This is a genomic window from Furfurilactobacillus milii, assembly GCF_009863985.1.
In the GTDB taxonomy this organism is placed as follows: Bacteria; Bacillota; Bacilli; order Lactobacillales; family Lactobacillaceae; genus Furfurilactobacillus; species Furfurilactobacillus milii_A.
This window is the reverse complement of the sequence record NZ_WEZT01000005.1, coordinates 289777-339916: the sequence shown is the minus strand read 5'-3', so window position 1 is coordinate 339916 and position 50140 is coordinate 289777. Positions and strand designations below refer to the sequence as shown.

Below are 50140 nucleotides of genomic sequence, written 5' to 3'. Positions count from 1 at the left end.
TAATCACTCCTTATAGCTGGTTGGGATTAACTACTATCATTGTAAGAGATTGCTTTGGGCCTTTTTTTTTTTTGTTCGGATTAATTATAGAATTTGCCATTTCAATTTACCGGGGTTCATTAAAATTACGCCACGCCTCATTAACCGAATTCGTACACAGTTTCAGTCTGGTGAAGATCCTATTGAACAGAGTCTTATCAAGGATGGAAATTTAACAACAACGCCACTGGCACTGAATGACGTTACTGGTCTCAGGATAACCGAAGCTGGTGTTAACGAAGATGGCCCAGTTATTCTGAATATTCATGGCGGTGGTTTTATTATGGGGACGGCCCGTGAACGAACAGCTTTGTTAGCTGCAACCGAAACATCGTTGCCAGTTTATTCGGTCGATTATGACTTAGCTCCTGAGGCACAGGCTCCGCAAATCGTTAGTCAAGTGCTCAGTTTTTATCGCGGTTTAATAGAGGCCGTTGGAAATCGTCCGATTGTGATGATGGGGAGTTCAGCAGGTTCAGGCATCGCGGCGGCAGTGGTCGAACAGGCTCATGCGCAAGGCCTACGTTTGCCGGCAGCAATGGTACTATTTTGTCCAGCGTTGGATATCTCTGGTAATGGAGATTCGTCGATTTTTAACGAAAAACGTGATGTTGGTTCAGCCAAAATGGCGCTTCGTTTGGCAAAAGCGTATATTGGAGCTAATGATCCGAAGAGTCCAATCGTTTCTCCAATGTACGGGGAGGTTGGTGACTGGTTCCCCACGACTTTTATGAGCACTGGCACTCGTGATATAATGCTCAGCAATGTCGCTCGTTTTAACGAAAAGTTGCGTCACGCTGATGTCGAGGTAACTGCAGTTATCCGGGAAGGAATGTGGCATGGATTTAATTGGGAACCTAAGTTGCCAGAAGCGGTTGAGACACGTCAAGCGGCTTGGCAGTTTATCAAACAACATGTAGGGGAGACGTTTTAATGCGCGGTAGAGATGAAACGAAGCGAGCACGAATTCTTCAGGCGACGAGTCAAATTATGATGAACGAGGGTATTGCTGCCGTATCGCTAAGCAAAATTGCGAAAGAAGCAGGAATTGCTTCAGGAACACTTTATACTTACTTTGAAGATAAAAACGACATGTTAAAAGCGCTCTATTTGAATCGCAAAGCGGATGTTGCCAGGGTCATTACTGCATTTGATCCTAACGGAGATCCAACTGCTGAATTGGATAAGTTTATGTCATTAGTATATGGCTATGCGCAACATCATCTTGAAAATATGCTGTTAATTCGTGAGTTTAATCAGTCACCGATTTTAAAACAATTAGGGATTACGGCTGAGGAGTCATATTTAGGTTACGAACCGATTCAACAATTAACCCAAAATGGTGTTGCAAACGGAATTTTTGTGCCAGTGACCTTTGAAGTTCTGATGTCTTATGCATATACCCCAGTCATTGAATATGTGGTTGCACTTAATAATGGTCTAATTAACGAGCAGGATGTTCCATTTGATCGGATCAAAATGTTATCTTGTCGAGCGATTCTGATTAACCCGCGGTCCTAACTTAAAATACTGAACAAGTTGCTTTTCTGATTTTTTATTCAGCATAAAGAACCCGCTAATTACTGTTAATCTAGTAATTAGCGGGTCTATTTTTTGCTTATAAGGCCAATTCGAATTCTAAATTGACGTGTAACTAATTGTCGTTGTTGGCACCAAACAAGCCGCCAAGCTTATCCATGATGCCGGAAGCGCCACCGCCAAGCAAGTCTTTAGCTTGGTCATAGTAGTCGCCAAGGTCGTCCTTGTGATCTTCGATAAATGACTTTGCGTCGTCGATATTGCCGCCGCTCACAAGATCTTTAGCCTTGTCCATAATCTCATCTTTATCCATGAAAATCCCTCCACACAATTAGTCAGCTTTTAATGTCGTCAGGGTTGGACAGTTAACTATTTACGTTGTTAACAATTAAAGTATAGCATTGTCGAGACAGAGGTAAAGTCATGCTGCTGAAAAAATGAAGCCGTTTTCAATTCAGCAATAAAAATGATTCATATTTCATCGTCCATTTTCAAACAGAATCCGGTATAATAGCGTAATATTGCCGTTTAGGAAAGGAAGATTTTTCATGTATAAAAACCGTGTTTACCTTGCTAGTCCGTTTTTCACTGATGAACAACGGGATCGTATTGATACTGTGGTGACATCATTACGTCAAAATAAAACAATTGATGCAGATGGTATTTTTATTCCACAAGAACACCAAGAAGAAAGTCTAGAATTTGGCTCATTTGAATGGCAAGATTCTGTCTTTGCAAGCGACATGCGTCAGGTCAAACGTGCCGATGTCGTTGTTGCGATTTTAGATTATAAATATGAAGAGCAAAATCTTGAACCTGATGCTGGTACCATTTTTGAAATAGGTGCTGCCTGGGCTTGGCACATTCCAGTAATCATGGTTCAATTTCACCCAGAAAACGAGCTTAACCTGATGCTTGTGCGTTCACTGACGGCAATGTATACCGGGGACAAGATTAAACAGGGACTTGCCACATATGATTTTAATAATCTGCCAACAAAATATACAGATATGAAAATCTTTTAAAGAAAGCGAGACACAACACGATTTGGCTTTCTCAGGTGTCATAAAAATGATGTTCATGGGTGATTTCTCCCGTGAACATCATTTTTTATGTTAGATGAGCAAAACGTAGTGTTATGTCTCGCATTTGTGGCAAATTTTTAATCCGTGCGAACCTTGGCAGTTGAAGAAAAATGGCTTGTTGCCGTTGCGCTAAGATTCAAGCTGAGGTGTTTTGTTCCAATCTCGTTCATGCAGTCCCACCGCGTTGATCCCAAATCATTAAAATGAGTACAACAATTAGAATCAAGACGCTGCCTAGCAATGCCTGCGGTCCGATAGCATTTGTTAGTTTAGTGGAAATGAAAGCGCCAATGCCAAAACTAGCGGCCACCCAAAAACTATCTCTTAATAAAAGCCAGTTAGTGGTTAGTTTGCCGCGGCGGAAAAGCAAATTTAACGAAGCTGCACCGACAGTTCGCAAGTTACCAGTGGTCATGGTTGTATTGTACGGATGATTATTCATGACCCGAAATGTATGAACCTGAAAGGCAGCAAATAAGGATAGACTACTAGTGATAAATGAACCGGGGATAAAGCCAATAAACAGATCGATTATTAAAATACCAACTAATTCGGCAATGATACTAAGCTCCTGCCAAATCACGGCTCCGGGACGGTGAAAAAATTGTTCCACCAAGTTAGCTAACCCAGCACCCAGTGTGAAGCAGAAGATTGGAATAATGTATGTGATTGCTTTAGCAAAATGACCGTTGGCTAAATTTAATCCCAGTAAGATAACATTCCCTGATTGAAGACTGGCGAACACTTCGTTGTGAAGAATATAGGTGTAAGCGTCCAGGTAGCCACCGACACCTGCCAATAAAGTGCCAATCAGGAGGGTTTCATAAATCGGCTGACGTACGTTTTTCATGTTTGCGCCTCTTTATCTTTTTTAAGTTTAATAGGCATATTGTAGCCAAAATTTGAATTTATTGCTGGTAAAAATACTTGTTTTAAAACAAGTGTCAGTTAATGAATGGGGTGAAGAGGATTACTTTGCGAACTAAATATATTACCCTGAAATTTTGTTTGGCAACAAAATGACAAACTGAGTGATTTAATCAAAATTTTAATGGACATTGACGTGTGAAATCTGTATCCTATTGCCAATGACTAAAAAGGAGCGATTGCACGTGATTACAAATGCAGAAACTTTTTTAACTGAGTTGAAGAACATTTTACGCGGAACCTACACGGATGATCAATATTTGATTGAGGCTGTGGTGAATAGATTGCAAATGTCTACTACGACGCACTATGAAGTGTCGAAATGGCGCGCTAACGATCATCGTGATCATGAGTTCACGTTTAAACAAAATGAAGATCAAACATATACGTACCTTACAACACGTTAATCATGTTAAAAAACATCGCTAAGCAAACGCAATTTGTCTGCTTAGCGATGTTTTTTTAATGAGTGTTGTTTATTGTGAATTTGACCTATTAATTGATTGTTTCGACTGATGCGCTTCTTTTACGAAAACGTAGCCACAAGAATAAGAGGTAGCTGGCAAAACTTACGAGGCTGATGATGAGCCCTAAACGAAAACCAGGCGCCCGGTAGGTTAAACGTATGCGATGTACGCCTGGCGTCAACTTTATAGCGCTGAGATTGCCAACAACTTTGTCAATTGATACCTGTTTGCCATCAACATAAGCATGCCAACCATTGTCTTTAGGAATGCTCAGGAATAACAAGGGTTTCTTCTTGGTAGCTGTTATCGTACCTTGCAAGTGATCTGGCCGCCAGTCTTGATCAAGTTTGAATGTCGATTTATGAAGGTCACTCAGGGACTGATTAAAGGATTGTTGGTCCAGTGTCTGCAACGACTGTGCAAGATGTGTTAGAGGCGTTTTACTAGTTAAATTGATATGGACACGTTCACCTTTTTTGAAATTTCCTAATGATAATACCGCTTGTGTGCTCACATCTAACCGTGTTGTTTTCTTAGTTCCGTTGACGTGAATATTGGCGTTTGCCACGCTAACATTAGGAAAATAGGCATACAATGTACCGGTGGCGGTTGGTCTGATGATTAACTGGTAGCGGTACTGTTTGTTTTTATATTCATAGCCCGTGCGCCGGACATTAACTGATTTAAAATAACGTATGTTACGGCCGGTGATGGCCTGCCAAACGTTATTTTGATTTTCTAAGGCCACGCCACCCTTAAGTTTGACGTTCAATAAGTCATCATTCACGGCAAATCCTAGCGGCAGTGCATGGTCGTGGACAATAAGATCATAGTCATGGGGTGTCATCTGTAACTGATATTTCACTGCAAATAGTGCATTGGTCAGGTGAGTACTACCTTCAGAGCTGATTCGACGCTCATTTTTACTATAAAAACCAAGTCGATTTAACATAACCCGCGTTGATTCATTTAACGTTGAACTGTATAAATCTATACCATGACTATTGAAGAGCAGCGGGTCATTGTAATTGTTATACGTCTCTCCAAATGCAGCATTAATTAATGAGTTGCTGTTGTCGACTCGATAAAAGGCATGACTAGCACGTCTGATTTTGTTGAAATAGTTTTTTTCAATCGTGAAATTCTTTTGATAAATGGTTTGATTGCCAAATTGAGCAGGTTTAAGACCGAAATAGAAGTTTGCGGACAACTCAAATACAGTGACAAGAACAATACCAGAAAGGGCTAAACGGTGCCAATGCTGGGTGTTATATAAGATGAGTAAGGCGGCAATACAGATAATAAATCCTGTTGCAATCAACCAGTACCTAGGACTGACATAAAAGTTCGCCAAATCATCCCATCGTCGCACGATCGGTTGCACAATCATGGCTGTCAGATAACCGATGGCTAGCAGCACTATCGCAATCAACGCCGCACGCATCACTAACCTGGTTTGTTTGAAAGCGCCTGTTTGCCACGCTTCGTATGCACTAATCACAACGATAAATGTGAAAAAGTAGGCGTCACGAAAGGGAAATCCGTTCGGCTGTTGCATCATGTGCCAAATAGTGTTGAACAGTGTCAAAAACATACTGAGTCCAAGAAAGGCCAGTAAAGTACCGGTTGTTCGTTTGTGATGATTGGTAATGGTCTTATTTAGGAAAAATAAAAGTACAAGTAACAGTGCAAAACTGCCGACAAAGATGCTGGGATCATGTTCTAGGCGTTGTGGATAATCGGCTGCGTTTAGGCCAAGCTGTGCGAAACCATCTAAGCCGAACTGAGGCGTAGGCAGGAAGGCCTGCCACGATAGACTCTGTTTACTCGTTTTAAGCATGCCCAATAGTGTAGGTATCAGGACGAATAGGGTACTTAAACCACTTAAGACAGAGGTAATCAAAAATCGTTTGATTGCTTGAGCGTTGTGATGCCACCATTGTTTCCACGATTGTTTTTCTGTTTGCTGATCAAATGTAAAGTAAACAAAATAGGTCAGCGCGAACAGGCAAGTCATGTAGCCTAAATAATAGTTAGTGACGATCGTAGCCCACAATGCAAAGAAGTAAAGGACCGTGCCTTTGTTGTTAACTAATCGGCGAAGACCCAGAATAACCAGCGGCAGTAAAATAAGAGCGTCCAACCACATAATGTCATAAAAGTAAGTAGCGACAAAACCGCTAAGACTAAAGACTGTTGAAAAAATAAGATTTTGCCAGTTGGTATTATGGTACACGCGGCGCAAATAATAACTCATACTAAAGCCGATAGTGCCAACTTTTAATAAGATGATGAAAGTTATTGCCAGCGGCACTTGATTGGCCGGAAAGAAGAACAACAGTAGATTAAACGGGCTTAACATGTAGTAGGCAACTAACGGAAAAGCATTATCGCCCAGAGATAGACTAAACGAATAAAACGAGAATTGGCCGGTCGTAATTGCATGTCGAAATTGTGTTAACCAAGCAACATACTGTGCCCCCATGTCGCTTATTAGGAGGTTATGACTGCCGAATGGCGTAATGCCTAGTGTCCAAAATACTAAACCAACAAGTATCATTGGAACGACAAAAGCCGTCATATCGTATTGAAAACGTTGACGGCCGTACTGATTCATAGTTTGAGGAATTTCAGGTTTGGACGATTGCGGATATTGACTTGGAATCTTACTTTTCCTCCTTAACGATGTAGATTGGACGGTGCTTGCTCTCTAAATAGAGTCGACCAACATACTTACCTAAAATTCCTAGGCAGAATAATTGAAGCCCGCCGATCAAAAGGATGATACATACAAGTGATGGCCAACCAGCGGTGTGATCACCATAAATAAGTGCACGAATTACGATGAAGATTAGCGCGAAAAAGGCGGCCACGAAAGATAAGAACCCTGTATACGAAGCAATGGATAAGGGCGCATCAGAGAAATCAATGATACCTTCTAGAGAATAGCTAAATAATTGAAAGAATGACCAATGCGTGTCACCAGCAACTCGATCCTGGTTTTCGAATTCGATGTACTTTGTTTTAAAGCCAACCCAGCTGAAAATTCCTTTAGAAAAACGGTTGACTTCGGCCATTGATAAGATGGCATCGACCACTTGGCGCGTCATTAGGCGATAATCTCTTGCACCTTCAACAATGTGCGTTTGGGAAATCCAATTGATGACGCGATAGAATGCGCGACTGAAGAAAGAGCGAATTGGTGGTTCGCCTTTACGTGTGACACGACGAGATCCGACAATGTCATAATGTTCATTTTGAATGCCGGAAACCATTTGGATGAGTAATTCAGGAGGATCTTGCAAATCAACATCCATGACGGCAACAAAATCACCAGTAGCATGTTGTAGACCAGCATAAAGTGCAGATTCTTTTCCGAAGTTACGAGAAAACGAGACATAATGAACATGATCAACATCTTGTTGTTGCAATTTGCGCAATTCAGTTAATGTGTTATCCGTTGATCCATCATTAATGAACCAATACTCAGGTTCGAAGCCTGGAAACTGTTCGCGTAGTTTGACAAAAACTTTTTGAACTGCCGGATAGAATAGTGGAATTGTTGGTTCCTCATTGTAACAAGGAACAATAATTGAGATGACTTGTTTTGACAACGGATTTACTTCCTTACTTTATCTGTTTAGTTTGAGCTTCCATATCATAGTCTACTAATAATTATACTTAATTATAAACGACAAAGTCCACCAAACGGCATAAACTTACTCAAAAGGTGACGTTACTGACAATTGTTAAAGCTGTTTAGAAATCCGTGCCATAAGATTATTGATATACTTTATGCCATATACAATAAAAAAGATGTATATCGCAATCCGATTTTAAAAAAGTGAATTCAAAATTTTTGCTCATCTAACCTCTGATTGTAAGGCAGCGTTACCAACGTCACTTGAAAAGAAAAGTCTGCTGACACTTTTTGAATGATGATTAATTGCGATTCCTTATGAATATCGGTAGATTTGCTGTGTAGTCAAGCAAAGATGTTTAATAATAGGAGGCGCATTACAATGGCAGTTGAAGGTTCACTCTATCACACACATGTAGTTAATGAGAACGGTCTAGTTGGACAAAGCTTTGTTGAAGGTAATGAAGGCTTGTCACTAGGTGTTAGTAGCTCTTTAGTCTCCGCATCGGGCACTAACCCAGAACAATTTATTGGATTTGCACTGAGCACTTGTTTTAACGCAACGTTACGTATTGTTGAGCAGCAACGCCACATGCCACAGGATACTCAGGTTCGAACAAGGGTTGATATCGTTAAAGATACGATGGGATATAAGTTTATCGTTGACGCTCAGATTATGTTTCCAAATGAGAATCAAGAGGATGCCCAGGCAGTTTTGGATGATGCTTTAAATCAGTGTCCAGTCGCGAAATTGTTAAAAGCAAATGATAATGTTAATTTTAGGATTGTGAATGCTTTTAGTGATGAGGATACTGAAAGTTACGGTGAATAATCCGTAATTTCGGACTAGCGCCACTCAAAAGTTGAATTTATTCATTGAAAACGCTCACTCGTCTGCTAGCTACAGGCAGTGAGCGTTTTGCTTTACTTTGTTCTGAAAATGTTTAGACTGAATATTCCAGTAAAGAAACAGGAGTTCTCACTGTTGGCGAACTGGCGTCGATAATTGTTTTGAGAGCGCAGAAAAGAGGTCACCTATGAAAACTTATAAAATGCAAACACGTGGAGAATGGAATGTTGAAGTTCGCCACGGGAGACAATGGGTTTCAATTCTTGACCACGTTTCATATGACACCGCTAAGTTAGCGTTGGATCGTATTAATGCCACACGGCAGGCTAACTACCGTCTGCATTATCTAGGACATGAAAACATGACCAACTCAACGAGAACAGCTTAAAATTGGGCTACGATGCGGGGATAATGGTACATCCTTGACAGTACGTAGCAGTCACCGGTTTCGATTTTAAAAACGTTGGTGAATTAATCGTTTTTGGGGCAGGCGACTATTGAAGTCTGACAGGAAGAAATTTCCTGTCAGACTTTTTTGTTTTAGTTATTACTGGTTTGACTTGTGCCCGTAGAGAATTCGGGTTACGATATCGTCACCGCAATTGAATATTGAACAGTCTTTGTAACGAGTGAGACACTCAGAAAGGATCTAATTGTGAACAACGAATCTCTGAAAACGCTACTCGATGACCATATTGGTCAAATTTTTGCGACACCTGATCAAATTGAGGTGATGGCGTCTGCTGTTGCTAAACAGATCAGTGAAAAAAATAAGGCAACAAATCCACTACTTATCGGTGTGATGAAAGGCGCTGCTCAGTGGACAATTGCTGTCAGTCAACGGTTGTCGATTCCCTCTGATCTCGATTTTGTCTCTGTTACCAGCTATACTGGCGAACAGCAGAGCGAGCCGGTAATGCTTCAGGAGCCGACCATTTCGATTACGGGTCGTCATATTATTTTATTGGACGAAATTATTGATACGGGCAATACCTTGTTTTTTCTAAAACGTTGGTTATTGGCTCAAGGTGCTAAAAGTGTTGAGATAGCAGTTATGGCTGACAAACCAATGACACGCGTGACGCCAGTTCACATTGATTATCTTGGCCTGACGGTTCCTAACGTGTGGTTGGTCGGTTTTGGCATGGATTTAAACGGAGCATACCGTAATCTGCCAGCAATAGCCGAGTATGTTAAAAATCCAGTTTCGAAGCCGTAGTTAGATGGCTTTATTGTGCTTTTGATCAAATATTATTATTAAACTTGTGATATATAATAGTAGAAATACACCAGAAAGTGGGTTAGCAAAACATTGAAATTTAGTTGGCGTTCAACCGCAACTTATGTCAGCGTCAAACAATTTTTGTTTACACAAGGCATCAGCCATAATTTATGGACTCGTCAGCGGCATCTTGGAGGCAAGATAGCGTTGAATCAACAAATCACTCAGCCAGATCAGGCAGTTGCAATTGGTGATGTTGTCACGTTGTCGTTGCCCAACGAGCCTAGTGATGGGAACGTTACTGTCGATGAGGAACCAATCGATGTTTTGATGGCCGATGAAAATTGGCTGGTAGTTAATAAAAATGCAGGTGTTAACGCTGTTCCTGGACCGAGCGATCAGCAAACAACGATGGTCAATCGCATCAAAGGCTGGCTCGTGGCCAATAATGCCGATAATTTAGTGCCACATTTAATCACTCGTCTAGATCGCGATACAAGTGGCATCATGTTGGTGGCACGTAATGGTATTGTTCAGGGAATGATTGCCCCTCAAGTAGATCAGCACACAATGCGAAAAACATACCTCGCACTGGTGGAAGGAAGATTTGAGAACGATCACGGTGTTATTGACAGTCCAATTGGACGAGTGGATGGACAGGTTGCTAGAGCGATAACTTCAAACGGACAATCTGCAATTACTGAATATAAAGTGTTAGAACAGTTTGAAAATATCGCATTAGTTGAATTAAATTTAAAAACAGGACGGACTCACCAGATTAGAGTGCACATGCAGAGCATCGGTCATCCGCTACTCGGTGATCGTTTATATGGTGGATCGCTTAGGTTAATGCAACGACAGGCATTGCATGCATGGCAATTATCATTTACAGATCCTGTCACGCAAAAGCGACAGACCTACACTGCGCCATTACCTGAGGATATGCAGGCGGTGGTAAATCGTTTACGTGATTCGAAACCGGTGGAATAAGCATTTTTAAGTGCTTTCTGGTATAATGATTTAGATAATTTTGTGCTAAAAAATAGTCAGCAGCAAGGAGCTTTAAATGATCGCCAACTTCAAACCAACTTGGATGATTTCAGCAATATATAATGTTTCGCCTGAACAATTAAAGGCAGCGGGCATTCGTGTTATTTTGACAGACTTAGATAATACGTTGATTGCTTGGAATAATCCGGATGGAACGCCGCAGTTACGACGGTGGATCCAAACGATGCATGCAAATGATATTCGCATTGTAGTCGTTTCAAATAACAATGCTGCCCGTGTGTCGCGAGCAGTCACGCCATTAGGACTTGAATTCGTTTCACGTTCACTAAAACCTTTAACGCGCGGTATTCGTCAAGCACAACGGCGGCTCTCATTGAGCAATAGTGAAGTTGTGATGGTTGGTGATCAGTTAATGACAGACATGTGGGCGGCAAATAACGCGCATGTGCGTAGTATTTTAGTGAAGCCGTTGATCGAAACGGACAAGTGGGATACACGGATTAACCGCTTTTTTGAGCGTTTTGTGATGCAACGATTACGCCGTGTTTATCCGACGATGACATGGCAGGAGGACTTACGATGAGTGAAGCAGTAACGAATGAAACGGCAGAGCCACTGTATTGCATTGGCTGTGGGGCTAAGATTCAAACGACAGATTCTACGGCCGTTGGCTATACACCACAATCGGCCTTAAAAAAAGGTCTTGAAAACGGTGAATTATATTGCCAGCGTTGTTTTCGTTTGCGTCATTACAACGAAATCGTACCAGTGTCATTAACGGATGACGATTTTAGACGGTTATTAGCTCAGATTCGGGATGCTAACGCCCTAATCGTCTATGTCGTTGATATTTTTGACTTTAACGGCAGTATGATCCCTGGATTACATCGTTTTGTTGGTGATAATCCGATCCTACTAGTTGGTAATAAAGAAGATGTTTTACCACGTTCGCTCAAACGAAGTAAACTGACTGATTGGGTACGTCAACAAGCTAATGCCAACGGATTGCGACCACTGGCAACCACATTGTTGAGCGCAAAGAATGGCCACGATGTGGATGATCTGTTGGCATTGATTGATAAATATCGCGGTGATCGTGACGTTTATGTTGTGGGTGTTACCAACGTTGGTAAGTCAACATTGATTAATCAGATTTTAAAACAAAACTCTGGTGTTGCTGATCTGATCACAACCTCACGTTTCCCTGGGACGACGTTAGACAAGATTGAAATTCCACTTGGAGAAGATCATGTTTTAGTTGACACACCAGGAATTATTCATCCTGAACAGATGGCTCATTTTCTAAGTGCAGGGGCTTTAAAGTATGTTGCGCCACAAAAGGAAATCAAGCCACGTGTTTATCAGCTACAAGGTGAACAAACGTTGTTCATGGGTGCAGTAGCGAGGTTCGATTTATTGTCTGCAACAACAGACAGTCGAACAACCGGTGTTAGTGCCTATTTTGAGAACAATCTAATGATCCATCGAACAAAATTGGCACACGCGGATGATTTTTATCGTGATCACGCTGGTGAGATACTCACACCACCTTCCCAGGAAGAGTTGGCAGATCTACCTGAATTGACAAGACACGAATTTCGCACAACGGAGAAAAGTGATCTCGTTATTGAAGGATTGGGCTGGGTAACAGTTCCTGCCAATGTAACGATTGCTGGCTGGGCGCCAAAAGGCGTTAACGTCTTGCTAAGACGCGCAATGATTTAAAACGGGAGAGATATTATATGGATTTAAAGGGTAAACAAAAACATTTTTTACGTTCTGAAGCACATTCACTACGTCCACTGTTTTCAGTGGGAAAGAACGGCTTGACAGCAACGTGGTTAGACCAATTAACTGGTGCCTTGGAGAAACGTGAACTGATAAAGGTAAATTTGTTACAAAGTGCAGATGCAACCGTCGCAGAGGCAAAGACCTTTATTGAAAAAAATCCGCGGATTACTGTGGTCCAAACAATCGGTCATACGCTGGTATTGTTTATGCCTGCAACGGATCCAGATAATCAACGGTTATCTAAAAAGGTTGCAGCATTGGTTTAGTGTTAGGGTAAACACGTGAAATAAGTAGGGATGGACAATGATTACATCGACGTTAACGACTAAACAGACGGGCACTCAAGTGATGACGGAAATGGTCACAGAAATGCCTAAACAACGGGTAGGCATTTTGGGTGGGACTTTTAATCCGCCACACTTAGGTCATCTTATTATTGCGGATCAGGTGGGTAAGCAATTGGGATTAAATAAGGTTCTTTTTATGCCCAACGCTCAGCCTCCGCATATTGATCCTAAACTTGCAATTGATCCTTTGCTACGTGCAAGAATGGTTCGCCGTGCTATTTTCGGAAATCCGTTGTTTGACTTAGAGATGAGTGAAATTCAACGTGGCGGCAAAAGCTACACGTATGACACGATGGTGGATTTGAAGACGCGTCATCCTAAAACTGAGTATTACTTTATTATTGGTGGGGATGAAGTGGCCTATCTGCCGAAATGGCATCGTATCGACGAGTTGGCAAAAATAGTAACGTTTGTTGGTGTTGGTCGAGCTGGCTATAAGAAACAAACGCCATATCCTGTTATTTGGGTTGATGTGCCGACAATTGACATCAGTAGTTCAATGATTCGTGATCGTGTCAAACGCGGGCAATCGATTCACTACTTAGTTCCAGAGGCAGTTGAAGCATACATTAAGGAGCATCAGTTGTATCATGAGTAAGACAATGCGTTATCAGCAGCATCTTTATAACGGCACACGTGATGAATTGGCTGAAGCAGTTCATCAACAGTTGCGTGACAAACGGTTCAATCATTGTTTACGCGTAGAACAGACTGCAATTCAGTTAGCTGAAGAGAATGGTGTTGATTTGGAAAAGGCTAGTATTGCTGGTTTGATCCATGATTATGCTAAGGAGCGTAGCGATGAAGCGTTCATCGGCATGATTAAAAAACATCAAATGGATCCAGATCTCCTGAATTGGGGCAACGCCATTTGGCATGGTATTGTGGGCGCAGAATTTATTCGTGATGAGCTCGGCATTGATGATGAAGACATTTTAAACGCTGTCCGTTATCACACCACGGGCGCTGTGGAAATGTCATCGTTGGCTCAAGTTGTTTATATGGCGGATTACATTGAACCCGAGCGTAATTTTGATGGTGTTGATGAGGCTAGACAGATAACCCACAAAGATCTGCGTGCTGGGGTTGCTTTTCAGACGAAGCACACAATGCTGTATTTAGCTGAAAAGAATGCGCCGATTTATCCGGCAACCTTATTAACGTTTAATCGTTGGGTCGCTCAGAAGCAAATGAAATATAACTATTAATCAATTAAGTGAAATGAGGAACTATTTTGGAGAGTAAACAAATGTTGGAAGTGGCTGTTAAGGCCGGAGATGCTAAACGTGCTGAGGATATTGTGGCGTTAGATGTTGAGCAGGTTAGCTTAGTGGCCGATTATTTTGCCATTATGAATGGTGGTTCTAAGCGTCAAGTTCAGGCGATTACTCAGGCTATTTTGGATGCTGAAGGTGAGGCCGGTGTAACGGTTCGACGGGTTGAAGGTAAGGCAGAAGGCACTTGGGTTCTGCTAGATTTTGGTGACATTGTTGTTCACATTTTCCAAGAAGAACAGCGTCATTACTATGATTTAGAAAAATTATGGTCAGATGCGCCGATGGTTAACCTAACAGATTGGTTGGGCGAAACAGCATGATTTACGGACAGTTTGCCGATTTTTATGATGAACTGTTTGACCCAGCTATGTATGACTCATGGCTGGGTTTTGTGCGCTCTCGAGGAGTCGCGAAGACTGACAGCGTGCTGGACTTAGCATGCGGTACTGGTCGGTTAGCGATTAAGATGATTCAGTCTGGATACCAAGTGACCGGTCTGGATCTAGCGCCAGAGATGTTGAGCATTGCTGCAAGCAAGGCGCAGACAGTTGGTGTTGAATTGCCGTTGATTCAGGGGGATATGACTGCATTAGGCGATCTTGAAATGTATAATACAATTACTTGTTTTGACGATTCTCTTTGCTATTTGCCCAATGAAGAGGAGATGGCGGAGGCGTTTCGCGAGGCCGCCGCACATTTGACTGCCAATGGTCATTATCTGTTTGACGTCATTACACCGCATCAAACAGATGACGTCTATCCCGGATATATGTACAATTTTCACGATGATCATCGTGCGTTCATGTGGACCAGTTATGAAGGCGATGCTGAACACCAGGTTGAGCACGATTTGAATTTTTTCATTTGGAATGACTCAATTAAGGGTTATGACCACCACGCTGAACTGCATGTGGAAAGAACGTATCCACTGGCAACATATCAACGATTATTGACACAGGCAGGCTTTAATCAGGTTCAGGTGTTTGCCGACTTTGGGAAAGCAGAGCCAAAGGCAGATACAACACGTTGGTTCTTTGACTGTCGACGGGAAGGATGACATTATGCAGGCAGTAGGTGTTGTGGCGGAGTATAATCCATTTCATAACGGTCATCGATATCATTTGCAGCAAGCACGAGCGGTTACAGGTGCTGATGTCGTTATCGCTGTCATGAGCGGCAATTTTGTTCAACGTGGTGAAGCAGCCATATTCAATAAGTGGCAGCGAGCGTCAGAGGCACTTCACAATGGGGCTGATCTCGTAGTAGAGTTGCCATTTCACTGGGCTGTTCAGCCGGCCCACTTGTTCGCACAAGGGGCCTTGTCATTGTTATCTGCCATGCAAGTACCGACGCTAGTTTTTGGCGCCGAACATGAGCAAACGGACTTTGCAGCGTTGGCTCATGCGACAGTCAATGATTCGCAGGCGTTTAAGACGTTTAATGAAACCTATGCCACGTTATTTAACGCGCAATTAGAGTCACAAACCGGATTTCGTTTGGACCAACCCAACGATATTCTTGGCTATGGTTACGCCGTTGCGAACGCAAAGTTGTCGTCACCATTGAAGTTGATGCCGGTGGCAAGGGTTGGCAGTGAGTACCATGATGACCAAATGAATCCACGGGGCTATTCGAGTGCAACTGCCATCAGACAGACCGTTCTCGGTCATCAGCGTGGTGTTAATGTGGCAGCAAATGTGCCGGCTGAGACGTTTGCTGATATTCGCCATTTGACGCCATTGAAGGGGTGGTCACCCAAGATGTGGGCGTTGTTACGGCATACTTTATTGATGATGCCAACGGCGTCTTTGCACCAAATTTATCAGATGTCTGAAGGCTTAGATTATCGTTTGAAGGAAGCTGCAGAAACGCAGTCGCACTGGGATGATTTCTTAGTCGCTATTAAGACAAAACGATATACGTATTCACGATTACAACGTGTCTGTTTGTATGCTTTAGTTCACGCGCTTGATAACGAAATGACACCTGGTCAAACAGACTACTTGCGGTTACTTGGCTTTACATCAGCTGGTCAACAGTATTTAAACGCACATAAAAAAACGTTTGGACTACCCGTCGTTACTAGGTTTGACCAGAACTTAAAAAAAACGACGCTAAATTTAGACTATCGTGCCGGTATGCTATACGAAATGTTAACGGGGCAGTCGCAGGACTTTCGTCATGACCCGATCCGAATACGTACCAAATAGAATCATTTGGCTGTCAAGGATTTTACGTTGACATTGTATTAATGCGCCGGTATAATGAAATTCGTTGCATTAGGAGGTTTATCGATGAAATGGTCGCTCAAAGAGCTTGAAAAGTATCGTAATGAGCCACTGCGGATCGACGAAACTTTAGATGTGAAAGTGAAGATGCTTGATCGGTTTGCCGATCGGGTTATCGACATCGATCCCGTTAAAGTGGTTGGAACCGTTATGGTTGATCGTGACGATGTGCTACTAGATGTTAAGGTTAGCGGTAAAGCTATAGTGCCTTCGAGTCGTTCGTTGGCACCGGTGGATTTTCCGTTTGACTTTGACATGAACGAGATTTACATCACGGAAGAGAGTCACTTTGATCGCTATGAGGAAAACGAAACGGTTTTACTCTTGGAGACTCAAACTGTTGACTTAGATGAGGGTGTGATTGACAATATCATTGCCCAAATTCCTATGCAAATTCTAACTGAGTCAGAACGTAATGGTCAGGACATGCCAACTGGAAATGGTTGGGAAGTTATTTCTGAGGACGATTACACAGCTGAACAGGAAGAAAATCAACCCATTGATCCACGTCTCGCTAAGTTAAAGGGATTGTTCCCTGATCAGGACCAAGACCGGTAGGATGGCTTAGCAGATTTTAAAAACACATGTGTGGATAAAATCATTCAAGGAGGTGCTCGTTCACATGGCTGTACCAGCACGGAAAACATCTAAAGAAAAGAAGTTGAAGCGTCGGGGTCACATCAAATTAGCAACGCCTAATTTGGCTCCATGCCCAAACTGTGGTGAATTACGGATGTCACATCGTGTCTGCCCTAGTTGCGGATATTACGATGGCAAGCAAGTCGTTAAGACTGCTAACAACGCTTAATTCATTATTGAAAACATCTGAGAGGCCTAGGCTCTCAGGTGTTTTTTTCTCGCTTTTTTGCCAGTTAGTTTAAGAGACTCACTTTATATTGAAGCTACGGGGAAAGGCTGGCAATACACCACCGGTTAGCTGGGCGTTTTACTGGCCTCAAATATTAGTGGTGATGTGGATTTGATTTTTACCTTTGGGGCGAAAATACTGTGAGAATTACGGTATAATCATTGCTTGTAATCTTTATGAACGGAGTGTGATCCATGCGAACGGGACTATTAGCAGTATTAATCATCGTGGGCGTGTGTTTTGCGGTATATGTTGGTGTCGACCTTTACCGTCACTGGGATGCGGTGCGTCGCTCGCCCGCACCGACAATTGGGGTAGCGTTGAGCGGAATGCTGATTTTCTTTTTATCCACGTTAGGGGTGTCCGACTTTGCGGTCAGCACAGCCATTTATACACCAACTAAATGGGTGTCCGTGAAGCGACTGCCAGGAACACTTAATGTTCAAGGCGTCGTACCATTTGTTCTGATGGCTGTCGGGTTCATTGGTGTCGTTAAAGTGGACCCGGTGACCCTATTGGCATTAGTAGTTGCGCAAGTAGTGGGAGCGGTGTTGAGTCCTCGCTTTGTTGTGAAATTGCCTGAAAGGACGATCAAACGATGGATTGCATGTGGTTTAATTATTGCAGGGCTATTCATTTTAGCTGGCCGGTTACATTTAATTGCTGGCAATGGGACGGCCTTACGACTCAGCGGACTGTCACTGATTGTCGGTTGTGGGTTGCAGATACTCTATGGGGCACTGAATAATATCGGTATCGGATCTTATGCGCTAACGACAGCTACTATCTACGCGCTAGGATTGAACCCCTTGGTCGCTTTTCCAATTATGATGAGTGGATCAGCACTATCAGTTGCAGCTGGTAGTAGTCTGTTTGTGTACTATGGGGACTATGATCGCAAGGTAGCCAGTATTGCATCATTGTCTGGTATCGTTGGCGTCCTCGTCGGGTTGCTGGTATTTTCACACTTCAATGTGGCGATTGTTTCTTGGCTTGTAATTGGCGTGCTTTTTTACACGTCATTTAACTTATTTTATTCGCTGTCTCGGACAAGACACTGAGGCTTCAAACGGACAACCGGTGATGCTAGCAGAAATGGCGGTTAAATGATAAAATGAGAGCGTTGTTAAAAATTGAACCGTTCAGACTTAGAGAACGATAATAAAATGCGGAGTGTTAATTAAATGGAAAACACGGAACAAACAAATGCGAAGAAGTATAGCATTCTCATCATTGAAGATGAGAAGAACCTAGCTCGCTTTGTTGACCTTGAATTGAAACATGAAGGGTACACAACCCAAGTGGAATACAATGGTCGGACAGGTCTGGAGGCTGCACTTGAAACCGACTTTGATGTTATTTTACTTGACTTGATGCTACCGGAATTAAATGGTTTAGAGGTTTGCCGGCGAGTTCGGGAAGTAAAGAGCACACCAATTGTGATGATGACGGCGCGTGATTCAGTGATTGATCGAGTTTCTGGTCTTGATCACGGAGCTGACGACTACATCGTTAAGCCATTTGCTATTGAAGAACTACTGGCTCGTGTACGGGCACTGCTACGGCGGATCGATATTGAAGGTGAACAGAAAAACTTCAAACAAACGGTTGTTGAATATAAGGATCTGCGAATCGAAAAGGAAAATCGGATCGTTCGTCGCGGTGATGAAATTATTAATTTGACCAAGCGTGAATACGAGCTGTTACTGACACTGATGGAAAACGTCAATGTTGTGTTAGCACGTGATGTACTGTTACAAAAAGTATGGGGTTACGAATCAGAGGTTGAGACTAATGTCGTGGACGTTTACATTCGTTATCTGCGTAATAAAATCGATCGCCCAGGTGAGGAAAGTTACATTCAAACAGTTCGTGGAACAGGATACGTAATTCGTTCATGATGACTGATAAACAAACAACCAAAAAAAGACGACGCATGTCGTTAAAATGGAAGTGGGCACTCGGTACCGGTACGGGTGTCTTTGTCATTTTTACGATTGTATTAGGATTATTATTTTCTAGCTTTACCTCAGTCCTTTTGCGTCAAGAACGCCGACGGACGACGGATGCGATTAATGTCGTGACCCAACGGTTAAATGACAATGTTAAGGACCTGACGAGTGATGATGTTGAACCGGTTCTTCGTCCCCGTGAAAACCCTTATTTACCGCATAATCCAAGTAAACCGGATCAACAGCATAATTTATATAACGATGCGATCATTCGAACGTTGGCCAATGATAATTTAGCCGTTAGTGTTTATGACCGTAGTGGCTCTGAAATTTTCGCATCACGAGTTGATCCACAGCCGTTTGAGTCCGTTGGCAAACGCCAATTGAAGCTAAGTCATTTGAACGGTCACGTTGTGTATGTTGGCCGCGCACCGATTTATCAGCACGGCACCAAGCGAGTTGTTGGTTATGTTCAAGTTACTAATCAGCTCAATGGTTATTGGCGAACGTATCAACGAACTGGGTCTATCTTGATTGTGTTGTTACTGATTGGGTTACTGGCAATATCGGTATTTGGTTACATTTTAGCTAGTTATTTCTTGCGGCCAATTTCTGATATTAGTGCGACAATCACTAAGGCAAGTGAAGACCCCCAGTCTAGTACGCGGGTGCCGGAGTCTCGCCGCAATGACGAATTGTCTGATCTGTCGGAATTATTGAATCGGATGCTAGATCAAATGCAACGGTATATTGATCAGCAGCAACAATTTGTGGGCGATGTGTCTCACGAATTACGGACGCCAGTGGCCATCATTCAGGGCCATATGGAGCTACTAAATCGCTGGGGTAAGGATGATCCCGAAGTGTTAAACGAATCCATCCAGGCTTCTTTAGCTGAGACCAAACGGATGAAGAGTCTCGTACAAGAAATGTTGGATCTGTCCCGGGCTGAACAAGTTGAAATTGATTTTCGTAATCAGGTTACGGATATCAAAATGGTGGTCAACCAGGTCTTTAACAATTTCAAGATGATTCATCCGGACTTCACGTTTTCTTTGGATGATGATTTACGTAAGCCAACTTACGTTTCGATGTTTCGTGATCATTTGGAGCAGGTGCTCATTATTTTGATGGACAACGCAGTTAAGTATTCGCAAACTCGCAAAGAGGTCCACGTATCTTTGTCAGAAGATGGGCGAAACGCTCAGGTGTCCGTGCAGGACTTTGGAGAAGGAATTGCACCTGAGAACATGGATCGGGTCTTTAATCGTTTCTATCGTGTCGACAAGGCGCGTTCACGGGAAAAAGGCGGCAATGGACTCGGATTATCCATTGCTAAACGATTGGTCGAAGGGTATAATGGTCACGTTTCTGTTGAGTCCTCACTTGGTCATGGCTCGATCTTTCAAATTTCTTTGCATATCTTGAATGACCAAGAGCGGCACCATTTGGAGGAATTACAAGCAACACAAGAACCAAGCAAGCCGCTTGATGAAACGCTTAAAGACAGCAATTTACTTGAATAATTCATTCCTTTACCATGAAAATTTTGAATTGAGTTAAAAACAGTATTTCCCCATTTTTGCCACAAGTTTTACTAACTAATCAGTATTTTCAATATTCAGTTAAATAGCACAAAAATAAGAGGTCGTCCTTCGAATTGAAGAATGGCCTCTTATTTTGTGCTATTAGTGAACCATCGCATTCATTGCAACAAACGGTTAGTCATTATGATGTTGTTGCTTACCAGCATTACGTTTGCGATTGTTATGATCCATGTTGTCATTAGTTGACTTTTCTTGTGGTTGACGTGATGTTATTGGCGCTGCACTGACTGGTGTTTCCGTTGCCTGAACAGGCTTAGGTTGAACATGAGTTGCATTTTCAGCTTGTTTCTTTTCGAGCTCTTTAGCCACTTGCTTCCGTATCCGTGGTCGGTACCAAGCGATGATGAGTGTCTGCAAACAAGCGAACAGACCACCGACGAAGAAGTACAGTCCTAAGGCTGCTGGAGTGGAGAAAGTAACAAACAGAATCATAATGGGACTCATGATCATCATGGAACGCATTTGTTTCTTTTGATCTTCCGGTAAACCAAGTAGTGATAGGTAGCCTTGTAGCAGATAAGCTAGGAATGACAGGATCGCCAAGATAATGTTTGGCTTTCCCAAATGAATACCATAGAATGTAGCGTTTACTAATTCAGGGGCATATCGGATTGCCGCATACAGGGCTGCGAAAATAGGTAGCTGAATAATCAGTGGCAAACACCCGATGCCGCCAGTCATTGAAATACCGTTATCACGGTATAGTTGCATCATCTCTTGACTGATTGCATTACGTTCTTCAGGTGTTTTAGCAGCTTTCTGACGGGCCTGAATGTCATTCATTTGAGGCCGCACCATTGACATTTTTTCTTGTTGAACCGTTGCCTGTCTGGATTGACGGACCATTAGTGGGAGCAAAATGAGCCGAACGATGACAGTTAGGAGAATGACGGCCCAACCATAGCTGCCGCCAAGTAACTTAGCAGCCCATTCCATAAAGTGAACCATCGGCTCGCCAAGGTAGTTCCAGATATAACCAACGGGTTTTCCGTGACTGGTACGCACACAGCCACTTAAAAGTAGGGTGAGGGTGCCGAGGGCCGTGATGACCGCTAGGCGGTTTCTTTTTTTCATTATTATCTGTGAATCCTTTCAAGTTAAACTTCATTAACTTGCTAAGAATACTAGATAATCACCGTGATTTCAATGCTTAGTCAGTAAATGTCAAACTTTTTCAATGGCTGAATTGCTTGCTTTGTTTGTTCAAGTTGAGTCACGTTAGCCCAACTATTAGGTGATTTTTTGATTGCTTCAATAAAAGCGTTCACCATGTCGGTCGAACCCTGTGCGAGGATGGTAACGGTGCCGTCTGCGTTGTTGCGGGCAAAGCCATAGATGTGGTGGCGCACCGCCAATTGGTAAGTTGAGTAACGAAAACCAACTCCCTGAACACGACCATGTGCGGTAAGTAGGACAGCTGTTTGAGCCATTGTTCGATGCCTCCTTAAAGTTTAATCGCGCTTTAACATCCATGCTAGCATGAATGGCTACTGACTATGCTATAATTTTGACCAGCGAGGTAAAAATTATGGAAAAAATTGTATCACTTCAAAATGGTCGGGTTAAGACTTGGAAAAAACTAGCAACTAAAAAGGGCCGAGAACAACAGCAAACGTATTTGCTGGATGGCTGGCATCTGGTTAAGGAAGCAATTGCTGCTGGTACTACATTGGTTTCAGTAATGGGCACGCATGAGGCATGGCGTGAGTATCGTGATGAGCTGCCAGCAAATTTAAACGCGTTTGAAATTAGTGACGAGGCCGCTAAGGCTATCGGTGACACGGTTACGCCACAAGGTATTTTTGCCGAGGTCAAAATGCCGGCGACAAGCACGACGTTGCCAGAGGTCATTCACCAACCATGGGTATTTTTGGATGCCGTTCAAGACCCGGGCAATATTGGAACCATTGTGCGGACAGCCGATGCGGCGGGATTTGAGGGTGTTGTCTTTGGTCGTGGCACAGCAGATCAATTTTCTCCTAAAGTTGTTCGAGCAATGCAGGGCAGCCAATTTCATGTCAAACTGGTTTCTGAAGATTTATTTTCTGCAACCCGTTATTTTAAACGGTCTGGTATCGGGGTCTATGGCACTCAGCTCAATCCAGAGGCAAAAAATTATCGCGAAGTAAAGCCAGAAGGTGCGTTTGGACTCATTATGGGCAATGAGGGTAATGGCATGACACCAGCATTAGGGGATGTTACGACGGCTAATTTGTATATCCCAATTCTGGGCCAGGCAGAGTCATTAAATGTTGCTATCGCTGCCGGTGTGCTCATGTTTCGGCTGAAAGAACAATAGTTTCAGACAAGACAGTGACTTTTCCGAAAGTGAAAAATATTAGTGCATAAGACTATGCAAAAGTAAGCAAACCTGCTACAATACCTTTCAGATTCAAATGGGCACTTCATACAACTTAAAAAGGAAGCATTGAATGAAACCAAATGAGTGGAAACAGGATTCTGAGTATGTTGCATTAGTGAGTGATTTATTGGCTCGTCCAGAAGTGCAACGTTTAGCGAACTTCACCCAACATCATCACAGCAACCGACTGGAACACAGCTTAGGTGTTTCGTTTGACAGTTATAAGATTGCTAAACGGCGGGGATGGAATTACCAAGCCGTTGCCCGTGCTGGATTACTTCACGACCTGTTTTATTACGATTGGCGGACAACTAAGTTTGATTTAGGCACGCATGCCTTTATTCATCCACGGGTGTCATTACGAAATGCCGAAAAGATAACGGAATTGTCGGACATGGAAAAAGACATCATTTTGAAGCATATGTTTGGTCTAACCATGGCGATGCCAAAATATAAGGAAAGCTTGTTGGTCTCGCTAGTTGACGACTATGAAGCCTCTCACGAATATTTTGGGCCCTTACGTTCAAAAGTCGCAGGTCTTGTTGCGCGTGTGAAAACGGCGGCGTCTTTTTAATGAGAAAAAGCAGTTAGCATATTTTAAAGAGGAAGGGGGCGTACATGATGTCAGAGACAATGACAGCAATGACAGATTTCAAACTCTGTCCAAAGTTTGAACGCACCTTTTCAATCTTGGGTAAAAAGTGGAATGGGTTAATTATTGAATCACTGTTGGCTCAGGGTGCTTTGCGTTTTAAGGACATTGCCAGTTCAATTGATAAGTGTTCTGATCGGATGTTGGTCGAACGGTTAAAAGAGCTGGAAGAGGCAGGTATTGTGTCTCGTACAACGCACGATGATTCTGCGTTGATCGAATATCGACTGACCGACAAAGGTCGCGATATGCAAGACATGATGGATACAATTCACGCGTGGTCAGACAAATGGAATGGCGAAGGTTGTTAGTCGGCCATTGACTACGTGGCACCATTAGCATAAAATTAATTTTTGTAAACTTACTCATAATTAAATGCGACGATAAAAAAGAGTAACTGTGTTGAGTTAGCCAGGAAGAACGGCCATTGATTGAAAGTCGTTCATGAGATGCACAGCGAATTCACTTTTTGAGCAGAAGTTGGGCGCTTATGTTTGATAATGTAGGCAAAAAATTCTCCGGGACCTCCGTTAACGGTTTTAAGTGGTGCATTATTTGTGTTTGTAAATGATGTGCAACGAGGGTGGTACCGCGATTCGTCGTCCCTTTCCTGATTTTTATCAGGAAAGGGATTTTTTTGTTTAACAAAGATTAAGCACACATTTGGGTAGATAGACTAACTTTTAGGAGGCAGCACATGGCATTAAGAGAACGATTGCAAGAATTGCATGATCGGGGATTGGCTGACATAAAAAAAGGTGACAGCTTAGACCGTATTAATGAAATTCGCGTTCAATTACTAGGTAAGAAAGGTCCAATTACGCAAGCTTTGCGTGGTTTGCGTGATGTTTCAGCAGAAGAACGTCCCAAGATTGGGAGCTTCGCCAATCAAATTCGTGATGAGTTGACGGCGGCTATTGAAGAACGGAATCAAGAACTTAAAAAAGCGGCGATTAATGCTAAGCTGGCATCCGAAACGCTGGATGTTACATTGCCTGGCACGCCGGTTGCACAGGGCCAACCGCATGTGATTCAGCGAATTATTGATCAACTGGAAGACATGTTCTTAGGAATGGGTTACCAAGTTGTCGATGGACCAGAAGTTGAAGACGATCACCACAACTTTGAAATGATGAACTTGCCAAAAGATCATCCGGCCCGTGACATGCAGGACACTTTTTACATTACACCGGAAATTCTTATGAGAACGCATACCAGTCCTAATCAGGCGCGGGCAATGGAAGCTCATGACTTTAGTAAGGGATCGTTGAAGATGATCAGTCCTGGTCGGGTTTATCGTCGCGATACTGACGATGCTACCCACAGCCATCAATTCCATCAAGTGGAAGGGCTAGTAATTGACAAACATGTAACCATGGCTGATTTGAAGGGAACGTTGGAAATGGTTGCCGCTAATCTGTTTGGTGATGAATTTGATGTTCGTTTGCGACCAAGCTACTTCCCGTTCACGGAACCTTCTGTTGAAGCAGATATTACGTGTTTCAACTGTATGGGCAAGGGCTGTGCTGTCTGCAAGAACACCGGTTGGATTGAAGTGTTAGGAGCTGGTATGGTGCACCCTAATGTGCTGAAGATGGCCGGGGTCGATTCTTCCGTTTATGGTGGATTTGCCTTCGGTCTAGGACCTGATCGGTTTGCTATGTTGAAATACGGTGTCGATGACATTCGTAATTTCTATTTAAACGACACACGCTTCTTAACACAATTTTACAAACGGGGGTAAACTGCAGCGATGAAAGTTTCAATGGATTGGTTAAATGAATACCTCACCCTGGACGTGGACCCACAGACGTTGGGTGAGAAGATTGAACGAACAGCGGTCGAGGTCGACCAAGTTTATAAAATGAGCGATGGTATGAGCAAGCTAGTGGTGGGTGAAACGCTCAGCGTTGAGCCACATCCAGACTCAGATCATTTGCACATCTGCCAGGTTGACGTTGGCGAAGATGAGCCATTACAAATTGTTTGTGGTGCACCAAATGTTGCCACGGGACAAAAAGTGATCGTTGCTTTGCCAGGGGCCTGGATTGCCGGTCATCACAAAATTAAAAAGAGCAAGATGCGGGGCGTTGCTTCAAACGGCATGCTGTGTGCGCTTCAAGAAATTGGATTCGACGAGAAGATTGCACCGAAGGCTTATGATGAGGGCATTTATATTTTGCCAGCAGACAGTGAGAACGGTTCATCCGTCTTTCCAATTTTGGGGATGGATGACGACATTGTTGAGACTGACCTAACGCCTAACCGTGGTGACATGAACTCGATGAACGGAACTGCTTGGGAAGTTGGCGCCATTTATGGCAAGACACCTAAAATGCCAACGTTCTCGCTAAATGAGGATGGCTCACGCAAAGTCAGTGACCTATTACAATTTTCAGTAGATGAGACATTGGCACCAACATATAAAATGCGTATCGTCAGCGGCGTCACCATTCAGGATAGTCCACTGTGGCTACAAAAACGGCTGTGGGAAGCCGGTATGCGGCCAATTAATAACATCGTTGATGTGACTAACTACATCATGTTGACATATGGTCAACCATTGCATGCGTTTGACTATGACAAACTTTCTAGTCATCATATTCACGTTCGTTTGGCAGATGAAGGCGAACACTTAACGACTCTCGATGGTGAAGATCGCAAATTGCGTGATAGCGATATGGTTATTGCTGATGACAAACATGCAATTGCCCTTGCCGGCACGATGGGTGGTTTGGACACGGAGATTGACGATAATACGACGACGATTGCAATCGAAAGCGCCATTTTTGATCCAATTAAGATTCGTAAAACAGCGCGTTTCTTTAATCTCCATTCAGAGGCTTCAATGCGCTTCGAACGTGGCGTTAATAAGGACGATAATCAAAAAGCCTTAGACCATGCTGCAACACTTATGGCTGAACTTGGACAGGGACAGACGGAACAAGGGACTGGTGTTGGCAGCGACACACCCGTTGAACCTGCCAAGGTTAGTGTCACGTTAACGCGGATTAATCATGTGTTGGGCACGCAATTGACAGCTGACCAGGTTCAGACCATTTTTGATCATCTTAACTTTCCGACTGACAACGATGGTGAGACATTCAACGTCACAGTACCGGCTCGTCGTTGGGATATTCATATTGAGGCCGATCTATTTGAAGAAGTCGCTCGTTTATATGGCTATGATAATATTCCGTCTACGCTGCCATATGGCACGATGACGCCAGGTGCATTAACATTCAAACAACGGATTATTCGTGACTCACGACGACTATTAGAGGGCGCTGGGTTAAATCAGGCGATTAGTTATGCTTTGACAACGACCGCTAAGGCTGAGCAGTTCATGATGCGAGATAGTGAACCTACTGAGTTGGCTTTCCCAATGAGTACTGACCATACAACCGCCCGGATGAATTTAATTAGTGGATTACTGGATGATATTGCCTATAATGTTGCCCGTAAACAGAAGAATGTCGCCCTTTATGAACAAGGTCGCGTATTCTATCGCGAAGGTGATGCAATTCGACCATTGGAAGTTGAACACATTGCTGGGGCAGTCACCGGTACACTGACAACCAAAACATGGCATGCAGAAGCCGATACGATTGATTTTTACGGTATCAAAGGAATCGTTGACTTATTCTTGCACGACATGGGTCTGTCAGAACCGGTTCACTATGAAGCAACTCAGGCTCATGCGCAGATGCATCCGGGTCGGACAGCCGACATTTATGTTGGTGACCAGGTCGTTGGTTTTGTCGGTCAAGTTCACCCTGAAGTAGCCAGCGATTATAAGATTCCTGACACTTACGTATTCGAGTTGAATCTGCAGGCACTTATTGACGCACCACATGATCAACAACAGTATGAACCGATTTCGAAGTTCCCGGATGTTACACGTGATATCGCCATTCTTGTGGATCAGTCCGTGACTAATGCGGATGTTGTTGCTTTAATCAACAAGCGTGGTGGCGCACATTTGGCAGATGTTCAGCTGTTTGACGTCTACGAAGGCGTCCATTTACCAGCTGGCAAGAAGTCACTGGCATATACGTTGACCTACCGTGACCGTCAGTCGACATTAGTTGAGGCCGATGTGACTAAGGCGTTTGACAAAGTAACCGCTGCTTTAGAGAAGGAATTTGATGCTGAAATTCGTTAATAAAAATTCTGATTAATTTCGAATGGATTCGTTACTTGTTCCATAAATTAAGTGCCATGGTACTCTCAATTTGAGAAGTCACCATGGCACTTTTTGTCGTCGTAAGGGAAGCATGACCGCAAAAAAGCAATTTGTGATTAGCAAATGTGTCAAAAAGATGTCATTGCTATGTGAAATGTGGTGTTGCAGTCTATTTTTCGCTACAATGTAAAAGATGATTTTTTAAGAGGGGGAACTTAATATTATGCAACGTCGCAGGCGTCGCCGGTCACATGCCGGCCGTTACTGGTTAATTGGTATCTTCATTGCGATTGTGCTCATTATTGTTGGCGTGGTCGTTGGCCGCAATATGACTTACACCAATAACTTGAAGGCCGTTGATCCGAAGAGTCACAAGAAAGTTCAAATCGAAGTTCAGCAAGGAGCGACTTCAGATCAAGTTGCTTCTGAATTGCAAAAAGCTGGTGCTATCAAAAGTGCGTCAACTTTTAACAAGTATATTGCTGATCATAATCTGGCAGACTTTAAGGCCGGATATTTCGTTGTGACAAAGAACATGGATGTCAAACAAGTGGCTAAGCAATTGAACGGTGTCGGGTCAGATACGCCGCTTATTACAACGTCGAAAAATTCACTTCTTATTACTGAAGGCGAATCTGTTGATCAGATTGCAGCATCTTTGCCAAAGCATTCCAAATATACAAAGCAGGATTTCCTAAACTTGATGAAGGACCAAGATTTCTTGAATGGTCTTCAAAAGCTTTATCCAGATCTGTTGTCGTCGACGATGTCGGCTTCAGATGTTCGTTACCATTTGGAAGGCTATTTGTTCCCAGCCGTATATGATACTAAGAAACCAAAGAATTTAAAGGGATTAGTTGAACAAATGGTTGCCGCTACTAATCAACGTATTCAACCATACTTGTCTGAATTCCAGCAGGAAAACTTGACCGTACAACAAGCCATGACGCTGGCTTCATTGGCTCAAAAGGAAGCTAATACGCCAAGTGATATGCAGAAAGTAGCTGGCGTATTTTTCAACCGGATTAAGGCTAAGATGCCGTTACAATCAGATGTATCCGTTCAATACGCTTTGCAGACGCATAAACCTAACTTATCACTGGCAGATTTAAAGGTTGATTCGCCTTATAATTTGTATGCCAATACCGGTTACGGACCAGGGCCATTTAATAACCCTGGGATATATGCTATTAAAGCTATTGCTCAGCCAACTGATGAAGATCAAGATTACTTGTACTTTGTAGCTAATATGAAGACAGGTAAGATTCATTTCTCCAAGACGTTGGATGAACAAAATGCTTACACGCAAAAGTATCAAAACGATAATAATAAACAAAAATAATGAGTAAGAGGGCATCAGTGATGACAGAGCAGACAAAACGGCCAATTGTAATTGGCGTTACCGGCGGGTCTGGTAGTGGTAAAACGACAGTTAGTCGGGCAATCTATAACCAGCTTGCCGGCCATTCAATTCTGATTATGCAACAAGATTCTTACTACAATGATCAAGCTGAAATGACGATGGCTGAAAGAAAAGCGGTTAATTATGATCATCCGTTAGCGTATGACAATGATCTTTTAATTGAACAGCTTGATCAGTTGATTCACTATCAAGCCATTGATAAGCCAGTTTATGATTATAAAGAATCAACGCGCAGTGCCGAAACGATTCGGCAGGAACCACGCGATGTAATTATTTTAGAAGGTATTTTGATTCTTGACGATCCTCGTCTGCGTGACTTAATGGATATTAAGGTATACGTGGATACGGACGATGACATTCGGATCATTCGACGGATTCAACGTGATATAAATGAGCGAGGGCGAACATTGGATACTGTTATTAAACAGTATTTAGCGACGGTTAAACCGATGTATCACGAATTTGTGGAACCAACTAAGCGTTATGCTGATATCATCGTTCCTGAAGGCGGCGAAAACACAGTCGCCATTGATCTTCTGTCAACGAAGATTCGTGACATTTTGGCGCGAGATGGTAAGGATAACCTGTTTAAGCAGGCCAATCATAAAGAAGCATAAATAGTTCACCTTAAACGGCAAGGACAGGAACTTTATCTGGATTTGCTGTTTTTTGTCTTTTGAGGTTGTGATTTACGTAATTCAATCGGAGAATGTGCGTTTTTTTACAGGAAGCCGTTTACAAGGTGTAGATCACATGGTAACCTTGTGACTGTCGAAATTAGTTACAAAGGAGCCTCTAACTATGGCTGAAGAAAAAACATACCCAATGACTGAAGAGGGTAAAGCTAAACTAGAAAAAGAATTAGAAAATTTAAAAACAGTGACCCGTCCGCAGATTATTGAACGCATTAAGATTGCGCGTGGTTTTGGTGATTTGTCAGAAAACTCTGAATATGAATCTGCCAAGGATGAACAATCTAACATTGAAAGCCGAATTTCATTGGTCGAAACAATGTTACACAATGCTGAAATTATTGACAGTAATGCAGTGGCTGCTGATGAAGTTTCAATTGGTAAATTGGTCAGTTTTAAGGAACTGCCTGATGAAGAACCAGAAAGTTACACCATTGTCGGTGCTGCCGAAGCTGACCCGATGAGTGGCAAGATTTCAAACGATTCGCCAATCGCTCGCAGTTTGATTGGTCACAAAGTTGGGGATGAGGTAGAAATTAAAATTCCTGCTGGGTCAATGAAAGTTTCAATTTTATCCGTTAAGAACGCTGAATAAGCTTTTAGTAGTTTTTAGCGTCATTAATAGTGAATAAAGCCTATCTCAGAGGCTGTGAAAAATCAGATTGTATCGCCGTTTAGTCTTTGCAGGTGATATTGTCTGGTGATTTCGCAGCTTCTTTTGATTACCTTAAGGTAGCGTCCGCTGTTTGTCGTCATACCTTAAGTACGGTAAAATAATGAACAGGTTTATACCAATTAGTTAATTTTGAAAGGAACGACAACATGCCGATTATCAATGAACAAGATCATGATGCAATGACGCGCTACACAGAATTTGTGCGACGCGCACCCTTTACTTCAATTACACAGGATCCAGGTTGGGGAGAAATTAAGAACAACTGGGAACCGTTACATGTCACCCTTGAGAAGGATGGCAAGATTACAGCGGCGATGTCCATCTTAATGATTGCAAATGAAGACGGTGAAAAGCTCGCCTATTGTTCAAAAGGACCGGTTTGTGATCCAACGGATGTTGCGACTATCGATGCATTGGTAGCAGAAGCAGAGCCTGCCTTACGAGAGAACAATGTGTATGTTTTACGGATGGACCCTGAAGTTGTTTACGACGATGCACTAAACGATACGTTTAAACAACACGGTTACCAGGTAAGAAATCGTAATGTCGGCATGCATGATACAATTCAGCCGCGGTTTAACATGGTGATGGATTTAAAAGATAAAAGTATTGATGATGTGTTAATGACATTTCGGCCGAATACGCGTCACGATGTGCGGCACTCAATTAAGCCTGAATTAACGGTAGATTCTGGTAGCAGCATGGCAGAAATGAACCGGTTCTACGCACTTTATGAGGCAATGAGTCACCGACAAGGAATCACCTACCGTCCGCGAGATTATTTTGATCGAATGGTAACGGCCTTCGAAGGCACGGATATTTTACGCATCTTCGTCGCCCATTCTGAAACACAAGATCTAGCCGGTTCATTAGCCTTCAAGTATGGTGATAAGCTCTGGTATATGTACGGTGGCAGTATTAATGAAGAACCGAAGTTACTTGCACCGTACCGAATTCAGTGGGCGATGATCAACGAAGCCGTTGATGCACATAAGGACCGTTATGATCTAGGCGGCGTCTTTGCACTGGACAAGAGTGACGGTTTGTGGCTGTTTAAGCACGGTTATGTGCGCGAAGCCACTGAATATATTGGCGAAATTGACAAAGTTTATGACGAACAGGCTTACCAAAAGTTTGTTAACCGTTAGTACTTGTGAAAGCTGTCACATCAACGTTTCACAGGAATGTATTCATTGGTTTTCCACTTCATTTGTGCTAAAGTATACGCATGAAAGCGAATTCATTAGAGTGGAGGCCCACGTATGCAAATTACAGTTACAGATGCTGCCAGCAAATGGTTTCAAGACGAAGTTGGTCTAAAACCAGGTGATGGGATGAAGTTTTACGGTAAGGTTTATGGTAAAACACCGATTCATGATGGTTTTTCAATGGCAATGGTGCCGGATAAAGATCCCGATCGACCAGTTGGCGAGACTGAAAAAGATGGGATTAAGTATTTTGTGAATTATGGTGATGCGTGGTTTTTCGCTGGTTACGATTTTGTCATTGATTTTGACGAGAAAAATGATGAACCTAAATATGAATATGTTGCGCAAAAACATGATTCACGGTTACAGTAAGTTACTTGAAATTAAGAGTAATGATGCAGTTGCTTAGCTTAAAATGATGGGGATTAAAAAGCGTTCTGCCTTTTCCAAACGGAAAAAGGGAGAACGCTTTTAGTTGTTGATGGCTAAAATAACGAAGCAGTTAGTAGCTGACCTGAGATACTCATTTGACGAACTCATCGTTATTGTGGCGACGCTTTAGCCATTCACTAGCACCTAAGACAGCGAGACTAACTAACGAGATGAAAATGCCGGCACCGAGGTAAGGTGTTCGATAGCGAAGGGTAATGTGATGAGGACCAGGTGCGAGTCGCAATGCAATAAACTCATCGGCGATTGTATAGGTGCTGACACGATGACCATCAACGAACGCTTGCCAGCCGTCTTGAGCAGGAATGCTTGTCATTAGAACCGGTTGTTTATGAGTCGCAATGACATGTCCGCTAATGTGCGTTTGCCCCCAGTCCGTAACCTTCAGGGGGTGTTGTTGCAATTGCTTAATGCCCGTTTGAAATGCTTGCTGAGGCAATTGGTACAAAGTGACATTTTGAAGCCAGAGGGCATTTTTTTTGAGGGCAAACGTGATTTTTTGTGGTTCATCTTTTTGTTGATTTGCGATATTGACTAAAACTGTATTTCGGAATGTTTGATACTGTGCCAGCGGTTGACCATTCAACAGCATTTTAACATTGTCCTTTTGCAAATTGGCACCAAGCGATAAATAGTAAGCGTCGTCAGTTTGTGGCGTGAAGGTCAAGGTCATTTGCGCAGGTTTCCGCGGTTTGATTTTGGTCAAGGTAGACCCGGTGATATTGGTCAGATGGTTTGTGTTGGTAAACGTTACACCATTGAAATTAGCGGCCGTGAATAACTTCGTTTGGGAGGATTGGCCTAATAAAGCGTTCCATAATTGATTTTGATTAGTCATGGGATCATGAATAATTTGCTTGACGTCAAGCGTTTGTTTGGCCGCCATGAAGCCCATTCCTAAGCTATTAGGATTTTGATAAATGGTTGTCTGTGGCAATTGCTTGGCAGCTGAGTAGTCGTGAAGATCTGGCTTGCGAGTTAACGTTGGTAAGTATTTGTATTCTGAATGATGACCAACAAGAGGAATGTCATTGACGCTCCAGAAATATTTCATATTCAGTAATGCGTCCATAAATTCGGTTCCATTAGCGTATGTGACGAAACCATCGCCATCAGGATTACCTGTCAGATCGTAGAATCCCGTTGTTTTACGCTCTAGCGTTGATCCAAAATGTGAACCGCTGAAGTAATCGCCTTGCATGGGATCATCTTTCGTCCGTTGAAAGGTGGTGCCAACACGGTACAAACCAGAATTCAATTTCTTTGTTGCTTGGCTGGTCTGATCGAGAATGTTGGTATAGATTGCAAACTGGTTCTGCGGTACATAACTAATTTTATTGAGTGATAAAACCGCGTTAGCACCCATGTCAACGAGCGTTAGCAGAGGAATTAGATAGAGTAACCAGCGGAACCGGTGTGCCAATGGCGACAAACAAATGAGTGCAATCAGCATCATGACAGTGCCGGTGATGATTTGGCCTGTAGTAATGAAGTTTAACTGATGACTGTTTGTAAAGACGTAGGTATCGGTTGCGACTAAAAGCAAGGTTGTCACGCCAATTGACCACCAGTTGAGGTGTTTTTCCGGACGCCATGTTATGGCAGCTAACCAAATAAGCCAGAAACTAACGATAAATGAAAAACGGTAAGGATACCAAATTGGGAATTGCCCCGCATGCCATAATAAATTTAACGGTGTGAATGAAACAGAGAGGACAAAGAAAATGGTGATGAGACTGGCTACTAGCTTAACCGACCAGTGAAATTTGCCTTCTATGAAAAAAGCAACGACTAGGATAAGAACGGCAGCACCGACAAATAAATTAGGCTGTCCCTTAGGCATTTGAGCGAAATTAAAACCGCCTGGATAAAGTTTACCCAACATTTTTAATGGCGCATAATCCCACGTCCATTTAAATTTAGTGAGGGTGTAACTTGCCTTACTTAGCTGTAACGCGAAATATGTGGGAAGTAGGATAAATGCTGCGATGCCACCGGCTAATACGGAGGCGCCGACGTACTGTAAGCCATTAATGAGCAGTCGATGCCATGATTGCCAATGCCAAACAACACTAAAGATGAAGTACAAAATGGTGAACAAACTAATCATGTAAGCCATGTAATAGTTCACGATGAAGGCAACTGCTAGCCAACTTACGTATGGCAACCAACGCTGTTGCTTAATGAGACACTCAAGACCATAAACAACTAATGGCAAAACAATCAGTGCATCTAACCACATAAGGTTAAGCTGATTGGCAATGGTCCAACCAGACAAAGCATAGATGGTACCAAACATAGGTAACCGCCAACCAGTTTGAATCTGCAACCGGTTTAATACCCAGCCCAGACTGAGACCTGCACAACCGTATTTGGCAACGGTCATTATGAGCACGCCGGTTGAAAGGCCACCTTTGCTAAAGGGGAGCAGCAATAAGTTAAACGGACTCATTAAATAGTAGGCCCATAAGCTGGTTGTTTCTCCACCAAGTGCTTTGCTAAAACTATAAAAGAAACTACATGGGTGATGTAGCAACGTATTTCTAAAGAACGCAAAAAAATCGATGTATTGTTGCCCCATGTCAACAGTTAATAAAGAACTACGGCCAAACGGTGCCATGCCGCGGCTGGCAAAATAAATTAACATGAAAAGACTGGGCACAAGAAAGCTCAGTAATAATGGCCATGTTTTGTTGATGACGTGTTTGATCATTGTTTTAGCGGATTCCTTTCTCTCAAAAAAAAGTAAAGTTTGGCTTGGCCACTTTAGCTTTTTGATAACTTCCTATACAATGATAGACGATACTTTTCGACTGGCAAAGTGCTTTGCCGAAATTTTACGTATATCGTGTTAAAAGATGTGCAATTATGAATTAGATAAGGATGGTTGAGGATTCAGTGTTTAATAAGTTTATTCAGCGCAGAAAAACGCAAACCAATCACGATGATCAAACGACGCGGATTCCGTTTCGGTTAAATTTACTGCTGGTCATTGTGTTTCTTTTGTTAGCAGCCTTGGCCTTTCAAATGGCTTATTTACAGTTGAAAAAAGGTTCAATGTTTAAGGCAGAAATTAACCGTACGGATAATACGATTGAAACCAACAATGTGCAACGTGGGATGATCTACGATTCAACGGGTAAAGTGTTAGTTGGCAATGAAGCCCATCAAGCCATTAGTTATACCAAGGGAATCAATGTTACCGCTGAAGATATGTACAAAGTGGCGAACAAGCTTGGCGATTATCTGACGGTGCCGACGAATACACTAACAGATCGTCAGGCAGCGATTTATTATTTGGCGGATAGCAAACACAGTGCAGCAGTCACTGCTAAAATTCCTAAGGCTAGTTCCATGAGCACAACTGCTCTGCAGGCCGCTCAACAGGATTACGTGGCCAAACATAAGCCTGAACTATCTGACAGTCAGAAAAACGCTGCCACGATTTTCACCAAGATGAATGGTGCCTATGCCTTGTCCACGACTTACATTAAAGAGACGGACGTAACGCCCACAGAAGTGTCACAAATTGGTGAACACATGTCTGATATGCCCGGCGTAAAAACGGCAACCAGTTGGTCGCGGTCGTACCCTGCAGGAAATTCCGTTAAGAGTTTCGTAGGGACTGTTACGACTGAAAAACAAGGGTTGCCGGCTGATGAGGTTAATGAGTTGCTCTCACAGGGATACTCACGTAACGATTCCGTTGGGTCGAGTTACTTAGAGAAGGCCTATGAGCCAATTCTTCGCGGAACTAAATCCAGAACGTCTGTGGAAGTTAGCAATAATAGCAAAATCACCAAGGAAACCAAAGAATACGCTGGTGCCAAGGGTTCTAATTTGGTCTTAACGATTAATTCTAAATTTCAGGATGATGTTCAAAAAGTCATTGATAAACGCTTGCCAAGTGGCACTTGTCAGGGTGCTTATGCAGTGGTCATGAATCCCCAAACGGGGGCTGTGCTAGCAATGGGCGGTGATTCCCGTGATCCAAACACTGGCAAAGTGACCACTGATGCATTAGGTGCAATTAACCAACCAATCGTTATGGGGTCTGTTGTTAAGCCCGCTATGTTGACCGGTGGTTTCGAGAGTGGCGCCATTACACCTTCGAACAACACACTGGTTGATCAACCGATTGTTCTGACGGGGACGTCGAAAATTACGACTGACTGGAACCAAAACGGGGCTTTCCCGATGGATGCGGCACTGGCGCTAGAAGAATCTTCTAACTCATATGCCGTTCAGGTCGCGATGAAGATGGTTGGTTTCAAATACTCGCAAGGTGAATCCATTAACGGATTACCAAGCACAATGTTCCAGACACTTAGAAATAATTTCAGTCAGTATGGACTAGGTGTTAAGACGGGTATTGACTTACCTGGTGAGTCGGCAGGTTTAAAGGGGCTGTCTGGCCGTGCTAACATTGGGTCAGCCTTAGTTGAGGCGTTTGGTAACTATGATGCGTACACAACGTTACAATTAGCTCAGTACGTGTCAACGCTGGCTAATGGTGGTTACCGGATGCAGCCATACTTAGTCTCACAAATTCGTGGAACTGACAAAAATGGTGGATTAGGAAATGTTGAATATCAGGCCCATCCAAAAGCATTGAACTACGTTTCAGCAAGTGCTGATGCCAAGAAGATTATTAAACAGGGGATGTGGCAAGTGGTCAACGGTTCCTCTGCGCATAAAACTGGTGCTGAAGTGCTAACTAAATTGAAGCCTGGGATTGTTGCTAAAACGGGGACTGCCGAAACATTTGTTAACGGCAAGCAGACTGTTACTTCCAGTATCATTAGTTATGCACCAACAGATAATCCACAAGTTGCAGTCGCTGTAGCGGTTCCTGGCTTGCCGGAAGAAACTGCTTCATATCTTGTTAACCAGGATATTGCAGCTGACATTTATAATTTGTACTGGAAAGATATTCAAAGTTCTGACGGATTTAAATAGTCATTTGTCAGAAAATACTGGTCAACAATGAATAAAAATGATAAAATTGTTCGAGTTGAGGCGTCTTCGCCAATTTCAAGCAGAGTGGAGGGTTAAAGATGCGCGTACACATTACCTTAGAATGCACCGAATGTGGTCGGCAAACATACTTGTCATCAAAGAATCGGCGCAACAATCCAGACCGGATCGAATTAAACAAGTACTGCCCTCACGATCGCAAAGTCACTTTGCACCGTGAAACTAAGTAATGACTAATTAGCGCCTGGGATTTCCTCGGGCGCTTTTTTGTTTTCAATAGAAAATAATCGCAATCATTATCCGCTGATGGAGGTGCATGATGCAAACAAAAGATGCAATCAGAAAAAACGTAATTAATGCATTGGAAAGAATGGCGCCGGCGGATAAGGCGGCTGAAAGCCAACAACTCATCGATGGGCTGGTTGGAAGTTCAATTTGGCAAGATGCTAAATCAATCGGCTTAACCATGAGTGCAGCAGTCGAGTTAGATACGCGTCCGTTAATTGCTCAGGCGTTGGCAGCTGGCAAACAGGTTAGTGTGCCCAAAACACGCCCACATCGTCAGATGACGTTCATTACGTTAGGGACTGGTGTTTCTTTTGAGGCGTCTACATTTGGCATTCAGGAGCCTGTTGGCGGTCAGAGCATTGACCCTAATCAGATGGACTTAATCGTTGTGCCTGGCGTTGCCTTTGCTGATGATGGTAGTCGCATCGGTTTTGGGGCTGGCTATTATGATCGTTATTTAGCTGTGTTTAAGGGTGAAACAGTCAGTTTAGCTCTGTCACCACAACGTTTTCGTAAACGGACGTGGACAGCCGATTCTTTTGATATAAAGATAAAACAAATCATTTCACTCAAGGAGGCAGATTAATGAACGTTTGGCAACGCATACGGCGAGGGTCACCAGTAACAGTCGGACTAATTATCATCAATGTACTCGTTTTTTTGTGGATGCTGTTTGAATTTGGCATTCAGGGCATTTCATTAGCGAGCCCATTTTCTGTTCAATCGCTGGATCAATCAGGCGCATTGTCTGGAACCGCAGTTCAAGCTGGCGAATGGTGGCGGTTAATTACACCAATGTTTATTCACGTCACGTTTGAGCATATTGCGCTGAACATGATTACGCTTTATTTTTTGGGTCGTTATGTGGAGATGACGTTTGGTCATTGGCGGACGTTGGTCATTTACTTGGTCAGTGGTTTTACCGGTAATGTTTGGAGCATGTTCTTTCATCCGGAAGGATTGTCTGCAGGTGCTAGTACAGCCATTTTTGGTCTTTTTGGTGCGTTTATTGCATTAGACGTCATTGAACAAAATAATCCCGCGATTCATGCAATTGCTCGGCAATTCTCAATCTTAGTGGTCGTTAACTTGGTGTTTGATATCTTTGCCGTTGGTATTGATATCTGGGGGCACATTGGTGGGTTGATTGGCGGAATTGCCGTGGCCTTCTTGCTGAGTGTCCCAAAGCGTTATAACAATCCAGCCGTTTCACGCTGGCTGCGTGTGGTCGGCCTAATTGGTGTAGTTGTTGCAAACTTTGGACTCATTCGTTTGTTTTAATCTGGATGAGTTGAAATCGTCAAAAGTGAGGCAAAATTTATGTATCGGGACAATCCGAAATCATTACGCACGTTGTACGATGTTCAGCAGGTGTTAAAAGCATTCGGCATCTATGTCTATGTGGGTAAGCGAATGTGGGATATTGAAGTCATGGCACTGGAGCTGGATAATTTGTACCGGATGAACGCCATTGACAAACCAACGTGGCTACAAGCGAAAGTGGTGTTGACACATGAACACCGGATTGAAGAGCAAAAATCAAAAAAGACTAATGAGCACTAGGCACTGTTTGAACAAATGTGTACAATGTGAGTATTGAGTTTAGAAGATGGAGGGATTGTTCGTGTTAGTTGCTGCTTCTGTAGGAGAAATTATTTTTGACGTTGTTGGCCTGTTAATTGTGTTCGGTTGGATTGGATGGCGTGTTTATCTAGTTATTAAACGTCGGCAAGTTTCAACGTTGTTAACACAGGAAGAATTTCAGGCAGGAATGCGTAAGGCGCAAATTATCGATGTTCGTGAAAAAAAGGACTTTGATTCTGGCCACATTCTTGGCGCTCGCAGTGTGCCCTATTCAACCTTCAGTCAACGTTATAAAGAAATTCGTGATGACTTACCAGTTTATCTTTACGATGAAGGTAAGGCATTGAGCACACGGGCAGCCCTTCGTTTGGCTCGCAATGGTTACAAACAGATTTTTATCTTGACGGATGGCTATGGCCACTGGGAAGGTAAAACGAAAGCTAGTAAGTATTAGATTTGGTGTTTTGAAGTTATTAAAAAATCGGTATCCATCATGAATTCAAACGAATGCATGATGGATACCGATTTTTTGTGTAAAATAAATTGGAATATGCGAAACTACTAGTTGAGGTGAGATGAACGGGATTTACGGACAGCCCGTCGACGATTGTCATCCACGCGTTGTTCTTCGTCCTCAATGGGTGAAACAACGGTTTTGTGGAATGAAAAAACACCAGCGGCTACAGCACCAATAGTTGCTAATGTGCCTAATAAAAATCCTTGTGTAAATTTCTTCATGGTTTGACCTCCTCAATTTTTTATAATAATCAAGATGCGATTTAAACTACACGTTTATTATGTCTTTTTTTAACCGTAACGTCCAGTGAAAGGGGGTACATTTCGGTGACACTGATTATCGCTCATCGCGGTCTTGCCCGTCAACGTCCTGAAAATACAATGGCTGCGTTTAAAGCAGCCTTGAGCTGTGATGCTGATGGCCTCGAAACTGATGTTCAGGAAACAGCAGATCACGAGCTAGTTTTGTGTCATGACAGCCGTGTCGATCGGACAACAAATGGCACTGGTGAAATTAGTCGCCTACGGTTGACGACAATTCAACAGTTAGACGCAGGCTGGCGGTTTTATGGCCATAAATCTGACATCAGAATACCGACACTGGTCGAACTCTTGGATTATTTAGAAAAACAAGCTTTTCAGGGTGTTCTCAATTTAGAAATTAAGGTCCCAAAAAATGGCAGTGTATTGGTGGCACAACATTTAGCCGACGTGTTAGCCAGTTTTCCGACGTTACTGTCGGCCATAGTGGTGTCTAGTTTTAGCCACCAGTTACTGGCAGTTTTCCATCATGCCTTACCTGTCGTTGAAACGGCGCTACTCACGCGTTGGCCAATGTCAGCTGTACGACTTGCTCATCGTGGCGTGTCAGTAACCAGTGTGCACCTTAAGTGGTGGTGGTTGTTTATGGATAAGAGATGGATTTTCAATAATCGGGCCATCGTTAGAGTTTGGACGGTTAATCAATCATCAGTGCTCAAAAAATGTTTCCAGCTAGGTGTGGCCGCCGTTATTACCGATGAACTTGAGCTTGCCCAAATGTTACGATCAGTTTATTCAACAAGTGAATTTCCAAAATGTGAATCAAAGGAAAATAGAAAATGAAACCAAAGGTATTAATGATTGTTGGTCCAACGGCTGTGGGTAAAACAGATTTATCCATCAGACTGGCGAAAAAATTTAACGGGGAGATTATTTCCGGTGATTCAATGCAGGTATACCGTCATCTTGACATTGGCACGGCTAAGGTGACTGCTGAAGAACGCCAAGGGGTACCACACTTTTTGATTAATGAATGTGACGTTCAGGATTCTTTCACGGTAGCAATGTTTGCTGAACGTGCCGCCACGCTTATCTCAGAAATCACTGCGCGCGGTCATCTGCCAATGATTGTTGGCGGGACCGGCTTTTATTTACAAGCATTGCTAACTGGGCTACAACTGGGAACACCGGCAAATCAGCAATTTCGTGACCACTGGCAGACACTGGCTGTTGAACATGGCAATCAGTGGGTTTGGGATCAGCTCAAACAGCGGGATGAAATTGCCGCTAGCAAGATCCCTGCTGGCAACGTTCGCCGCGTGATCCGGGCACTAGAAGTCTTTGAGACAACCGGAAAATCCATTGAGGTTCAAACAGATCATCCGAATCGGTATGACGCGTTCATCGTTGGTTTAAATACGGATCGAGCGGTATTGTACGAGCGGATTAATAAACGGGTTGATTTGATGTTGCAAGCTGGCTTGTTGGATGAGGCCCAGTGGCTTTTTGAACAGGGCGGTGAAAACCTGCAGGCTGGCCGCGGTATCGGCTATAAAGAACTGTTTCCCTATTTCCGCAAAACAGAATCGTTAGATCAGGCGGTGGGCATATTGAAACAAAACTCTCGTCATTATGCCAAACGGCAATTAACTTGGTTCCGTCATCAATTACCAGTTAACTGGTACGATTTGATCCAGCATCCTGAGAAACTTGAGGCTATAGAAAGACAGACACGAGTGTGGCTGGCAAACCAAAATAACTGATTGCACAGAAATGATATGCCTCAATTTTGTTATTTTTAAATTAAAGTCAGTCTTTCATGTCAGAACTTATGACACGAAAGATTGACTTTAATACTTTGCGGTGGGATGATGCAGTTGTTCAAATGTTTGTGAGTTTTTGGGAGGCTGACTGATGGCGGAAAAACAGTTGCGTCGGTCATTGGCAATTTTACCGATGAGTACGGTAATGGCGCTGACTGACCTTTCAGCACGACAGATTCGGTATTATGAGACACAGGCGTTAGTCCATCCAGCACGGAATGAGGGAAATCGTCGGCGTTATTCATTGAATGATGTGGATCGTTTGCTGGAGGTGAAGGATGGTCTAGCAAGTGGGATGGACTTTGCGACAATGCGCCATTTGTATGCAAAGACACATCAGGTTGAGTCTACACAACTGGAATCGAAACGGTTGTCAGACGAACGTGCACGTCATTTGCTTGAAGCTGAAATGCAACAGTTAGCAGGGATGCGGCCACCACAGTCTGGTCTTCAACAACACTTATAAGCGCTTTTCTTTAGAAACAACAGTTGGCAATTGAGGTTAGTCGAAAGGATAGGCAGGAACATGGCAAAGAAGACATACACGAAGGATGAAATTCGCGAATTGGTCAAAACGGAACACGTGGAATTTTTACGATTAATGTTTACTGATCTGATGGGTTCAATTAAGAACGTTGAAGTGCCGACGAGTCAATTGGGCAAGTTATTAGATAACAAGTTAATGTTTGATGGCTCATCCATCGATGGCTTCGTTAGAATCGAAGAAAGTGATATGTACCTTCACCCAGACCTGTCGACGTGGATGATTTTTCCGTGGGGCAGTGAACATGGTCGGGTAGCCCGAGTGATTTGTGAAGTTTATACAACGGATGGAAAACCATTCGAAGGTGATCCTCGTAACAATCTGATTCGTGTCGTTGATGAGATGAAGGCTGCCGGTTTTACGTCTTTCAACATTGGTCCGGAACCAGAATTCTTCCTGTTTAAAATGGATGAAAATGGCGAACCAACATTGAAGCTGAATGACAAGGGCAGCTATTTTGATTTGGCACCAATGGACCTTGGTGAGAATTGCCGTCGCGACATTGTCCTCGAACTCGAAAAAATGGGCTTTGAAGTCGAAGCTGCCCATCATGAAGTTGCACCTGGCCAGCATGAAATCGACTTTAAGTATGCTGATGCACTGGAGGCGGCCGACAATATTCAAACCTTTAAACTAGTCGTTAAAACAATTGCGAGAAAGTACGGACTATTTGCCACCTTTATGCCCAAGCCACTTGAAGGGATCAATGGGTCAGGCATGCATATGAATATGTCATTATCAACTGCTAAGGGAAATGCGTTTTACGATGCTGATGGGGAATTGGAACTCAGCGAAACCGCTTATCATTTTCTTGGTGGTCTGTTGGCTCATGCCCGTAATTTAACTGCTGTTGTAAATCCAATTGTGAACTCTTACAAACGTCTGGTACCAGGTTTCGAAGCCCCAGTTTACGTAGCCTGGTCAGGTTCCAACCGTTCACCACTGGTTCGTGTGCCTAGTGCACGTGGCAATTCGACACGCTTAGAGTTGCGTTCAGTTGATCCTGCTGCCAATCCATATCTTGCCATAGCTGCGATGTTGGAAGCCGGTTTGGATGGCATTCGTAATGGGATGACACCGAACGATTCTGTGGATCGCAACATCTATTCAATGGACGAAAAAGAGCGTGAAACTAACCACATTAGCAATTTGCCAGACAATTTACACAATGCCACGAAAGCCTTGCAAAGTGACCCCGTTATGAAGGCAGCTTTAGGCGATCATTTATTCCAAAGCTTTATTGAAGCCAAAAAGCTGGAATGGGCATCGTATCGTCAGTCTGTCACTAAGTGGGAACGTGATCAGTATCTGGAACAATATTAATATTTGAAGGCTGTTTCTTGGTGCAGCAATGTGCTTTTCAATTTAGGTTGGTCAGTCATCAAGTTATAGTAAAATAAATAAACATTTAACCGTGATGAATAGCGTCGCTTTTTGGCTGAAATGCGACTGCGGATATTCATCACGGCTTTTTGTCTAAAAAATTCTAAATTTAAATGTTAAGAAAACGTTTGCAACACTGCCGGGGCGATTGTCGACATGATGGCAGTAGTGTACGATATAAGTGTATGAATTTAGTGAACAAGGGGTAAGACGGCATGGATAATCCACAAACGAAAAAAGTCGGATCACGTAATGTACGTCCTGAGTTGTCTGGTAAACTCGGACAAAAGTCACGTTATTTGGATGAATTAACCGGCGCCATTAATGATTTTAATGATCGTCGGGTCTACGAATTAGTTGACCCACAACGTTACAACACGTTGATTAGGGGCAATAAACAAACGGAAGGCAACCAATTAGCACGTTTGGTCGATGATATACACCCTGAACTCAGCCATTATTTGAGTGCGGCGCTTATTGCTTATTTAAAGCACACATACCCATTCTTTTATTTTGAAGAACCAGAAAATGGCAAATTCAATGTATTCTTTGGGAACTGGTGGGATCGTCGCCAGTTTGGTGAATTAGACGTTTTAAACGCCCAATTCATTTTTGACAGCGAAGAATATGAAAAACTGACACAGTCGTTTGCACTTGAATCAGAAGGCAAAAACTACAATTCGGATCGCATCAAAGACATTGCTCGGCAAAGTCAAGAATTGCAGGAACTGGTCAAGAACCAAGAACAACGAGATTTGCAAAAAGAAAAATTACGGTCTCAACTTAAAGAAGTTGGGGAATCGCGCACGTTGTTTAACGGCGGTCATTCGAAGGCTGAACGTCAAGATATTTTGGATCAGTTGACCAAGCTCGCTGACGAGGATGATCAGGCAAACAACGCTTATAAAGGGATGAAAGCCAACGAAGATGAGTCGTTAGTTTTGTCTAAGGAAGACACGATTCTAAGCTACGAAAAGCAAGCGATTCGCAAAGTGTTTGGTGACTTTGCCACGTTTAAAGATCGTAATGCTAGCTTATATGTTGACTATATCAGTCATCTAATTGGTCGGGCAATTGAAGCAGGACAAGCTGACCCGGATGAAAAAATGCCATCCAGTGAAATTCGTTCTCAGGATAGTGCACTTGCTGCTAACGCAGAGAGCGCAAGCAATTCAGCAACTAGTGAGGTGACTTCAGATGACAAGTGATGATAAAAGAGATTTGACGTCAGCTAGTGCTGAATCTACTGAAGCAAGCACGGCCAATGATGTCCATTCTGATCAGACTGCATCAACGGCAACTAAGCAGCAACAATCTTCCGAGACTGATTCGGCAGTAGCCACAGATTCTGCAGCTGTCAGTGCAACGAAAAATGACGCTGAGTCTGGCACCAGTAAAGAGAAAAAAGTAGATACGTTAACGCCAAGTCAACGTTTTAGAATCTACAACAACAACATAAAAGATGGTTTGCAAAACGGCATTCAGTTCACTAAGTATTTGGATCAACTGACTGAGACGCAAGACACTGATGAATTGTTAGATTCGGCTACGCATTTATTTGATTTTAAAATGGATACCGCGTTTGTAACTTTTCCCCACCAATACACGGCTTCTGACTATTATTTGCTCTTTATGAGTCGTTTGCTGGAGATTCACGAAGAAAAAGGATTAATTCTCACCAGTGCAGCTGATCATGAAGAATTAAGCGTTACGTTTGACGCGTTAGGCACACAACCTGACTTTAAGTTTGTCTTGGTTGGTGGTCGCAATGGGGGCGCCTTCTTCACAGATAAGGCTTCCGGTCTCCACTTGTTCTATATGAACCTGGAACGTCAGCAAATTCGGTTCAACAGCAAAGCATTTACTGACCTATTTGCGGTGGCGTTAGCTGATCAACCAGCGGACAAGAAGATGTCTGCTATTGATACACTCATTACGTTTGCCAAAGATTTACAGCGTGACTATCACTTTACGGCTGACTATAACTTGTTAGAAACTGACAATAATGCGGAGTATCAAACGAAACATCCAGCATTGCCAGCAGGAACAGTGGACAAGCTCTTTGTGGCCTCGGCTGACAGTCATTATATGCTACAAAATGCCCCCGCAGGCAATGGCGCTATCATTGACTTAGAAGATGAACTTGTCTTTGGTATTGCGGACGCTGGCACGCAGACAGCACCTAAGTGGGTCATCACCACGACGGATCCTAAGAACCAAATTTCTTTGATGGCAGTGTTGTTGAACTATGATTTCATTCGTCAATGGTACTTAGCTAATCGTGATGATTTAGAAATTCAGTCCGATCCGTTAATTTTTGCTTAATAGACAGGTTAGGGGAATTACAATGTTAGATTTAGCGATGCTTTTGCGCGAATGCATTGAGTTTGATCAACAAGTACATGATGCAAAGCAATTACATTGGTCGCGTGAGGATAGTCTACAGAACGCATATTTAGCCTTAGACGTCGAGTTGGCCGAGATTGCGAATACGAGTGAATGGTTTAAGGTGTGGAAAACGCACCGCGGTAAAAGTAATCCTGGTCAAACATCCCATCAGACGCTGTTAGAAGAATATGTCGATGCATTGGATTTCTTTTTGTTGATTTTCCATAAACAGCAATGGACGCATTTAACAGTCTTAACGCCTGACGAATTGACTAAGCTGACAAAGGGACCGGATCTTAATCTAACCAAGACCTATTTGGCCATTAACAGTATGATTTTATCCAGTCTAAAAGAACATCGTCAGGGCGATTTTGGCCATGCGTGGCACTTATTCTTAACAATGGGTTTGCGTGGCTTTGGCTTTACGCAAAATGAAATTCAGGAAGCTTATCAAGCAAAGCGCGAAAAAAATTTAAAACGTCAGGCTAATGACTATTAGTCTTTTCGTGATAATATAGCAATCAAAACAAGGCTTAACGTTGGGTTTATAGCCCAACGTCAGGCCTTATTTTGTGTTCATTAGCACGCTTACGCCTACCAGTTATTAGTTTGACGAGCCAATAATTGCGGATCTGAATAGAAAAAGTTGGTAAACGTAACTGTTTTTGGAGAACCGGCGCTCACGAGCGAAATCATTTTATGAACTGATCCTGTCATATAATGTGGTGTATAAATCATGCCTTCAATGAGCCAATTTTTGATTAAACCAACATAAGCAGAAACAGTAAAGGCAATTTGAATGTTGATTGGTACGCCGATGTCAGCAAACGCCGGTTTCATCTGATCATAGAAACGATTTAGATAGCCAGTCATTCGGGCATATAATTCATGTTCAAATAACCCATTTTCCTGTGTATTCAACAAAACGTTGAACATCTGAGCGTCTTTTTCAATGTAATTAAAGGCGTTGTTTAAGTAAAAGACATTTACTGCATGACCGTTCAGAAAGGCGTAATGCTCTGGTAAACTGTCAGTGCCGTCATCAATGACGGCATCAAAAAAGTCATCCAAAATTTCAGTCATGGCACGTGAAATGAAATCTCGCTTGTCTTTATAATGTAAATAAAATGTTCCTCGAGTAATGTGCGCAGTTTCAGTGATCTTTTGAACACTGATATTTTCAATTTTGTATTGTTGCATCACACTGATTAGGGCAGTTTTTAAACTTGACCGCGTTTTAATCACCCGAGGGTCCAAATGTTTAACCATGATGCACCCCCAAGTTGCTCAATTTATTAGACAGCACTCTGATAAATGTTTACAAAGCCTATTATATAAGAAATGAAAGCGCTTCGTCAACAGATAAAGGGACTATATTACACATTCTTGCAAGCGAATACATTTGTGCAGTATAGTAATCTTTTAGCTTATATTTCGTGGCCGGCACGTGTAGTTCAAGAAATCTAGATATAAAAAAGAATTTTGTCCTTTTCTTTGCGGTTTTAACTGTGATACACTGTTCCAGTCCCGAACTTATCCGTTTGGGATCATTCCAGGCGGTCACTTCGGTGATCGTCTTTATTTTTGGATCAGCACTATACATGACTAAATTTGGTTTTAATTGCTTAGACAATTTGTTCAATACCAACTTGTTGCTTGGCAATTATATTGAATAATCTTCTAAACTTAAATTGACACTGTCGATTCCGTTTTTTATACTAATAAGGTTAAGTTTCGCAACAGTAGCTCAGTTGGATAGAGCATCGGTCTTCTAAACCGAGGGTCGTGGGTTCGAACCCCACCTGTTGCATTTTTGTATTATCGGTTTTATTACCAACTGATAAGCGGCGAATGGTATAAGGTAAATTGTAAAATTAATCCGAACGCTGTTCGGACAAAAAAGATCAGCTTCCTTTAAAATGGTGTTTACCACAAACCCATTTTTTAGGAGCTGATCTTTTGTCTAGTATAACCTATTCTGAACGAATTAAAATTGAAACCTTTTGTGAGCTAGGACTGACCAATATCCAAATGGCTGAGCGGTTAAAACGATCTCCGTCTACGATTTCTTATGAATTATCTCGTTGTCAACCTTATCAAGCTGAATTAGCACAGGCCAACGCTGAATATAAACGGGCGCATTGTGGCCGAAAAACTAAACTGAATGCCAAATTAAAGCAAACCATTCTAAACCATTTACGTCTAAGCTGGTCACCGGAAGTGATTGCGCATGAGCTTAAACTAGCCACTAAATCTATTTATAATTGGCTATATCAGGGGAAAATTGAATTCTCCTTGAGTGAACTACCTGAACATGGGCTACGCCAACGGCGTAACCTTGACCAACGTTCTAAATATAATCAATCATTAGGGCGTTCAATTGAACAACGACCAATTGTGATTAACCAACGTAACCGCATCGGTGATTTTGAAATAGATACAGTGGTTGGACCTCGTGGACATAGCAAGGCTGCTTTATTAACGGCACTTGAGCTTATTAATCAACGACCATTAAAAATCCATCATCAACAGACTGCCATTGAAAGTTTCCGGGCTTGTTCGGATTAAACTTGTAATTTGCCTAAAGTAATTAATTTGCACGTGAACACGTCCCTAAATGAATTACATTTAGCATACAACATTTCAATGAATGAAAGAATTAGCAATTGGACCTGATTCGCTCACAGTTTGTTGTTATACTAAAATAAATGATAGAAATACGATGGCATTTTTAAATGAGTTAAGGGGATTAAACAGGTTAACTTATTTTTCAAGGTCATTATTTTGAATGACGGGAATGAGCAAACGGTAATGTCAAAAAGATGGGTAAAGCGATGGTTAGTTTCAATTGGCGTGAGTGTGTGTGCTTTAACATTAGTATCAATAATTCATACGCCTTCTGTATCAGCTGCCACTTATACTAATGCTGAACAGCGACAAATCGATAAGCAGCGTAAAATGTACCATAAAATTAGTCAACGTGAGTATGACGATCACAATAGTTACGCACGACGCCCGTCTTTTAAAAAGCATTTGGTGGCTGGCAAACTTTCCAATCAGTATCAGACGCAATTATTGGCATCACTGAATTTTTATCGTCAAATTGAGGGATTGCCAACTGTTCACTACGAATTTAATACTAATCAACAAGCCCAAACTGCAGTGGCTGACATGGCTGCCGCTAATAACTTTCAACATGGTTTAAAGGGGATCGAACGACCGGGAATTGTTAGTCAGCAACAGTGGCAAGAAGGTCAGCAAATCACCCTTAATAGTAATATTGGTGAAATGAACGTGCCAGAGCGTCTTGACGCAACTATGGGCAATTACATTCGCGACAATTTCAATGTGGAGGGCAACAATACTGGTCATCGTGCGTGGTTGTTGTCTCCGGTTATCCATAGCGTTGGCATAGGCGTCGCACACCGTCCTAACGCGACGTTTGCCTACAGTGACATTTATTTTACGGATCAGGCACAACGAGCCGTCACGCCCAATCGCGCTGTCGTAATCAACTATCCGACCACCGGTGTTTTTCCGAAAGAGCTTTTAACGAGTGACGTTAAAAATCGCCCCGTTTATTGGTCGAGTGCTTTCACCATGGAACAAGGGACAACAGGCAGGGTCCAAGTACAGGTCACTGACTTAACTGCCAAACGGACGGTTAACGCATCTCACGTCAATCTTGATCGTACGAATCATTTTGGCCAGTTTGCATCAATCATTACTTACCGGCCATCTTTAAAGATTGTAAATGGTCACAAGTATCGTGTTCGTTTGACGGGACTAACTCAGTATCCTAAGGGTTATCAGTATC

54 protein-coding genes, 1 tRNA gene and 1 pseudogene (1 of these 56 cut by a window edge) are annotated in these 50140 nt (G+C 42.7%); 47 read left to right on the top strand and 9 right to left on the bottom strand.

Annotated features, from left to right (window positions below):
- Positions 1–49 precede the first annotated feature (49 nt).
- Both GB992_RS04505 and GB992_RS04500 read left to right on the top strand, forming a co-directional pair.
- Entirely contained in the window at positions 50–973 is a 924-nt protein-coding gene (locus tag GB992_RS04505; protein ID WP_238331033.1) for an alpha/beta hydrolase fold domain-containing protein, read from the top strand.
- A complete protein-coding gene (locus GB992_RS04500) occupies positions 973–1560 on the top strand; it encodes a TetR/AcrR family transcriptional regulator (RefSeq protein ID WP_161001400.1) in 588 nt (195 codons plus the stop codon). Before GB992_RS04505 ends, GB992_RS04500 begins: the two co-directional genes overlap by 1 nt.
- A 133-nt stretch (positions 1561–1693) precedes the next feature.
- Here GB992_RS04500 and GB992_RS04495 read toward each other — a convergent pair whose 3' ends face one another.
- Entirely contained in the window at positions 1694–1873 is a 180-nt protein-coding gene (locus GB992_RS04495) for a hypothetical protein (protein WP_431188826.1), read from the bottom strand.
- A gap of 253 nt (positions 1874–2126) precedes the next feature.
- On the opposite strand from GB992_RS04495, the gene GB992_RS04490 reads away from it, so the two are divergent.
- Positions 2127–2603, top strand: coding sequence for a nucleoside 2-deoxyribosyltransferase (locus GB992_RS04490; protein ID WP_161001398.1), 477 nt, complete (start codon positions 2127–2129; stop codon positions 2601–2603).
- 226 nt (positions 2604–2829) lie between these two features.
- Here the strand turns inward: GB992_RS04490 and GB992_RS04485 are convergent, their stop codons facing one another.
- Positions 2830–3513 carry a YoaK family protein gene (locus GB992_RS04485; RefSeq protein WP_161001397.1) on the bottom strand — a complete coding sequence of 228 codons (684 nt, stop codon included), beginning with the start codon at positions 3511–3513 and terminating at the stop codon, positions 2830–2832.
- Positions 3514–3775: 262 nt separating this feature from the next.
- Here GB992_RS04485 and GB992_RS04480 point away from each other — a divergent pair, with 262 nt between their 5' ends.
- Positions 3776–3997 carry a DUF5960 family protein gene (locus tag GB992_RS04480; protein ID WP_017261707.1) on the top strand — a complete coding sequence of 74 codons (222 nt, stop codon included), beginning with the start codon at positions 3776–3778 and terminating at the stop codon, positions 3995–3997.
- Between the two features lie 88 nt (positions 3998–4085).
- Here the strand turns inward: GB992_RS04480 and GB992_RS04475 are convergent, their stop codons facing one another.
- Positions 4086–6674 carry a YfhO family protein gene (locus GB992_RS04475; protein WP_161001396.1) on the bottom strand — a complete coding sequence of 863 codons (2589 nt, stop codon included), beginning with the start codon at positions 6672–6674 and terminating at the stop codon, positions 4086–4088.
- A 49-nt stretch (positions 6675–6723) separates the two neighbouring features.
- Complete coding sequence (locus GB992_RS04470) at positions 6724–7671, bottom strand: glycosyltransferase family 2 protein (protein WP_161001395.1); 948 nt, start codon at positions 7669–7671, stop codon at positions 6724–6726.
- A gap of 408 nt (positions 7672–8079) precedes the next feature.
- Here GB992_RS04470 and GB992_RS04465 point away from each other — a divergent pair, with 408 nt between their 5' ends.
- The 17 genes from GB992_RS04465 to GB992_RS04385 all read left to right on the top strand — a co-directional run bounded on the left by GB992_RS04465 (position 8080) and on the right by GB992_RS04385 (position 20829).
- On the top strand, positions 8080–8529 hold the full coding sequence (locus tag GB992_RS04465) for an OsmC family protein (RefSeq protein ID WP_161001394.1): 450 nt from the start codon (positions 8080–8082) through the stop codon (positions 8527–8529).
- Between the two features lie 205 nt (positions 8530–8734).
- On the top strand, positions 8735–8935 hold the full coding sequence (locus tag GB992_RS04460) for a hypothetical protein (RefSeq protein WP_161001393.1): 201 nt from the start codon (positions 8735–8737) through the stop codon (positions 8933–8935).
- A gap of 267 nt (positions 8936–9202) precedes the next feature.
- On the top strand, positions 9203–9766 hold the full coding sequence (locus tag GB992_RS04455; RefSeq protein WP_161001392.1) for a phosphoribosyltransferase family protein: 564 nt from the start codon (positions 9203–9205) through the stop codon (positions 9764–9766).
- A gap of 210 nt (positions 9767–9976) precedes the next feature.
- On the top strand, positions 9977–10759 hold the full coding sequence (locus GB992_RS04450) for an RluA family pseudouridine synthase (RefSeq protein WP_161001391.1): 783 nt from the start codon (positions 9977–9979) through the stop codon (positions 10757–10759).
- 76 nt (positions 10760–10835) lie between these two features.
- Positions 10836–11363 carry a YqeG family HAD IIIA-type phosphatase gene (locus tag GB992_RS04445; RefSeq protein ID WP_161001390.1) on the top strand — a complete coding sequence of 176 codons (528 nt, stop codon included), beginning with the start codon at positions 10836–10838 and terminating at the stop codon, positions 11361–11363.
- Complete coding sequence (gene yqeH / locus GB992_RS04440; RefSeq protein WP_161001389.1) at positions 11360–12505, top strand: ribosome biogenesis GTPase YqeH; 1146 nt, start codon at positions 11360–11362, stop codon at positions 12503–12505. Before GB992_RS04445 ends, yqeH begins: the two co-directional genes overlap by 4 nt.
- 17 nt (positions 12506–12522) lie before the next feature.
- Positions 12523–12837, top strand: a complete 315-nt coding sequence (locus tag GB992_RS04435) for a YhbY family RNA-binding protein (protein ID WP_161001388.1) — start codon at positions 12523–12525, stop codon at positions 12835–12837.
- Between the two features lie 37 nt (positions 12838–12874).
- Positions 12875–13516 (top strand): nicotinate-nucleotide adenylyltransferase, encoded by a 642-nt coding sequence (locus GB992_RS04430; protein ID WP_161001387.1) that lies wholly within the window; start codon positions 12875–12877, stop codon positions 13514–13516.
- Positions 13509–14126 (top strand): bis(5'-nucleosyl)-tetraphosphatase (symmetrical) YqeK, encoded by a 618-nt coding sequence (yqeK, locus tag GB992_RS04425; RefSeq protein ID WP_161001386.1) that lies wholly within the window; start codon positions 13509–13511, stop codon positions 14124–14126. Before GB992_RS04430 ends, yqeK begins: the two co-directional genes overlap by 8 nt.
- Before the next feature lie 26 nt (positions 14127–14152).
- Entirely contained in the window at positions 14153–14515 is a 363-nt protein-coding gene (gene rsfS, locus GB992_RS04420) for a ribosome silencing factor (protein WP_161001385.1), read from the top strand.
- Positions 14512–15252 carry a class I SAM-dependent DNA methyltransferase gene (locus GB992_RS04415; RefSeq protein ID WP_161001384.1) on the top strand — a complete coding sequence of 247 codons (741 nt, stop codon included), beginning with the start codon at positions 14512–14514 and terminating at the stop codon, positions 15250–15252. The genes rsfS and GB992_RS04415 overlap by 4 nt, the downstream gene beginning before the upstream one ends.
- Before the next feature lie 4 nt (positions 15253–15256).
- A complete protein-coding gene (locus GB992_RS04410) occupies positions 15257–16405 on the top strand; it encodes a nucleotidyltransferase (protein ID WP_161001383.1) in 1149 nt (382 codons plus the stop codon).
- 84 nt (positions 16406–16489) lie between these two features.
- On the top strand, positions 16490–17041 hold the full coding sequence (locus GB992_RS04405) for a YceD family protein (protein WP_161001382.1): 552 nt from the start codon (positions 16490–16492) through the stop codon (positions 17039–17041).
- 64 nt (positions 17042–17105) lie between these two features.
- A complete protein-coding gene (rpmF, locus tag GB992_RS04400; RefSeq protein ID WP_017261723.1) occupies positions 17106–17291 on the top strand; it encodes a 50S ribosomal protein L32 in 186 nt (61 codons plus the stop codon).
- A 254-nt stretch (positions 17292–17545) separates the two neighbouring features.
- Positions 17546–18412, top strand: a complete 867-nt coding sequence (locus GB992_RS04395; RefSeq protein WP_161001381.1) for a sulfite exporter TauE/SafE family protein — start codon at positions 17546–17548, stop codon at positions 18410–18412.
- A gap of 123 nt (positions 18413–18535) precedes the next feature.
- The gene (locus GB992_RS04390; protein ID WP_017261725.1) at positions 18536–19252 is read left to right on the top strand and encodes a response regulator transcription factor; all 717 of its coding nucleotides are present in this window, start codon (positions 18536–18538) and stop codon (positions 19250–19252) included.
- Entirely contained in the window at positions 19249–20829 is a 1581-nt protein-coding gene (locus GB992_RS04385) for a HAMP domain-containing sensor histidine kinase (protein ID WP_161001380.1), read from the top strand. Before GB992_RS04390 ends, GB992_RS04385 begins: the two co-directional genes overlap by 4 nt.
- Positions 20830–21024: 195 nt before the next feature.
- Here GB992_RS04385 and yidC read toward each other — a convergent pair whose 3' ends face one another.
- Entirely contained in the window at positions 21025–21984 is a 960-nt protein-coding gene (yidC, locus tag GB992_RS04380) for a membrane protein insertase YidC (protein ID WP_161001379.1), read from the bottom strand.
- Between the two features lie 80 nt (positions 21985–22064).
- Positions 22065–22340 (bottom strand): acylphosphatase, encoded by a 276-nt coding sequence (locus tag GB992_RS04375; RefSeq protein ID WP_161001378.1) that lies wholly within the window; start codon positions 22338–22340, stop codon positions 22065–22067.
- Positions 22341–22438: 98 nt separating this feature from the next.
- On the opposite strand from GB992_RS04375, the gene GB992_RS04370 reads away from it, so the two are divergent.
- From GB992_RS04370 to GB992_RS04325, 10 genes are all read left to right on the top strand, one after another.
- The gene (locus GB992_RS04370) at positions 22439–23209 is read left to right on the top strand and encodes a TrmH family RNA methyltransferase (protein ID WP_161001377.1); all 771 of its coding nucleotides are present in this window, start codon (positions 22439–22441) and stop codon (positions 23207–23209) included.
- A gap of 133 nt (positions 23210–23342) precedes the next feature.
- Entirely contained in the window at positions 23343–23846 is a 504-nt protein-coding gene (locus tag GB992_RS04365) for an HD domain-containing protein (RefSeq protein ID WP_161001376.1), read from the top strand.
- A 47-nt stretch (positions 23847–23893) separates the two neighbouring features.
- Positions 23894–24235: a winged helix-turn-helix transcriptional regulator gene (locus GB992_RS04360; RefSeq protein WP_161001530.1), complete on the top strand. Its 342-nt coding sequence runs from the start codon at positions 23894–23896 to the stop codon at positions 24233–24235.
- Positions 24236–24621: 386 nt separating this feature from the next.
- Positions 24622–25668: a phenylalanine--tRNA ligase subunit alpha gene (gene pheS, locus GB992_RS04355; protein ID WP_161001375.1), complete on the top strand. Its 1047-nt coding sequence runs from the start codon at positions 24622–24624 to the stop codon at positions 25666–25668.
- Positions 25669–25677: 9 nt separating this feature from the next.
- On the top strand, positions 25678–28089 hold the full coding sequence (gene pheT / locus GB992_RS04350) for a phenylalanine--tRNA ligase subunit beta (protein ID WP_161001374.1): 2412 nt from the start codon (positions 25678–25680) through the stop codon (positions 28087–28089).
- Between the two features lie 244 nt (positions 28090–28333).
- Positions 28334–29452, top strand: a complete 1119-nt coding sequence (gene mltG, locus GB992_RS04345) for an endolytic transglycosylase MltG (protein WP_161001373.1) — start codon at positions 28334–28336, stop codon at positions 29450–29452.
- 20 nt (positions 29453–29472) lie between these two features.
- Positions 29473–30150, top strand: a complete 678-nt coding sequence (gene udk / locus GB992_RS04340; protein WP_161001372.1) for a uridine kinase — start codon at positions 29473–29475, stop codon at positions 30148–30150.
- Between the two features lie 184 nt (positions 30151–30334).
- Positions 30335–30820: a transcription elongation factor GreA gene (gene greA, locus GB992_RS04335; RefSeq protein WP_017261736.1), complete on the top strand. Its 486-nt coding sequence runs from the start codon at positions 30335–30337 to the stop codon at positions 30818–30820.
- 227 nt (positions 30821–31047) lie between these two features.
- Complete coding sequence (locus GB992_RS04330; RefSeq protein ID WP_161001371.1) at positions 31048–32049, top strand: lipid II:glycine glycyltransferase FemX; 1002 nt, start codon at positions 31048–31050, stop codon at positions 32047–32049.
- A gap of 114 nt (positions 32050–32163) precedes the next feature.
- The gene (locus tag GB992_RS04325) at positions 32164–32481 is read left to right on the top strand and encodes a HesB/YadR/YfhF family protein (RefSeq protein WP_161001370.1); all 318 of its coding nucleotides are present in this window, start codon (positions 32164–32166) and stop codon (positions 32479–32481) included.
- A gap of 151 nt (positions 32482–32632) precedes the next feature.
- Here GB992_RS04325 and GB992_RS04320 read toward each other — a convergent pair whose 3' ends face one another.
- Complete coding sequence (locus GB992_RS04320; protein WP_161001369.1) at positions 32633–35272, bottom strand: YfhO family protein; 2640 nt, start codon at positions 35270–35272, stop codon at positions 32633–32635.
- Between the two features lie 170 nt (positions 35273–35442).
- On the opposite strand from GB992_RS04320, the gene GB992_RS04315 reads away from it, so the two are divergent.
- From GB992_RS04315 to GB992_RS04290, 6 genes are all read left to right on the top strand, one after another.
- Entirely contained in the window at positions 35443–37518 is a 2076-nt protein-coding gene (locus tag GB992_RS04315) for a peptidoglycan D,D-transpeptidase FtsI family protein (protein WP_162855615.1), read from the top strand.
- Between the two features lie 98 nt (positions 37519–37616).
- On the top strand, positions 37617–37766 hold the full coding sequence (rpmG, locus tag GB992_RS04310; protein ID WP_081495844.1) for a 50S ribosomal protein L33: 150 nt from the start codon (positions 37617–37619) through the stop codon (positions 37764–37766).
- An 89-nt stretch (positions 37767–37855) separates the two neighbouring features.
- On the top strand, positions 37856–38410 hold the full coding sequence (locus GB992_RS04305) for a 5-formyltetrahydrofolate cyclo-ligase (RefSeq protein ID WP_161001368.1): 555 nt from the start codon (positions 37856–37858) through the stop codon (positions 38408–38410).
- A complete protein-coding gene (locus GB992_RS04300; RefSeq protein ID WP_161001367.1) occupies positions 38410–39105 on the top strand; it encodes a rhomboid family intramembrane serine protease in 696 nt (231 codons plus the stop codon). Before GB992_RS04305 ends, GB992_RS04300 begins: the two co-directional genes overlap by 1 nt.
- Positions 39106–39144: 39 nt before the next feature.
- Positions 39145–39387: a YqgQ family protein gene (locus GB992_RS04295; RefSeq protein WP_017261743.1), complete on the top strand. Its 243-nt coding sequence runs from the start codon at positions 39145–39147 to the stop codon at positions 39385–39387.
- Between the two features lie 61 nt (positions 39388–39448).
- Positions 39449–39862, top strand: a complete 414-nt coding sequence (locus GB992_RS04290; RefSeq protein WP_225439093.1) for a rhodanese-like domain-containing protein — start codon at positions 39449–39451, stop codon at positions 39860–39862.
- A 107-nt stretch (positions 39863–39969) separates the two neighbouring features.
- Here the strand turns inward: GB992_RS04290 and GB992_RS04285 are convergent, their stop codons facing one another.
- Positions 39970–40146, bottom strand: a complete 177-nt coding sequence (locus GB992_RS04285; RefSeq protein ID WP_017261745.1) for a DUF3042 family protein — start codon at positions 40144–40146, stop codon at positions 39970–39972.
- A 105-nt stretch (positions 40147–40251) separates the two neighbouring features.
- On the opposite strand from GB992_RS04285, the gene GB992_RS04280 reads away from it, so the two are divergent.
- The 7 genes from GB992_RS04280 to GB992_RS04250 all read left to right on the top strand — a co-directional run bounded on the left by GB992_RS04280 (position 40252) and on the right by GB992_RS04250 (position 46822).
- On the top strand, positions 40252–41028 hold the full coding sequence (locus GB992_RS04280) for a glycerophosphodiester phosphodiesterase family protein (protein WP_161001365.1): 777 nt from the start codon (positions 40252–40254) through the stop codon (positions 41026–41028).
- On the top strand, positions 41025–41948 hold the full coding sequence (gene miaA, locus GB992_RS04275; RefSeq protein ID WP_161001364.1) for a tRNA (adenosine(37)-N6)-dimethylallyltransferase MiaA: 924 nt from the start codon (positions 41025–41027) through the stop codon (positions 41946–41948). The genes GB992_RS04280 and miaA overlap by 4 nt, the downstream gene beginning before the upstream one ends.
- A 151-nt stretch (positions 41949–42099) precedes the next feature.
- Positions 42100–42474 (top strand): MerR family transcriptional regulator, encoded by a 375-nt coding sequence (locus tag GB992_RS04270; RefSeq protein ID WP_161001363.1) that lies wholly within the window; start codon positions 42100–42102, stop codon positions 42472–42474.
- Between the two features lie 60 nt (positions 42475–42534).
- Positions 42535–43875 carry a type I glutamate--ammonia ligase gene (gene glnA, locus GB992_RS04265; RefSeq protein WP_161001362.1) on the top strand — a complete coding sequence of 447 codons (1341 nt, stop codon included), beginning with the start codon at positions 42535–42537 and terminating at the stop codon, positions 43873–43875.
- 275 nt (positions 43876–44150) lie between these two features.
- Positions 44151–45143, top strand: coding sequence for an exonuclease SbcC (locus GB992_RS04260; protein ID WP_161001361.1), 993 nt, complete (start codon positions 44151–44153; stop codon positions 45141–45143).
- The gene (locus GB992_RS04255) at positions 45133–46260 is read left to right on the top strand and encodes a hypothetical protein (RefSeq protein ID WP_161001360.1); all 1128 of its coding nucleotides are present in this window, start codon (positions 45133–45135) and stop codon (positions 46258–46260) included. Before GB992_RS04260 ends, GB992_RS04255 begins: the two co-directional genes overlap by 11 nt.
- Positions 46261–46282: 22 nt before the next feature.
- Positions 46283–46822 carry a dUTPase gene (locus GB992_RS04250; protein ID WP_161001359.1) on the top strand — a complete coding sequence of 180 codons (540 nt, stop codon included), beginning with the start codon at positions 46283–46285 and terminating at the stop codon, positions 46820–46822.
- 95 nt (positions 46823–46917) lie between these two features.
- On the opposite strand, the gene GB992_RS04245 is transcribed toward GB992_RS04250, so the two are convergent.
- Positions 46918–47595, bottom strand: a complete 678-nt coding sequence (locus tag GB992_RS04245; RefSeq protein WP_431188825.1) for a TetR/AcrR family transcriptional regulator — start codon at positions 47593–47595, stop codon at positions 46918–46920.
- Positions 47596–48059: 464 nt separating this feature from the next.
- Between GB992_RS04245 and GB992_RS04240 the strand changes: the two genes are divergently transcribed.
- The 3 genes and pseudogenes from GB992_RS04240 to GB992_RS04230 form a co-directional block, all read left to right on the top strand.
- Positions 48060–48133 (top strand) — tRNA-Arg (locus GB992_RS04240).
- Between the two features lie 149 nt (positions 48134–48282).
- Positions 48283–48816, top strand: a pseudogene (locus GB992_RS04235) (IS30 family transposase); the annotation flags it as partial.
- A gap of 318 nt (positions 48817–49134) precedes the next feature.
- Positions 49135–50140, top strand: partial view of a CAP domain-containing protein gene (locus GB992_RS04230; protein WP_161001357.1) — the 5' portion only. 41 nt of this gene lie beyond the right edge of the window; 1006 of the gene's 1047 nt are visible here — the first part of the coding sequence; it begins with the start codon at positions 49135–49137; its stop codon lies off the right edge, out of view.

Excerpts from the sequence above, each read along its gene's own strand:
- GB992_RS04500 (WP_161001400.1), top strand. The coding sequence starts at position 973 with ATGCGCGGTAGAGATGAAACGAAGCGAGCACGAATTCTTCAGGCGACG.
- glnA (WP_161001362.1), top strand. The coding sequence starts at position 42,535 with ATGGCAAAGAAGACATACACGAAGGATGAAATTCGCGAATTGGTCAAA.
- yqeH (WP_161001389.1), top strand. The coding sequence starts at position 11,360 with ATGAGTGAAGCAGTAACGAATGAAACGGCAGAGCCACTGTATTGCATT.
- GB992_RS04475 (WP_161001396.1), bottom strand. The coding sequence starts at position 6,674 with ATGAATCAGTACGGCCGTCAACGTTTTCAATACGATATGACGGCTTTT.
- GB992_RS04260 (WP_161001361.1), top strand. The coding sequence starts at position 44,151 with ATGGATAATCCACAAACGAAAAAAGTCGGATCACGTAATGTACGTCCT.
- GB992_RS04410 (WP_161001383.1), top strand. The coding sequence starts at position 15,257 with ATGCAGGCAGTAGGTGTTGTGGCGGAGTATAATCCATTTCATAACGGT.
- GB992_RS04285 (WP_017261745.1), bottom strand. The coding sequence starts at position 40,146 with ATGAAGAAATTTACACAAGGATTTTTATTAGGCACATTAGCAACTATT.
- GB992_RS04255 (WP_161001360.1), top strand. The coding sequence starts at position 45,133 with ATGACAAGTGATGATAAAAGAGATTTGACGTCAGCTAGTGCTGAATCT.
- GB992_RS04315 (WP_162855615.1), top strand. The coding sequence starts at position 35,443 with ATGGTTGAGGATTCAGTGTTTAATAAGTTTATTCAGCGCAGAAAAACG.
- pheS (WP_161001375.1), top strand. The coding sequence starts at position 24,622 with ATGGCATTAAGAGAACGATTGCAAGAATTGCATGATCGGGGATTGGCT.
- GB992_RS04370 (WP_161001377.1), top strand. The coding sequence starts at position 22,439 with ATGGAAAAAATTGTATCACTTCAAAATGGTCGGGTTAAGACTTGGAAA.
- GB992_RS04460 (WP_161001393.1), top strand. The coding sequence starts at position 8,735 with ATGAAAACTTATAAAATGCAAACACGTGGAGAATGGAATGTTGAAGTT.
- GB992_RS04320 (WP_161001369.1), bottom strand. The coding sequence starts at position 35,272 with ATGATCAAACACGTCATCAACAAAACATGGCCATTATTACTGAGCTTT.
- GB992_RS04435 (WP_161001388.1), top strand. The coding sequence starts at position 12,523 with ATGGATTTAAAGGGTAAACAAAAACATTTTTTACGTTCTGAAGCACAT.
- GB992_RS04405 (WP_161001382.1), top strand. The coding sequence starts at position 16,490 with ATGAAATGGTCGCTCAAAGAGCTTGAAAAGTATCGTAATGAGCCACTG.
- GB992_RS04490 (WP_161001398.1), top strand. The coding sequence starts at position 2,127 with ATGTATAAAAACCGTGTTTACCTTGCTAGTCCGTTTTTCACTGATGAA.
- GB992_RS04395 (WP_161001381.1), top strand. The coding sequence starts at position 17,546 with ATGCGAACGGGACTATTAGCAGTATTAATCATCGTGGGCGTGTGTTTT.
- GB992_RS04465 (WP_161001394.1), top strand. The coding sequence starts at position 8,080 with ATGGCAGTTGAAGGTTCACTCTATCACACACATGTAGTTAATGAGAAC.
- udk (WP_161001372.1), top strand. The coding sequence starts at position 29,473 with ATGACAGAGCAGACAAAACGGCCAATTGTAATTGGCGTTACCGGCGGG.
- miaA (WP_161001364.1), top strand. The coding sequence starts at position 41,025 with ATGAAACCAAAGGTATTAATGATTGTTGGTCCAACGGCTGTGGGTAAA.
- GB992_RS04250 (WP_161001359.1), top strand. The coding sequence starts at position 46,283 with ATGTTAGATTTAGCGATGCTTTTGCGCGAATGCATTGAGTTTGATCAA.
- GB992_RS04300 (WP_161001367.1), top strand. The coding sequence starts at position 38,410 with ATGAACGTTTGGCAACGCATACGGCGAGGGTCACCAGTAACAGTCGGA.
- yqeK (WP_161001386.1), top strand. The coding sequence starts at position 13,509 with ATGAGTAAGACAATGCGTTATCAGCAGCATCTTTATAACGGCACACGT.
- GB992_RS04430 (WP_161001387.1), top strand. The coding sequence starts at position 12,875 with ATGATTACATCGACGTTAACGACTAAACAGACGGGCACTCAAGTGATG.
- rpmG (WP_081495844.1), top strand. The coding sequence starts at position 37,617 with ATGCGCGTACACATTACCTTAGAATGCACCGAATGTGGTCGGCAAACA.
- greA (WP_017261736.1), top strand. The coding sequence starts at position 30,335 with ATGGCTGAAGAAAAAACATACCCAATGACTGAAGAGGGTAAAGCTAAA.
- GB992_RS04365 (WP_161001376.1), top strand. The coding sequence starts at position 23,343 with ATGAAACCAAATGAGTGGAAACAGGATTCTGAGTATGTTGCATTAGTG.
- GB992_RS04495 (WP_431188826.1), bottom strand. The coding sequence starts at position 1,873 with ATGGACAAGGCTAAAGATCTTGTGAGCGGCGGCAATATCGACGACGCA.
- GB992_RS04330 (WP_161001371.1), top strand. The coding sequence starts at position 31,048 with ATGCCGATTATCAATGAACAAGATCATGATGCAATGACGCGCTACACA.
- GB992_RS04385 (WP_161001380.1), top strand. The coding sequence starts at position 19,249 with ATGATGACTGATAAACAAACAACCAAAAAAAGACGACGCATGTCGTTA.
- GB992_RS04390 (WP_017261725.1), top strand. The coding sequence starts at position 18,536 with ATGGAAAACACGGAACAAACAAATGCGAAGAAGTATAGCATTCTCATC.
- GB992_RS04485 (WP_161001397.1), bottom strand. The coding sequence starts at position 3,513 with ATGAAAAACGTACGTCAGCCGATTTATGAAACCCTCCTGATTGGCACT.
- GB992_RS04270 (WP_161001363.1), top strand. The coding sequence starts at position 42,100 with ATGGCGGAAAAACAGTTGCGTCGGTCATTGGCAATTTTACCGATGAGT.
- pheT (WP_161001374.1), top strand. The coding sequence starts at position 25,678 with ATGAAAGTTTCAATGGATTGGTTAAATGAATACCTCACCCTGGACGTG.
- GB992_RS04375 (WP_161001378.1), bottom strand. The coding sequence starts at position 22,340 with ATGGCTCAAACAGCTGTCCTACTTACCGCACATGGTCGTGTTCAGGGA.
- mltG (WP_161001373.1), top strand. The coding sequence starts at position 28,334 with ATGCAACGTCGCAGGCGTCGCCGGTCACATGCCGGCCGTTACTGGTTA.
- yidC (WP_161001379.1), bottom strand. The coding sequence starts at position 21,984 with ATGAAAAAAAGAAACCGCCTAGCGGTCATCACGGCCCTCGGCACCCTC.
- GB992_RS04305 (WP_161001368.1), top strand. The coding sequence starts at position 37,856 with ATGCAAACAAAAGATGCAATCAGAAAAAACGTAATTAATGCATTGGAA.
- GB992_RS04325 (WP_161001370.1), top strand. The coding sequence starts at position 32,164 with ATGCAAATTACAGTTACAGATGCTGCCAGCAAATGGTTTCAAGACGAA.
- GB992_RS04445 (WP_161001390.1), top strand. The coding sequence starts at position 10,836 with ATGATCGCCAACTTCAAACCAACTTGGATGATTTCAGCAATATATAAT.
- GB992_RS04295 (WP_017261743.1), top strand. The coding sequence starts at position 39,145 with ATGTATCGGGACAATCCGAAATCATTACGCACGTTGTACGATGTTCAG.
- GB992_RS04415 (WP_161001384.1), top strand. The coding sequence starts at position 14,512 with ATGATTTACGGACAGTTTGCCGATTTTTATGATGAACTGTTTGACCCA.
- rpmF (WP_017261723.1), top strand. The coding sequence starts at position 17,106 with ATGGCTGTACCAGCACGGAAAACATCTAAAGAAAAGAAGTTGAAGCGT.
- GB992_RS04360 (WP_161001530.1), top strand. The coding sequence starts at position 23,894 with ATGTCAGAGACAATGACAGCAATGACAGATTTCAAACTCTGTCCAAAG.